58 protein-coding genes and 3 tRNA genes (1 of these 61 running past the window's edge) are annotated in these 57,671 nt (G+C 37.4%); 60 read left to right on the top strand and 1 reads right to left on the bottom strand.

From position 1 onward, the window contains the following. The 60 genes from P9X27_02350 to P9X27_02055 all read left to right on the top strand — a co-directional run. Nucleotides 1–255 carry the 3' portion of a PilZ domain-containing protein gene (locus tag P9X27_02350; protein ID MDP8253219.1) on the top strand. The gene continues 93 nt to the left of window position 1, outside the view, so only the last 255 of its 348 coding nucleotides appear in the window; its start codon lies beyond the left edge, outside the window; the stop codon is at nucleotides 253–255. Nucleotides 256–374: 119 nt separating this feature from the next. After that, nucleotides 375–1,364 (top strand): tRNA lysidine(34) synthetase TilS, encoded by a 990-nt coding sequence (gene tilS / locus P9X27_02345; GenBank protein MDP8253218.1) that lies wholly within the window; start codon nucleotides 375–377, stop codon nucleotides 1,362–1,364. Nucleotides 1,365–1,370: 6 nt separating this feature from the next. Beyond that, the gene (gene ftsH / locus P9X27_02340; protein ID MDP8253217.1) at nucleotides 1,371–3,233 is read left to right on the top strand and encodes an ATP-dependent zinc metalloprotease FtsH; all 1,863 of its coding nucleotides are present in this window, start codon (nucleotides 1,371–1,373) and stop codon (nucleotides 3,231–3,233) included. Further along, nucleotides 3,211–4,404 (top strand): dihydropteroate synthase, encoded by a 1,194-nt coding sequence (folP, locus tag P9X27_02335; protein ID MDP8253216.1) that lies wholly within the window; start codon nucleotides 3,211–3,213, stop codon nucleotides 4,402–4,404. Before ftsH ends, folP begins: the two co-directional genes overlap by 23 nt. Continuing rightward, a complete protein-coding gene (cdaA, locus tag P9X27_02330) occupies nucleotides 4,401–5,201 on the top strand; it encodes a diadenylate cyclase CdaA (GenBank protein ID MDP8253215.1) in 801 nt (266 codons plus the stop codon). Before folP ends, cdaA begins: the two co-directional genes overlap by 4 nt. After that, entirely contained in the window at nucleotides 5,179–5,601 is a 423-nt protein-coding gene (locus tag P9X27_02325) for a YbbR-like domain-containing protein (protein MDP8253214.1), read from the top strand. Before cdaA ends, P9X27_02325 begins: the two co-directional genes overlap by 23 nt. 5 nt (nucleotides 5,602–5,606) lie before the next feature. Continuing rightward, nucleotides 5,607–6,317 (top strand): pyridoxine 5'-phosphate synthase, encoded by a 711-nt coding sequence (locus P9X27_02320; GenBank protein ID MDP8253213.1) that lies wholly within the window; start codon nucleotides 5,607–5,609, stop codon nucleotides 6,315–6,317. Then, complete coding sequence (acpS, locus tag P9X27_02315) at nucleotides 6,314–6,688, top strand: holo-ACP synthase (protein MDP8253212.1); 375 nt, start codon at nucleotides 6,314–6,316, stop codon at nucleotides 6,686–6,688. Before P9X27_02320 ends, acpS begins: the two co-directional genes overlap by 4 nt. After that, on the top strand, nucleotides 6,688–7,578 hold the full coding sequence (locus P9X27_02310; GenBank protein ID MDP8253211.1) for an NAD(P)H-hydrate dehydratase: 891 nt from the start codon (nucleotides 6,688–6,690) through the stop codon (nucleotides 7,576–7,578). The genes acpS and P9X27_02310 overlap by 1 nt, the downstream gene beginning before the upstream one ends. Nucleotides 7,579–7,666: 88 nt before the next feature. Continuing rightward, on the top strand, nucleotides 7,667–9,931 hold the full coding sequence (locus P9X27_02305) for a helix-turn-helix transcriptional regulator (protein MDP8253210.1): 2,265 nt from the start codon (nucleotides 7,667–7,669) through the stop codon (nucleotides 9,929–9,931). Between the two features lie 37 nt (nucleotides 9,932–9,968). After that, entirely contained in the window at nucleotides 9,969–11,336 is a 1,368-nt protein-coding gene (locus tag P9X27_02300) for a hypothetical protein (GenBank protein MDP8253209.1), read from the top strand. A 144-nt stretch (nucleotides 11,337–11,480) separates the two neighbouring features. Further along, a complete protein-coding gene (locus tag P9X27_02295; GenBank protein MDP8253208.1) occupies nucleotides 11,481–14,768 on the top strand; it encodes a hypothetical protein in 3,288 nt (1,095 codons plus the stop codon). 97 nt (nucleotides 14,769–14,865) lie between these two features. Beyond that, on the top strand, nucleotides 14,866–16,905 hold the full coding sequence (gene fusA / locus P9X27_02290; GenBank protein ID MDP8253207.1) for an elongation factor G: 2,040 nt from the start codon (nucleotides 14,866–14,868) through the stop codon (nucleotides 16,903–16,905). A 64-nt stretch (nucleotides 16,906–16,969) separates the two neighbouring features. Continuing rightward, nucleotides 16,970–17,734, top strand: coding sequence for a YebC/PmpR family DNA-binding transcriptional regulator (locus P9X27_02285; protein MDP8253206.1), 765 nt, complete (start codon nucleotides 16,970–16,972; stop codon nucleotides 17,732–17,734). Further along, nucleotides 17,715–18,227, top strand: a complete 513-nt coding sequence (locus tag P9X27_02280) for a crossover junction endodeoxyribonuclease RuvC (GenBank protein MDP8253205.1) — start codon at nucleotides 17,715–17,717, stop codon at nucleotides 18,225–18,227. The genes P9X27_02285 and P9X27_02280 overlap by 20 nt, the downstream gene beginning before the upstream one ends. Next, nucleotides 18,224–18,838, top strand: a complete 615-nt coding sequence (ruvA, locus tag P9X27_02275; protein ID MDP8253204.1) for a Holliday junction branch migration protein RuvA — start codon at nucleotides 18,224–18,226, stop codon at nucleotides 18,836–18,838. Before P9X27_02280 ends, ruvA begins: the two co-directional genes overlap by 4 nt. Beyond that, nucleotides 18,835–19,842 (top strand): Holliday junction branch migration DNA helicase RuvB, encoded by a 1,008-nt coding sequence (ruvB, locus tag P9X27_02270; GenBank protein MDP8253203.1) that lies wholly within the window; start codon nucleotides 18,835–18,837, stop codon nucleotides 19,840–19,842. The genes ruvA and ruvB overlap by 4 nt, the downstream gene beginning before the upstream one ends. Nucleotides 19,843–19,851: 9 nt before the next feature. Then, entirely contained in the window at nucleotides 19,852–20,403 is a 552-nt protein-coding gene (locus P9X27_02265; GenBank protein MDP8253202.1) for an epoxyqueuosine reductase QueH, read from the top strand. A 123-nt stretch (nucleotides 20,404–20,526) separates the two neighbouring features. Next, nucleotides 20,527–21,663 carry a SpoIID/LytB domain-containing protein gene (locus P9X27_02260; GenBank protein ID MDP8253201.1) on the top strand — a complete coding sequence of 379 codons (1,137 nt, stop codon included), beginning with the start codon at nucleotides 20,527–20,529 and terminating at the stop codon, nucleotides 21,661–21,663. Beyond that, nucleotides 21,653–22,693 carry a tRNA preQ1(34) S-adenosylmethionine ribosyltransferase-isomerase QueA gene (gene queA, locus P9X27_02255; GenBank protein ID MDP8253200.1) on the top strand — a complete coding sequence of 347 codons (1,041 nt, stop codon included), beginning with the start codon at nucleotides 21,653–21,655 and terminating at the stop codon, nucleotides 22,691–22,693. The genes P9X27_02260 and queA overlap by 11 nt, the downstream gene beginning before the upstream one ends. Before the next feature lie 33 nt (nucleotides 22,694–22,726). Beyond that, complete coding sequence (locus tag P9X27_02250; GenBank protein MDP8253199.1) at nucleotides 22,727–24,046, top strand: hypothetical protein; 1,320 nt, start codon at nucleotides 22,727–22,729, stop codon at nucleotides 24,044–24,046. A 69-nt stretch (nucleotides 24,047–24,115) separates the two neighbouring features. Beyond that, a tRNA-Thr gene (locus P9X27_02245) sits at nucleotides 24,116–24,187 on the top strand. 23 nt (nucleotides 24,188–24,210) lie between these two features. Then, nucleotides 24,211–24,292, top strand: a tRNA-Tyr gene (locus P9X27_02240). A gap of 92 nt (nucleotides 24,293–24,384) precedes the next feature. Beyond that, on the top strand, nucleotides 24,385–25,500 hold the full coding sequence (gene prfA, locus P9X27_02235) for a peptide chain release factor 1 (protein ID MDP8253198.1): 1,116 nt from the start codon (nucleotides 24,385–24,387) through the stop codon (nucleotides 25,498–25,500). Continuing rightward, the gene (gene prmC / locus P9X27_02230; GenBank protein ID MDP8253197.1) at nucleotides 25,487–26,296 is read left to right on the top strand and encodes a peptide chain release factor N(5)-glutamine methyltransferase; all 810 of its coding nucleotides are present in this window, start codon (nucleotides 25,487–25,489) and stop codon (nucleotides 26,294–26,296) included. The genes prfA and prmC overlap by 14 nt, the downstream gene beginning before the upstream one ends. Before the next feature lie 2 nt (nucleotides 26,297–26,298). Next, nucleotides 26,299–27,561, top strand: a complete 1,263-nt coding sequence (gene murA / locus P9X27_02225) for a UDP-N-acetylglucosamine 1-carboxyvinyltransferase (GenBank protein ID MDP8253196.1) — start codon at nucleotides 26,299–26,301, stop codon at nucleotides 27,559–27,561. Between the two features lie 41 nt (nucleotides 27,562–27,602). After that, complete coding sequence (gene rpsP, locus P9X27_02220; protein MDP8253195.1) at nucleotides 27,603–27,881, top strand: 30S ribosomal protein S16; 279 nt, start codon at nucleotides 27,603–27,605, stop codon at nucleotides 27,879–27,881. Nucleotide 27,882: 1 nt separating this feature from the next. Beyond that, nucleotides 27,883–28,575 (top strand): tRNA (guanosine(37)-N1)-methyltransferase TrmD, encoded by a 693-nt coding sequence (gene trmD / locus P9X27_02215; GenBank protein MDP8253194.1) that lies wholly within the window; start codon nucleotides 27,883–27,885, stop codon nucleotides 28,573–28,575. 9 nt (nucleotides 28,576–28,584) lie between these two features. Next, a complete protein-coding gene (gene rplS, locus P9X27_02210; GenBank protein ID MDP8253193.1) occupies nucleotides 28,585–28,965 on the top strand; it encodes a 50S ribosomal protein L19 in 381 nt (126 codons plus the stop codon). Between the two features lie 11 nt (nucleotides 28,966–28,976). Then, nucleotides 28,977–29,576, top strand: coding sequence for a ribonuclease HII (locus P9X27_02205; protein ID MDP8253192.1), 600 nt, complete (start codon nucleotides 28,977–28,979; stop codon nucleotides 29,574–29,576). A 111-nt stretch (nucleotides 29,577–29,687) separates the two neighbouring features. After that, entirely contained in the window at nucleotides 29,688–31,328 is a 1,641-nt protein-coding gene (locus tag P9X27_02200) for a formate--tetrahydrofolate ligase (GenBank protein ID MDP8253191.1), read from the top strand. Next, entirely contained in the window at nucleotides 31,328–31,915 is a 588-nt protein-coding gene (locus P9X27_02195) for a cyclodeaminase/cyclohydrolase family protein (protein ID MDP8253190.1), read from the top strand. Before P9X27_02200 ends, P9X27_02195 begins: the two co-directional genes overlap by 1 nt. After that, nucleotides 31,908–32,774, top strand: coding sequence for a bifunctional 5,10-methylenetetrahydrofolate dehydrogenase/5,10-methenyltetrahydrofolate cyclohydrolase (locus tag P9X27_02190; protein MDP8253189.1), 867 nt, complete (start codon nucleotides 31,908–31,910; stop codon nucleotides 32,772–32,774). Before P9X27_02195 ends, P9X27_02190 begins: the two co-directional genes overlap by 8 nt. A 15-nt stretch (nucleotides 32,775–32,789) precedes the next feature. Continuing rightward, nucleotides 32,790–33,221: a BatD family protein gene (locus tag P9X27_02185; protein ID MDP8253188.1), complete on the top strand. Its 432-nt coding sequence runs from the start codon at nucleotides 32,790–32,792 to the stop codon at nucleotides 33,219–33,221. 8 nt (nucleotides 33,222–33,229) lie between these two features. After that, nucleotides 33,230–34,153: an aminopeptidase gene (locus P9X27_02180; protein ID MDP8253187.1), complete on the top strand. Its 924-nt coding sequence runs from the start codon at nucleotides 33,230–33,232 to the stop codon at nucleotides 34,151–34,153. 66 nt (nucleotides 34,154–34,219) lie between these two features. Then, the gene (locus P9X27_02175; protein MDP8253186.1) at nucleotides 34,220–35,122 is read left to right on the top strand and encodes a hypothetical protein; all 903 of its coding nucleotides are present in this window, start codon (nucleotides 34,220–34,222) and stop codon (nucleotides 35,120–35,122) included. A gap of 1 nt (nucleotide 35,123) precedes the next feature. Beyond that, nucleotides 35,124–36,497, top strand: coding sequence for a dihydrolipoyl dehydrogenase (gene lpdA / locus P9X27_02170; protein ID MDP8253185.1), 1,374 nt, complete (start codon nucleotides 35,124–35,126; stop codon nucleotides 36,495–36,497). A gap of 49 nt (nucleotides 36,498–36,546) precedes the next feature. After that, nucleotides 36,547–38,235, top strand: a complete 1,689-nt coding sequence (locus P9X27_02165) for an NAD+ synthase (protein MDP8253184.1) — start codon at nucleotides 36,547–36,549, stop codon at nucleotides 38,233–38,235. Between the two features lie 89 nt (nucleotides 38,236–38,324). After that, nucleotides 38,325–39,275, top strand: a complete 951-nt coding sequence (locus P9X27_02160; protein MDP8253183.1) for an aldolase catalytic domain-containing protein — start codon at nucleotides 38,325–38,327, stop codon at nucleotides 39,273–39,275. 254 nt (nucleotides 39,276–39,529) lie between these two features. Beyond that, the gene (gene pyrR / locus P9X27_02155) at nucleotides 39,530–40,087 is read left to right on the top strand and encodes a bifunctional pyr operon transcriptional regulator/uracil phosphoribosyltransferase PyrR (protein ID MDP8253182.1); all 558 of its coding nucleotides are present in this window, start codon (nucleotides 39,530–39,532) and stop codon (nucleotides 40,085–40,087) included. Beyond that, complete coding sequence (locus P9X27_02150; protein MDP8253181.1) at nucleotides 40,080–41,069, top strand: aspartate carbamoyltransferase catalytic subunit; 990 nt, start codon at nucleotides 40,080–40,082, stop codon at nucleotides 41,067–41,069. Before pyrR ends, P9X27_02150 begins: the two co-directional genes overlap by 8 nt. Then, nucleotides 41,053–42,351 (top strand): dihydroorotase, encoded by a 1,299-nt coding sequence (locus tag P9X27_02145; protein ID MDP8253180.1) that lies wholly within the window; start codon nucleotides 41,053–41,055, stop codon nucleotides 42,349–42,351. Before P9X27_02150 ends, P9X27_02145 begins: the two co-directional genes overlap by 17 nt. Beyond that, nucleotides 42,348–43,100: a hypothetical protein gene (locus P9X27_02140; protein ID MDP8253179.1), complete on the top strand. Its 753-nt coding sequence runs from the start codon at nucleotides 42,348–42,350 to the stop codon at nucleotides 43,098–43,100. The genes P9X27_02145 and P9X27_02140 overlap by 4 nt, the downstream gene beginning before the upstream one ends. Next, nucleotides 43,100–43,555, top strand: coding sequence for a Mut7-C RNAse domain-containing protein (locus tag P9X27_02135; protein MDP8253178.1), 456 nt, complete (start codon nucleotides 43,100–43,102; stop codon nucleotides 43,553–43,555). Before P9X27_02140 ends, P9X27_02135 begins: the two co-directional genes overlap by 1 nt. A gap of 188 nt (nucleotides 43,556–43,743) precedes the next feature. After that, nucleotides 43,744–44,547: a DNA-formamidopyrimidine glycosylase gene (gene mutM, locus P9X27_02130; GenBank protein ID MDP8253177.1), complete on the top strand. Its 804-nt coding sequence runs from the start codon at nucleotides 43,744–43,746 to the stop codon at nucleotides 44,545–44,547. Further along, nucleotides 44,535–45,311 (top strand): dihydroorotate dehydrogenase electron transfer subunit, encoded by a 777-nt coding sequence (locus P9X27_02125; protein MDP8253176.1) that lies wholly within the window; start codon nucleotides 44,535–44,537, stop codon nucleotides 45,309–45,311. The genes mutM and P9X27_02125 overlap by 13 nt, the downstream gene beginning before the upstream one ends. Then, nucleotides 45,296–46,228: a dihydroorotate dehydrogenase gene (locus P9X27_02120; GenBank protein ID MDP8253175.1), complete on the top strand. Its 933-nt coding sequence runs from the start codon at nucleotides 45,296–45,298 to the stop codon at nucleotides 46,226–46,228. Before P9X27_02125 ends, P9X27_02120 begins: the two co-directional genes overlap by 16 nt. Next, nucleotides 46,221–46,913 (top strand): orotidine-5'-phosphate decarboxylase, encoded by a 693-nt coding sequence (gene pyrF, locus P9X27_02115; GenBank protein ID MDP8253174.1) that lies wholly within the window; start codon nucleotides 46,221–46,223, stop codon nucleotides 46,911–46,913. Before P9X27_02120 ends, pyrF begins: the two co-directional genes overlap by 8 nt. Further along, on the top strand, nucleotides 46,906–47,487 hold the full coding sequence (gene pyrE / locus P9X27_02110; protein MDP8253173.1) for an orotate phosphoribosyltransferase: 582 nt from the start codon (nucleotides 46,906–46,908) through the stop codon (nucleotides 47,485–47,487). Before pyrF ends, pyrE begins: the two co-directional genes overlap by 8 nt. 53 nt (nucleotides 47,488–47,540) lie before the next feature. Further along, nucleotides 47,541–48,152 carry a hypothetical protein gene (locus tag P9X27_02105; GenBank protein ID MDP8253172.1) on the top strand — a complete coding sequence of 204 codons (612 nt, stop codon included), beginning with the start codon at nucleotides 47,541–47,543 and terminating at the stop codon, nucleotides 48,150–48,152. Beyond that, nucleotides 48,145–48,654 carry a DUF2764 family protein gene (locus P9X27_02100; protein MDP8253171.1) on the top strand — a complete coding sequence of 170 codons (510 nt, stop codon included), beginning with the start codon at nucleotides 48,145–48,147 and terminating at the stop codon, nucleotides 48,652–48,654. The genes P9X27_02105 and P9X27_02100 overlap by 8 nt, the downstream gene beginning before the upstream one ends. Next, entirely contained in the window at nucleotides 48,644–50,392 is a 1,749-nt protein-coding gene (locus P9X27_02095; GenBank protein ID MDP8253170.1) for a V-type ATP synthase subunit A, read from the top strand. Before P9X27_02100 ends, P9X27_02095 begins: the two co-directional genes overlap by 11 nt. Next, complete coding sequence (locus tag P9X27_02090; GenBank protein ID MDP8253169.1) at nucleotides 50,376–51,668, top strand: V-type ATP synthase subunit B; 1,293 nt, start codon at nucleotides 50,376–50,378, stop codon at nucleotides 51,666–51,668. The genes P9X27_02095 and P9X27_02090 overlap by 17 nt, the downstream gene beginning before the upstream one ends. Before the next feature lie 2 nt (nucleotides 51,669–51,670). Then, nucleotides 51,671–52,282, top strand: a complete 612-nt coding sequence (locus tag P9X27_02085) for a V-type ATP synthase subunit D (GenBank protein ID MDP8253168.1) — start codon at nucleotides 51,671–51,673, stop codon at nucleotides 52,280–52,282. A 2-nt stretch (nucleotides 52,283–52,284) separates the two neighbouring features. After that, entirely contained in the window at nucleotides 52,285–54,057 is a 1,773-nt protein-coding gene (locus tag P9X27_02080; protein MDP8253167.1) for a hypothetical protein, read from the top strand. Between the two features lie 12 nt (nucleotides 54,058–54,069). Further along, nucleotides 54,070–54,513 carry a V-type ATP synthase subunit K gene (locus P9X27_02075; GenBank protein ID MDP8253166.1) on the top strand — a complete coding sequence of 148 codons (444 nt, stop codon included), beginning with the start codon at nucleotides 54,070–54,072 and terminating at the stop codon, nucleotides 54,511–54,513. 56 nt (nucleotides 54,514–54,569) lie between these two features. Further along, nucleotides 54,570–55,085: a hypothetical protein gene (locus P9X27_02070; protein ID MDP8253165.1), complete on the top strand. Its 516-nt coding sequence runs from the start codon at nucleotides 54,570–54,572 to the stop codon at nucleotides 55,083–55,085. Nucleotides 55,086–55,187: 102 nt separating this feature from the next. Beyond that, a tRNA-Val gene (locus tag P9X27_02065) sits at nucleotides 55,188–55,259 on the top strand. A gap of 178 nt (nucleotides 55,260–55,437) precedes the next feature. Further along, nucleotides 55,438–56,490, top strand: coding sequence for a hypothetical protein (locus P9X27_02060; protein MDP8253164.1), 1,053 nt, complete (start codon nucleotides 55,438–55,440; stop codon nucleotides 56,488–56,490). Beyond that, a complete protein-coding gene (locus P9X27_02055; GenBank protein MDP8253163.1) occupies nucleotides 56,484–57,086 on the top strand; it encodes a hypothetical protein in 603 nt (200 codons plus the stop codon). The genes P9X27_02060 and P9X27_02055 overlap by 7 nt, the downstream gene beginning before the upstream one ends. A gap of 101 nt (nucleotides 57,087–57,187) precedes the next feature. On the opposite strand, the gene P9X27_02050 is transcribed toward P9X27_02055, so the two are convergent. Continuing rightward, on the bottom strand, nucleotides 57,188–57,671 hold a 484-nt coding region (locus P9X27_02050; protein ID MDP8253162.1), incomplete at its 5' end, for an IS30 family transposase.

Raw genomic sequence — 57,671 nt, 5'->3', positions numbered from 1 at the left:
TGTCAAAATATTAGCGCAGGAGGGATATGTTTTTCTGCCGGAGAGGGCATACAGCAGGAGACTTTATTAGAAGTAGGTATCTATATTAAGAAGATAAATAAGAGTATTCAGACTAAAGGTAGTGTTGTTTGGTCGCAGAGAAGAGAGGATAAAAGCTATCCTTATATTGTAGGTGTTAAATTTACCGAGATTGAAGATTGCGAGCGTGATTTTATCCTTCATTATGTTTGGAAAGTATTGAGGGAAAAAGAATAATCTAGATTGTAAATAGTTTGTTTTATTGTTTGATAAATTTAACTGTATTTATAGTGTAAAATGAGAGTTCTTTATCAGCTTTATTTCTCCATGAATTTTAGTAAAACAATCTTTATTATATGAAACTAAGAGATGAGATTAGAGGTACTATATTTGAGTATTCTCTTATAAAAAAGAAAGAGAGTATTTTATTAGCAGTATCAGGTGGTCCTGATTCTGTTGCTATGACCTATATCCTAAATGAGTTAAGATCTGAATTAGGATTTAATATGGCTCTAGGGTATTTTCATCATGGAATACGCAGAGAGTCTGATAGAGAGCAGGAATACGTAGGGAGCTTAGCATCTAATTTTAAAATCGATTTTTATACTAAAAAATCTGACGTACCTCTTATTTCAAAAAAAGAGAAGAGGTCTCTTGAAGATATTGCAAGAAGAGAGAGGTATAAGTTTTTAGTATCGACAGCCAAAAGAAAAAGTTTTAACAAGATAGCTGTTGCTCATAATAGTGATGATCAGGCTGAAACCTTACTGCAGAGGCTAATCAGAGGTTCGGGGTTGAAGGGTTTTAAGGGTATATCTTTTAAGATGGACATGAATGGAGTAGAGATAGTAAGGCCTTTGCTTGCTTCTTCAAGAAAAGAGATAGAAAAATATTTAGAGAAAAATAAAATATCTCCATGCATAGATAAGAGTAACTTCGATATTAAATTTAACCGCAATAAGGTGAGGCATGAGCTGATACCTTATATTGAGAAGGAATTTAATCCAAATATCAAAGAGCTTCTCTGTAAGACTGCCTCCAATATGTCGCAGTTGCATGGCTTTATAGAGGTTGAAATTGAAGATGCTTTCAAAAGGTGTGTGAAAAAAGAATCTTCTTATGTTAAAATAAAAACTGATAGATTAAAAAGATTCCATCCTTACATAATGGCTGAGCTTACGAGGAGAGCAGTTGAAGTAGTTAAGGGGGATCTAAAGAGGCTTGAATATTCTCACTGGAAAGAGATAGAGTCGTTAATCTATGAGCGTCCGGATAATTCTGTAGTAGATTTACCTGGAGGGATAAGGGTTAAGAAAATAAAATCTTGGATAACCGTAGGGAGGTAGATAGATATGGAGAAGAAGAAAAAAGATAAAAAGATGGAATTCCGCACCAGGAGCCTTTTGGTTTGGCTTCTGCTTATGGTCTTATTTTATATGTTCTGGCAGGGTAATGTAGACCAGGGGTTAAGTCAGATCGAGCTTAAATACTCAGAGTTTTACAAGATTTTAAGAGATAGCCCTGGTGATATAAGATTAGTTGTTAAGACTGAGAATTTAATAAGGGGTGAATTAGAAGATGGGACCGGATTTAGAGTAATGATTCCTGATGAAGATAGGGATTTCATAGCTCTTATGCGGGAGAATATATCTGATTTTAGAGTAGAACCTCCTAAAACATTGCTATTACAGGTTCTTTTCTCTGTTGGTCCAATCTTACTCTTCATCGCTTTTCTTTGGTTTCTGCACCGTGGTTCAAGAGGGGGAGCAGGTAGGATATTCTCGTTTGGAAAGATAAAAACCAGGCTTGGGACAGATGGGCAGGACAAGATTACTTTTAATGATGTTGCTGGAGTTACAGAAGCAAAAGAAGAGTTAAAAGAGATAATAGACTTTCTTACAGATCCAAAGAAATTTCAGCGCTTGGGAGGGAAGATTCCAAGAGGCGTTCTTTTGACAGGGCCTCCTGGAACAGGTAAGACACTCCTTGCAAAAGCTGTTAGCGGGGAGGCTGGAGTTCTCTTTTCGTCTTTATCGGGGTCAGATTTTGTTGAGATGTTTGTTGGTGTAGGTGCTGCAAGAGTTAGAGACTTATTTGAGCAGTCTAAGCGCCATGCTCGTAGTACCGGCAAGGGTTGTATTATATTTATAGATGAGATAGACGCTGTTGGCCGTCAGAGATTTTCAGGTATAGGCGGGGGGCATGATGAGAGAGAACAGACTTTAAATGCTCTTTTAGCTGAGATGGATGGTTTTGGTACCGATGAGAGTGTTATAGTGATTGCGGCAACTAACAGGCCAGATGTGCTAGACTCAGCATTGCTTAGGCCGGGTAGGTTTGATAGGGTTATTATTGTTGATAGCCCTGACGTGAAAGGGAGAGAGGATATTTTAAAAGTCCATGTAAGAAATAAAAAAGTTTCAGATAATATTAATTTAGATAAGATTGCCCGTCAGACTTCAGGGTTTTCAGGCGCTGATCTTGCTAATCTCTGTAACGAGTCGGCTCTTCTGGCTGCAAGGCGGGGCAAAGACGAGATTACGATGGATGAGATGGATGAGGCGATAGATAGAGTTATGGCAGGTCCGCAGAGAAAATCAAGGGTGATAAATGAGCATGAGAAGAAGCTTACTGCTTTCCATGAAGCCGGACATGCCTTAGTGTCGCTGCTTCTTCCTAATGTTGAGCCGCTACATAAAGTCTCTATTATTCCAAGGGGCATGGCAGGAGGATATACAAAACTTTTAAGTGAAGATAAAAACTTTAACACCAAAGGCGATATACTGGATAAAATCACTGTCTTTTTAGCAGGACGAGTATCAGAAGAGCTTGCATTGGGTGAGATCTCAACAGGTGCCAGAAACGACCTTGAGAATGCAACGAAGTTTGCAAGGAATATGGTCTGCGTATTTGGGATGAGTGAGAAACTGGGCAATGTATCGCTGGATAAGCATTCAGGGCCTGTCTTTTTAGGCAGAGATCTCGTTACAGAGAAGCATTACAGCGAGAAGACAGCCGAGGATATTGATAAAGAGATAAAGACCATAATAGATCAATGTTATCATATCTCAAAGCAGCTGCTTGAAAAGAACCGTGAAAAGTTATATCTCTTAGCCAATACTCTTCTTGATAAGGAGACTTTGGAGGGGGATAGTATAAGAAAACTTCTGGGTATCAAAGATAAAAAGAAAGATGAGCAAGATAAGAGTTCTTGATTTAAGTTTTAATGAACTCAAGAGTGAGTTTGCCAGGCTTAATGTAGATACTTACGGTTCTAAGATCATGCTTCCTAAGGGGAGTTTTTACATCGTTAAGATAGATAGCATTGCTTCGGTCTCTGCAAATGTGATAAAGCAGCAGATGTTGTCTAATGGCGGAGATGCTGCAGTAAGCAAGGGTTCTATCGATGGAAGCAGGAAGAAGACAGACTGTATCATTATGGGCACGGAGAAGCAGTACCAGGAGTTGATAAAGAAGCTAAGACTTCAGCCTTGGGGGCTATCTGAGGTTTCAGATAAAATCAAAGAGTCTTTAAGTAGATTTAATAGCAAGGTATCTAGTCTGGACTTAGGTAATAGCAAGATGTCTTTTGGTAATAGAACCCGTATTATGGGTATTGTTAATATTACTCCTGATTCTTTCAGCGATGGAGGTAGGTACTTAGATTCCAAGAGCGCTATTGATCAGGTATATAGGTTAGTAGATCAAGGAGCTGATATTATTGATATAGGCGGTGAATCTTCAAGGCCTGGATCTAGCAATGTTAGGGTAGATGAGGAGCTTAAGAGGGTTATTCCGGTAATAAAAAAAGTTCGCAAAAGGGTCAAAGTACCTATATCGATTGATACGCGCAAGTCAGAAGTTGCAAGAGAGGCTCTTGAGTCTGGAGTTGATATTGTAAATGATATCTCCTCCTTCGGCCATGATCCTAAAATGGCTAAAGTCTTAGCGGAGTATGAAGCTCCGGTTGTTCTTATGCATATAAAAGGAACTCCCAAGACGATGCAGAGAGCTCCAGAGTATAGAAATGTAATATCTGATATCTATGAATACTTTGAGAAAAAGATCTCTTTAGCTGTTGCAAGAGGTATCAGAAGGGATAAGATCATAATAGATCCCGGTATAGGTTTTGGCAAGAGAGTGGAGGATAACATAGAGATAGTCAAACGTTTGAGAGAGTTTAAATCTTTAGGCAGACCTATTATGATAGGGTTATCCAGAAAATCTTTCATAGGCGATATTTTAAAAAAATCTATCGACGGGAGATTATATGGTTCACTAGGTAGCTATGCCTGTGCTATTATAAATGGAGCGGACATTTTAAGAGTCCACGATGTTAGTGAAACAAGAGATTTAGTAAGAGTAATAGACAGGATTAGAAGATGAAATATATAGCGCCTCTATCGATTTTTTTAATTGAAATTGCTGTACTGTGGGTTATCTATTATAAGGCTCTCCGTTTTATAGAGACAACGCGCGGTAAGCAGGTTCTTAAAGGATTATTGTTAGTATTAGTGCTTTTTTTGGTTTCACAGGTATTCAATTTAGAGGTTATGCATTGGCTTTTAACAAAGCTTTTCACTATCTCTATATTGGCATTTATAGTAATATTTCAGCCTGAACTTAGGCGTGGATTGGCAAGATTGGGGGAGTATTCACCATTTACTCTTGTCGTAGGAGAAGAGAGGGCAATAGATGAAATAGTAAAAGCATCTTATACTTTAGCAAAAAGAAATATCGGTGCACTTATTGCAATACAACGCCAGGTAAATTTAGATCCTTTTATAGAGTCGGGTGTTTCTTTAGACAGCGCTATAAGCTCAGAGTTGTTAGTGGCTATCTTTACTCCTTATAATCCTCTACATGACGGGGGAGTTGTTATTGAGTCTAGTAAAATAAAAACGGCATCATGTCTTTTTCCTTTGACTCAAAATCAAAATCTGCTTAAAAGCGTAGGTACTCGCCATAGGTCTGCTATAGGTTTAAGTGAAGAGACTGATGCGGTTATCGTGGTTGTCTCCGAGGAGACCGGAGACGTATCTTTGGCATTGAGAGGAGAGTTGTACCAGAATCTAAGCGCTGAAGAGTTAGGAGGTAAATTGCTGGCTCTATGCAGTAAAAAAATAACAAAAGAAGAAGAGGAGAGAATAGCATCTTCATATGAAGCTGATAGCGGCAATTAAAAGCAATTTTGGATACAAGCTAATAGCCTTACTGCTCGCTGTAACTACCTACCTCTATGTCCAAGGAGAGATAGGAATTAAAGGTATTGGATTTGGAGAGAAAGAGCTCCTAGAAGATGTAATTTCAAAGGTAGTTCCGATTAAGGCCTCTATAAAAGGAGAGCCTCCTGAAGGATATAAAGTTTTAAAATCGAATATAAGTCTTACTCCAGAGAGAGTGATAATTATGGGCAAGAAAGATGATATTATGAATATTGCAGAGGTTGCAACTCAAGAGATAGATGTGCGGAAATTTACTCATACCCAGGTGTTATCAGTTCCGCTCCTGGCTTTAGAGAATGCTATCATAATAAGTTCTAAAACAGTAACTGTAGAGATTCCTATTGTGTCATTACGGTAAAATCAATGAGGTTAGGTTTAAATATAGATCATGTTGCAACAGTTAGAGAGGCGCGGGGAGGAGACGAACCAAATCCTATCAAAGCTCTTCTGATAGCCGAGAAGTCCGGCTGTGATTCTATAGTAGCGCATCTAAGAGAAGACCGAAGGCATATCAATGACTCTGACATAAGAGAGATAAAGATCAATGTTAAGACAACTTTCAACATGGAAATGTCAATCGCAGAAGATATTGTTAGGGTGGCTTTAGATGTTAAGCCTGATGAAGTGACTCTTGTTCCTGAGAGGAGAGAGGAGTTGACAACAGAGGGAGGTCTTGATGTCTTAGCTCACCAGAATAGGCTTGCCGATATTATTCCGGAATTTAAGAAAAACAATATAAGAGTAAGTCTTTTTATAGATCCGGATAGAGAGCAGATAGAGGTTTCGTCTAAAGTCGGTGCTGATTATATAGAGATCCATACCGGTTCTTTTGCTGAGGCTTTTAAGAAAGGTTTTTATAGGGAGGAGCTAGACAAAATAGTGACAGGGGTTGAGATTGCAAAATATCTTAATCTTAAAGTTAATGCTGGGCACGGTCTTAACTATGAGAATGTATCTGAGATCGTTAAAATAGAAGGAATTGAGTCCTTAAATATAGGACATTCAATAATATCAAGAGCAATCTTTTCAGGAATTGAATCTGCGGTAGTAGAGATGCTTAAACTTATAAAATGAAGATATTGGCCACTGGTATAGATATAGTCGAAGTTAAGAGGGTAAAGGAGATCTATCTGAGATTTAAAGATAGGTTTTTAAGGAAGATATTAACCTTAGAAGAGACTGGTGAATTAGAGAGTAAAGGTAAGAGTTACTATCAATCTCTTGCAGCTAGAGTTGCAGCAAAAGAAGCAATCTATAAGGCGTTAAACTCCTATGATCCTAGAATCATTCCCGAGTGGAAAGATATCTCAATATATAATCAGGAGAATGGTTCTCCGGGTGTGAGATTAAGTTTTAGCCTTGATTTTGGAGTAACGATAGTACTCAGTATCTCCCATACAGACAATTATGCAGTTGCCAATGCTATATTGTTGCAGGAAGACTGATGCAGGATAAGATATTAAGTTATTTCAAGAAGATATATCCTAGGGAAAAAGATAGCCATAAAGGTGATTACGGTAAAGTCTTAATTCTCGCAGGTTCAAAGGGCATGAGCGGTGCAGCAATATTAGCATCACTAGCATCTCTAAGATCCGGAGCTGGTCTTGCCTACCTAGGGATACCACAAAGCTTAAGTAGTATAGTTCAAGAGAGATTGACCGAGGTTATTACAGTTCCTTTGAAAGAGACAAAGAGTGGCAGTGTTAGTCTTGCTGCATTAAAGCAGATTAGGTTGCTGTTAAAAAAATCTGATGTAGTATTAATAGGGCCTGGTTTGTCAAAAGATAAGCAGACCAAGAGTTTAACGCAAAAGCTTTTAACTGAGATTAGCATCCCTGTTATACTTGATGCAGATGGCATTAACTCTTTTGCAGGAAGAACTAGATTGTTAAAAAAGAGAAAGAGCGGATCTCTCATCTTAACACCGCATCTTGGTGAGTTCTCAGGAATCTCGAATATAAAGATAGATAAGATTAAAAATAATAGAGATGCTATTGCTAAAGATTTCGCTAAAAAATTTAATCTTACACTTATTCTTAAAGGTCATAATACTCTCGTTGTCAGTCCTAATGGCGATAGCTATGTAAACGATAGCGGTAATCCTGGTATGGCAACAGCCGGAAGTGGTGATGTTTTATCAGGTATAGCAGCTTCTTTAAGAGCCCAGGGTCTCTCTGATTATGAGGCTGCTTGTTTAGGAGTCTATGTTCATGGGCGAGCAGGTGATTTAACTAGAGAGCAAAAGACCGAAATATCTCTATTAGCATCAGATATTGTTGATTTTTTGCCAGTTGCGTTTAAAGAGCTTGAACATACAAGCCTTAATCGTTCTTGATAATATAAAAACACTATTTTATTTGTAATGTTTCCAGTTTTCTGGTATAAATAGTAAAAGAAAATTAGGCGGGGGCTAAATCAATATTATGAAGTATCTTAGGTTAAAAAATATTACATTCTTTTATTTTGCAATAATGGGGTTAGTTTTATTTTATCCTGAAACTGCTTTTAGCAGAAGAATAATGGAAGTTTATGTTACACCAGAAGTAGCTTTGGCTAATGTCGAAGCGATATTAAACGGAGCATCAATACCAACTATTAAGTTCATAGAAGAAGGGCGTCAAATTGTAATAGAAGCAGTTCATTTTGAGCAAAATTTATCTAACCCTTACTTGGAAGAATCTAAAATATTTCTTACCTTAAGGATGAGCGATGAAGTAACAGGCCAAGCTCAGGCTTATATGGTGTTTTTCCCAAGCAAAAACGGTCAAATGCTAAGATATGCTTCTAGTTATAAGGGGACTTTCACTTATAGTTGTTTACAAATTTTAGATCTTTTAAAAGGAAAAATAGAATTGATAGGCGGTGATTTTAACGAAGAATTAACTCATCATATTAGTAATTATAATCGCTTAGAGAAATATAAGGCTGGAGTTTTACTTCATCAGAAGAAAGTAGAGGCAATGGAAAAAGTATTAACTTATGGCTATGGTTATATTTCAACCAAAATGGAAGAGGTTGCTAGCCAAAGAGAAATATTGACAGTTTTAGCTAATGAAGATAGGCAGATAGCTCTTTATTTAGAGAGATTTGATAGATATAAAGCCCAAATAATGAATAGTCTTCTAGAATTTCAAGCTGACAAGAAAACAGAGGATGCATTTATTGTTTTTAAAGATTTAGCCACTAACTTTATTAGAAATACAATTGCATTACAAGAAAGATTGAGTGATGAATCAATGGTATTGCCAGATTTCTTAGATCTAGACTTCAGTTCTTTATATGCTAATCCAACATTTGTGGCTTATATTGGTTTATTTGAAAGTTCTGAGTTTACAGCTTATAGTGTACTAACTAAATTTTTTGGAGAATCAGTATCTTCATTGGAGAATCCAAGAAAAATATGTCAAGCTTTTAATGGTGGAGTTTCAGGTATTAATAGAAGTTTTTGGGAATTTTATAATCAAGAAGGAGATTGGCTTAAGGCTGCTAACTTGCTTTGGGGACAGCTAAAAGAAGAACTAAGTGGATCGGACGTAGCTTCTTTGGTAGAAAAAGAAGCTATAGTTACCAAGCTTTTTAGACAATTAGGTATATTCCAAGAAGCAGATAGTTTTAAAGAGATTAAAACTCCTATTTTTATAGTCTCAGCGGATGATTCTGATCTTCTGTTGCAGTTAAGAAATTCTTTAACTTTTGGTGAAAGAATAACTTTAGTAAGGGAATTTAGAGGGTTAACTCCGGAGCGATTGTCACAGATGGCAAGTAATCAATTAAATACTGTCTATGGACTGGAAAGTGATCAGAATATTTATTCTCCTCGCAATGCTCCTGTTATTGCTCAGGCGCTTGATATAGATGTTTGGTATTTGCTTCAAGGCATGCTTAGAGAAGAGGCTTTAGAGGTAGAAAATATTATTCCAAGGATTCCACTTATAGAGATTGCTTTATGGGGAGAGAACAGAATTATTGGAGAAAGGATTATTTTAAGTAGGATTGCACAGGGAAGAACACAGGAAGAGCTAGCAGAAACGTTAGGTGTTAGTCCTTCAGAGCTTAGTGCTTGGGAGAGAGGAAGAAAAAATGTGCCTCAAGACAATATAGCTGATTTAGCTTTTGAAATTAATATCAACATCGAGCTATTGCAGGAAGTAATAATTCCAGATGTAGCAATATTAGAGATAGAGCATATTGGACCGGTAAGTTTTATAGGAGCTAGAATTAAGTCTAGGAGAGAAGAGTTAGGGTTATCGTCTAAAGATTTAGCAGATTTAGTGGGGTGGAGTTCCTACACCCTGATGAGTTTAGAAAGAGGAGAGTTTGATATCAGAATTAATCTTCCAACCTTTGCTGAGATGCTTAATATGGATGCATGGGAATTACTTACTGGCAGTGAAAAGGATATGGCTTTAGAAACAGAAAATTTAAAAATACTTATATCGCCTTTAGAGTTTAAAAGGTGGGGTAAGCAAGTTATTATTGGAGAAAGATTGAGATTAGCTCGCCTGGTTAAAGGGTATTCACTGATAGAGCTTGGGAGAATAATAGTAGATAGCGAATTTGATATCGGTAGCCATGCTTCTCGTTTAATTTCTGGAGTATACGAAAGAGGTGTTGTTCCTTTGCCACAGACATTGGTGGAGGCTTTAAGTTCAATTTTAGATTTAGATCCTCTTCAGCTGCAACCATAGAGATGGTGTTTTAGGTAGCTATATTTTAATATTTAAAATGAAAATAGATAAAAATAGATTTTTTAAAGAAGGGTTATTAATTTGCCTAGCTCTACCTCTTTTATTTAATTGTTATGCTAATTTTTATTTTAGAAATATAGATACAACAAGAAGAATAAAGGTTGTTAGGACCCCATCCACTATGCATGGATTTGCAATAGCTCTATTTGATAATTATGATCAAACTGAATTTACCAGAGAAGATGTGCAGTCTCTGTTTGGGTGGGCACAAGGAACAGCTAACCAGAGATTAAAATGCTTGGTTGAGTTTGGAGTTCTAGAAGTTGAAGAAGGTATGTTTCTCAGTAGAAGTAAAGGCTGGTCGCCATATAAATATCATTTCAAAGATACTTTTAATAGCAGGGATAATATAATGCTTCTAGTTGCAGTAAAGGAGCTTTATCGAGCACAGTATGAATCTCAAGAACTAATAGATGTTGCTCCTACAGTAAAACAAGAAATCAATACCTTGTTAAGCATGGATGCATTTAGAGATATAAATATTGCTTTAGATGTTAGCTTAGAAACTGAATCCAGAGAGCTTTTTAGAGCTAAATTCTTGGCTGCTTTACATGCTTGCGGGTTGACAGAATTATATGCAAGTTTTAGGGAAATAAAAATATCAAAAGGAGAAAAGACTGACATTCGCTACGATTTATCTGAAAATACAGTCTCTATAACTCTTACTGAGGAAGAAGTTTCAAAGGCAGGTTTTAATAGTTTGTGGAATCTTTTTGGTGAAAAACCAGATTTAAGAACAAGGTTGGTTGAGGAAGTTTTTGTAGAATATGCAGGTTATGATACAGAAGAAGATAGAGATTTGCTGCATATAGGGATGACTCTTATGGGAGACATATATGGGAATTGGTATGACAGGCTTAGAGAGGGTGAGTTTGTGCCCTATTTGCCATATCTTATTTATGTCCATTTGCCTTATGAGTGGGTAGTAGAGGGTAGGCAGAAATCTGATTATCCAGATTCAGGTATTTTACCTATTGAGATGTTAATTAGAGACAGAGATAGAAGTGAAGCTCTAAGTAGCATCTACGAGCTCTATGTTGCAGAGTTAAATAACTTAGTTGTGAACCTAGAAGAATCATTGTCTGCTTTTAGTGATAAGCAAAAAAAGATGTTAATGTTAAGATTTGGCGTTAGTCCGCAGGCTGTAAAAGATATAGATTTGGGAATAGAATTATCTAGTAGCTCGAAGTCTAATATAGTCCATAATCAAATTATGTCTCTATTTTGGAGACTTAATGTGAGAAGAAATATTGAGCCTAGCATCCACTTGTTAGATCAGTTATTTAAGATCTACCAGATTAGACGGTTAGAGCTGCAGCATCTTCAAGCTTCCAGCAGACCCTAGTGTTTAGTTTTTAAGTACCACTGATTAATATTGATTGTTGCTTTTAAAAATTTTGATAAAAGTGTTTAATATGGTATAAATTATATATAATGGCATAAATTATGTATACAAAATATAGATGTTAATTTAATTGTTTAAAATATAATGATAATAGAAAACAGAAAATCAATTTTTGCTACAGCATTTATATGTATATTTATCTTCCAATCAACAGTGGTTGGGTTTACTGGTCCTGTTGGTAGTCAGAGTTCTGGCATTATTCCTGTATCTCAGGGCATAGGATCTTATCAAGGAGAAAATACTTTAAGCATGGTCTCTGATGGATGGAATGATGAATGGAATATCGAGAGTGCTCCCATAGAGGGTGATCTGCGCTATGAGCTTTATTATGATGATCTTAGCGGTAGCTTGGTTCAAAATATTTGGGAGTGTTGTGATCCGTTATGGGCTTTGCGAGTAGAGATGGAAGCGATGTTGCTTGGTATGAATATGGATCAAGTAAATAAGGTTATACGTGAAAAGAAAATAGGAGATGAGACATATAAGTTTAGACTTAAAGAGCAGAAAAGGATAAATGATGTTATTGAAATAGAATTAGGCGACTATGACAGAGATGGAGACAGTGAGATAGTTAGCTATCGTACATCAGATGGAGGCGGTAATTTTGTCAAATTTACCGAGTGGGATAAGTCTTATACTTTGGATTATAGAAATATTATGAGTAAAGAAGGTATGCTACTTGTCGATTTAAATGATCAAACTTTAAATTTAAATTCAGTTGCTACTCTATTATTTTCTGAACAACACTCAAGTATTATTAATCATATAGATAGATTAATGGATGATGATCCTGAGGACCTACTTTTAGATTTTACGGCAACATCCAATACTACTCCTTATTATGATGCAGATAATCAATGTATTATTATAGGTGGTTGGCAGGTTCTGTCTGATGATATAGACAGATCTCAGATACCATCTAAAATTACTGTAGACGGTATAACGTTTGATTTAAATCTAGTAGACGGCTTGTTTCTAACTGAGTTAAAAGTTATTGATGGTGTAGTTACACCTAGTTATGACAGAGATGATCCCGATAAGATAACAGGATATTATACCAAGAACTCAGTAGAGATATTAGATATGGTAGTTAGATTAAAAGCATGGGATAGGTTGTATTCTGTAGAATATGCTACAGATGTTTATGGGGATCTAGTATTGGAAGTATATTCAGATGGAAATACAGTAGAATGGCAAGCAGGGGATCTTTCCCAAGGTTTCAATGTAGATGCTGGATCAGTTGATTTTGAAAAGACTTATTATAATAAAGAGACAAATAATATTGTTAAAGAAGTATGGGCTAGCAGGTCTACACTTCCTAGTGGTAATATTCCTAGTCAGATTGAACTAGATAACAGCTCTATTGAGCTAGTTAGTGGCGACTCTTCAGTGTTAGTGGCTCGTTATGAGAAACACTTAGATAATGTTATGGATATACTTATAAGTGATGATGGGAATAGGATTGACTACATGGATAGTGCATCTAGAACGATAGAGACAGTCCTATTGTCTTCAGTAATTTGGGATAAAAACTATTCTTTAGCATATAATGAAGTCGATGGCAGAGTAGAGGTTTCTGTTAATGGTAGAACGATAGATGCAGCTGTTAGATCTTTAGAGCAAGATCCTGCGGGGAGCTCAAATATTCCAGAGTCTGATAATGTTAATCAGCTGATAGCAATGATGATTGACGAGTCCAGCAGTGAACAGAGACATTTTATTATGCAACAAATAGGAGAATTGGGTACAGAATACGATTTGGAGTTAGCTCAGGATATTTCTGATATTATTTACGCTGATGAGGGCTATATTCGTTTTGATGCAGCAATGGATTTGATGGATGCAGCAGATTTGCGTTCAGCAGAAGCTTTAATACGAGTGTGTTTTGAGATTGAAGAATTAGAAGGATTAGATAGAGATATGGCTGCTCAAGCTTTGGCTGCAATGGTTTTACCAAAGAGTATTACAGACCGTTTTGTTGCTGCAGCAATAGAAAATAAAGGTAATGTTAGTAGATTTTATTTAGGAAACGCATTTTTATATTTAGGCTTGCAAGCAGATTATTCTTTAATTGATTTCTTGTTTAATAATGCTGGCTCAGAGGCTGCTGGTATAGCTTCTGATATTATGGCTGCATATGGCAGTTCCTCTGTGGTAGAGCCTTTAATTAGAAGATTGTTGATAAGCAATGATTCAACAGCAAGAGAACTTGCTTTTAAAACTCTATATTCCATTGGTAAATCAGCAGTAGAGCCTATTGTTAAAGACATATTAAGCAGCGGGGACAGCGAACTTGTCGAATTAGGCATTGAAGCTCTAGCTAAAATAAAAGATCTCTCTGTTAACCCTTTAATAGATGCTCTTATGTTACCTGAGGTTATAAGCAATAATTACTATGTAGATAATATAAAGAATGCTTTAATTAGAGTTGGCAACCCTTCCTTTATTCCTGTTTTGAGTAGATTATTGAATAATGAAAATAGAGTTTTGCAAAATTTAGCAGTTGATATAATAACAGCTTTTGATCCTAGCGAGGTTGATTCTAGCATTGATTTAAGAAATTTAAAGAGTTTGGTGGAATCTCAGAATAGAAGAGGTTTAGACAGTTTAAATGTACTGAGTTCTAATTATAGGTATTCTTTAACGCGCGCTGTTGCTCTATATTATGTAAAAGATGCAGAATTTTTAAAGGAGTACTTATTTAAAAGTAGCGGTAATACTTTAATAGTGAGATCTAAAATGAAAGATTCTTTACTAGGTGATGGCGTCTCTAAGTTAGAGATGGCTGCTATTTTAAATACAGGTATCCCGTCTCAAGAAGGCTGGTGGTATAATCTTAAAAATAAAAGTGAAAGAATAGAGTATCTTAAGTTGGTTTTAAAAGGTGATTTTACAGATGAACGAACATATATAACATCTTTTGGCTATGGGTTCCTATGTCGCCATTTTGCTAAACAGTTAATGATAAACTCTCTTATATATGAAGTGGATGATTTTGTTGATGGTAGAGATGAGCTCTATGATTTAGAAGGTGGAATTAACCCTTATTATGAGAGCTTAAGCTATGGGCTGCCTATACGTATGGCTAATAGTCTTGGTAATATGGGAGATGGTAGCATAGGACATGCTTTTAATGCTATCTATGTTGGCGATCTGCCATTTGATGTTGGTAAATATGATATTAATAATTGGGTATGTATTGAACCTCAAGACGATGGTTTTATGCCTGCATCTCTCTTTGAAAAGACTACTATTGATTTAAATACTTATATGTCAACATGCGGTTCGTTGTCATTCTGCAGCGTCAACCTTTATCAGGATCTTGTAACTCTTAATACTGCCGGTTATGATTTTCTCCCTTGGTGGTGGTAGAAGCTGCATGCCTATTTCATTCCTTGACAAAGTAAGCTCCTTTTTATACCATTTATTGTAATTATCTAACCAGCCAAATCTAGAAGGAGGATAAGATATGCAGGAAGTCAAGGATATTAGAAATATCGCTATTCTAGGTCACTCTTCTTCAGGTAAATCCACATTAGTTGAAGCCATACTCTATAAAAATGGAGCCATCAGTAGACTTGGGCGCGTAGAAGATGGTAGCACCAGTAGTGATTTTGCGCCAGATGAGATAAAAAAAAGGATATCTATAAACACTTCGGTTTTTAATATTATTCAGGATTCTAAGTTAATAAATATTCTTGATGCTCCCGGATATGCCGATTTTGCAGGCGATACGTTGGCTGCTTTAAGAGCGGCTGACTCAGTTATTCTTACAGTCGGATCTCATTCAGGTGTTGAGGTTGGTACCGAGAGAAGTTTTAAGTATGCTCGCAAGGCAAATAAGCCTGCGATTATTTTCGTTAATAAATGTGATAAAGAAGATACAGATTTAGATGCTCTTATAAATGAGATAAAAGAGAAATTTGGTTCAATTTGTATTCCATTTAATCTACCCAATGCTATGGGTGATGGGTTGACAGGAATTCATAGTGTATTTAATTCTGCCGATGCTCCAGAATCCATTAAATCTAAATTAGATGAGATATATAAGGGTATTGTTGATTTTGCTGCAGAATCAGACGATGCGCTACTGGAGCGTTATCTTGAAGGAGTGGAATTGACAGAAGAGGAGGTATCTCAGGGTCTTAAAAAAGCCGTTAGAGCAGGGACTTTAATCCCTGTTTTCTTTGGCTCTGCTTTAAAAGACCAGATTGGAGTAGAGGCCTTAACTAAAGCCGTTGTTAATCTTCTTCCTTCACCTGATGAATTAGGTGTTTTAATAGGTAATAAGCCTGAGAGCGATGACGAAGTAGAGAGAGAGCCGGATCTTAAGGAGCCTTTCAGTGCCTTTGTCTTTAAAACCATATATGATGCCTACGTGGGGCAGCTTACTGTATTTAGAATATTTTCTGGAAAACTTGATTCTGACTCTTCGTTTTTTAACTCTAGCAATGGATCTAAAGAGAAGATAACGAAGATTTTAAAAATTCAAGGCAAGGATCAGAGCGCTGTTACATCTGCTTTTTGCGGGGAGATAGTTGCAGTTGCGAAGCTTAAAAACACAAATACAGGTGATACTGTCTGTGATGAGAAGGAAAAAGTTGTATTTGATTCAATAGATTACCCTGCTTCTCCGATGTGTTCTTCAGTAAAACCTAAATCTAGAGAGGATGAAGAGAAGATAATGGAAGCCTTGCATAGGCTTAGTTTTGAAGATCCAACTTTTAAGGTTTCTAGAGAAGAGCAGACAAAAGAGCTTTTGATATCAGGGTTAGGCGATCTGCACTTGGATGTTATGGTTGGCAGGTTAAGTGAGAGGTTTGGTGTTGATGTAGAGCTAAGCGCTCCTAAAGTGCCTTACCGTGAGACTATGACTAAGCTATCGGAAGCGCAAGGTAGGTACAAGAGGCAGACGGGCGGCCGTGGTCAGTATGGTGATGCCTGGATTAGGCTAGAACCCTTAGAGAGAGATAAAGGGTTTGAGTTTGTCAATGCTATTGTAGGCGGTGTCGTTCCTAAGTCCTATATACCTGCAGTAGAGAAAGGTGTCAAGAAAGCTATGAAAGAGGGTGTCTTTACAGGATGCCCTGTCGTAGACGTTAGGGTCACGCTTTATGATGGTTCTTATCATCCGGTAGATTCGTCTGATATGGCGTTTCAGATTGCAGGATCTATGGCTTTTAAAAGTGCTGCTAAGAACTCTGGGATGGTTTTGCTTGAACCTATAATGGATGTTGAGATAACTGTGCCTGATGAGTTTATGGGCCATGTTAGCGGTGATATAAGCTCAAAAAGGGGAAGGGTTGCTGGGGTTGAGGCTAAAGGCGGCATGGAGAATATCAAGGCGCAGGTCCCTATGGCTGAGATGTTTAAGTTTGGCTCTGAGCTACGCTCTATTACCGGCGGAAGGGGTTGTTATGCTATGGAATTTTCTCATTATGAGATTGTGCCCCAAAAAGAAGCTGAAAAAATAGTACGGCAGTCTAAGATTGATGATAAAGAAGAATAAGTTATGTTGCTTCTTAATATTTCGGTTGATATAATTTATCTGTACTTATGAAGGAGAGAGAGTAATGTCCGGACATTCTAAATGGTCGAATATAAAATATAAAAAAGGTGCTGCTGATGTTAAAAAGGGTAAAATCTTTAGTAAGCTTGCTAAAGAGATTACTGTAGCAGCCAAAGATGGCGGCGGAGATCCAGGTGCTAATCCTCACTTGAGACAAGTTATGGATAAAGCTAAAGAAGCCAACATGCCTAACGATAATGTTGAGAGAGCAATTAAAAAAGGAACCGGGGAGTTGCCCGGAGTAAGCTATGAGCAGGTGCAGTATGAGGGGTATGGTTCTGCCGGGGTTGCTATTCTTGTTGAGGCATTGACTGATAATAAAAATAGGACTACGTCTGATATTAGAAATATATTTAGCAAACGTGGTGGAAATATGGCTGGAGCTGGTTCTGTAGCTTGGATTTTTGTGAGAAAAGGTTTAATAGTAGCCTCTGTAGATATTATAGACGAAGATACTCTTTTGAGTATGGTTATAGATGCTGGAGCAGAAGATATGAAGACTGAGGATGGCAATTACGAGATTATTGTTTCTGTCAATAATTTTGAAAATATTAAAAACAAGCTTAGAGACAATAATGTTGATTATATCTCTGCTGATATCACGATGATCCCTTCTAATACCGTAAAGCTGACCGGGCATGATGCAAAGCAGGTGCTATTGTTGCTGGAAGAGATAGAGTCTCACGATGATGTTCAGGATGTCTACGCTAATTTCGATATACCGGATGAGATTATAGAAGAGGTTGCTGGTGAAGATACTAGGAGTTGATCCTGGGCTAGACAATAGCGGGCATGCCTTAATTGAAGTCAGCGAAGGCTGCAATCCATCTAATTTTAAAGAGAGCGTCAATATTTTAAATTTTAGCACTATAACTTCTGACTCCAAGAAATCTCTTGAAGAGCGGCTTAAGTATATACATTCAAAATTTAAGAAACTTTTATCTGAATTGAAGCCAGACGTTGTTGTTGTTGAAGATATATACTCCAATTCTTCTTATCCTCAAGCAGGCTTAAAGATGGCTAATGTAAAAGGAGTCGTGGAGCTTGCGGTATCTCAGAAAAATATAAAGTTAGTCAATTTGACAGCAACAAAAGTAAAGAAAACTATTATAGGCCGCGGAAATGCCAAAAAAGAGCAGGTTGCAAAAATGATAGAAGATGGGTTTGACCTGAAAGGGGCAGGCAACTTGCACGAGTCTGATGCTCTAGCTACAGCCTTAGCCCACTTCTTAATAACGACAAGAAAGGTTCAAGTCTTATGATCTCAAGGCTTAAAGGAGCTATAAGGGATATTAGAGAGAGCAGTATTGTTGTATCGAGCGGAGCTTTTGGTTATGAAATTTTAATTCCGGATTCTGTGCTGCAGGGTTTAGAGAGGGGTCAGGAGATAGATCTTGTTATATATAGCTATTACCAGAATGAAGGCAATAAAATGATACCTGTTTTAATAGGTTTCAGAAATTATGTTGAGAGAGAGTTTTTTGAAAATCTTATCAAGATATCAGGCATTGGCGCTAAGGTTGCAATCAAAGCACTTAAGTATCCCGCCTCTCAGCTTGCTGTTGCAATTGATAAAGGGGATGAGAAATTCTTAAGTTCTCTCCCTGGCATAGGACAGCAGAAAGCAAGGCTGATTATAGCAAAGCTACAGGGCAAAGTAGGTAAATATGCCTTGGTTCAAGAAGGGGTTAGAAAATTATTAAAAGTGGATTCTGGCATTAGAGATGAGGCTCTTGATGTATTGCTTCAGCTGCAGTATAAAAAGAGCGAAGCTGAGGAGATGATAGACAAAGCGTTTATTAGAAATTCAGAGCCTAAGAACGTGGAAGAGCTGCTCAATGAGATATATAGGGTGAGGATAACGGATAGATGAAAGAAGAGATTATAAGTAAAAACATTCAGGATGAGGAGCAGATACTAAATATATCCTTAAGGCCTAAGAAGTTAGGTGAGTTTATAGGCCAGGGGCGGGTTAGAGAGGGTTTAAGTATAGGTGTTAGGGCTGCCTTAAAGAGGAAGGAGCCGATAGATCATGTTCTTTTCTCAGGCCCCCAGGGGTTAGGCAAGACAACCCTTGCTCACATCATAGCCCATGAGATGGGTTCAAATGTTATTACTACTTCTGGCCCTAGCATTGATAGAGCTGGAGACCTGGTCGGTATACTCACCAATCTTAATGAGGGCGATGTATTCTTCATAGATGAGATTCACAGGCTATCTAAAACTGTTGAGGAATTTCTCTATTCAGCAATGGAGAACTTCAAGATTGATTTCATCATAGATAAAGGACCATATGCAAGGACAATAAAGTTTCATCTTAAACGTTTTACTCTTATTGGAGCGACTACGCGTTCAGGGCTATTGTCAGCTCCTTTAAGGGCTAGGTTCGGCATCTATCATCATCTTGATTTTTATCAGCCTGATGAGCTCTCACATATCGTTAAGCGCTCTGCGAATCTGATGGATATTCCAATCGAAGAAAAGGCGGCTCTGATGATAGCAAGGTGTTCTCGCGGTACGCCGCGTATAGCCAACAGGATTTTACGTAGAGTACGTGATTATGCTCAAGTTAAATTCGATGGCAATATTACCGCTTCAATTGTATCTATTGCGCTGGAGAAGGAAGGGATTGATGATTTAGGTTTAAGCCACATTGATAGAAGAGTGCTTTCGACAATAATAGAACAGTATAAAGGTGGTCCTGTTGGAATAGATGCTTTGGTTGCAGCTCTTAATGAAGAGCCGGATACTATAATAGATGTTGTTGAGCCCTATCTCCTAAAGGCTGGATTCCTAAAGAGGACTCGTCAAGGAAGAGAGGCAACCGATCTTGCTTACAAGCATTTAAAGCCTAATAAAGACAAAGCAGTTATTTAGTCTATCTTTATGAACGGTATCTTGATCCATATCTGTTGTGCGCCATGTGCAATTGAGGTAGTTAATGAAGCTAAAAGAATAGGTTTTGATAATATTCTTGGTTATTATGCTAATCCCAATATTCACCCTTATTCAGAGTTTAGGAGAAGAGAAGAGGCGCTTCTTAAATACTGCAAGTTATCTGATTTAAATTGTAAATATTTAGATTATAATCCTTATTCTTTTTTCAAAAACTTGACTGCTGAACACCAAAGCCCTAAGAGATGCTGGTACTGCTGGAAGCTTAGGCTCAAATTAACGGCTAAGTTTGCAAAAAATGAAGGATTCGATAGTTTTACTACTACGCTTTTGATAAGCCCTTATCAGTCTCAAGAAGAGATAACTAAGATAGGTGAGGAGGTGGGCCGGGAATACGGGTTAAATTTCATATCTTCTAATTTTAGAAAGTTTTATTCAGAAGGAAGACGCAGGGCGAAAGAGATTGATCTTTACAGGCAAAACTATTGCGGTTGCATATTCAGTGAGCTCGATAGAGAAGAGAGGGTAAAATCTAAGAGTTAGAGTAGCTGAGCGGCGCTATCTACGCTTGACCTTTCTGTCTAGAATACCTATCATATCATTATTTCAAGGAGATGAATGTTTAATCATTGCCGGCCTATTATATATGAGGTGTTTAATTAGAAAATGAAAAAGATATTACCTTTTTTTATCGTTGGGTTGCTCTTATTGTCCAAAAATGGTCTTTCTTTAGAAGACTCTTTAAGAGTAGTCATTAAAAAAAATATTAAGAGCTGCCGTCTTCTGGTTAAAGGAGATTACAGAGTGCAGCTTCCTTTTACAGAGGAAGAGCTGGATCGAGGCAGGAATTTAAAGACAGATATCTCTGTAGATAATAGTAAAGGTATAAGGATTGGAGGAAGTTATTACAATGTTTTTGCAGTCGAAGTTTTACCGCAAAAAGATGGGGCTATTTATGTAGACTCTAGGCCTTATCGCGGGAAAATGAGGTTTATAAAGAAAGACGGGAGCCTGGCCGTTGTCAATATTATATCACTTGAAGACTATTTAAAGGGAGTTTTGGAGTATGAGGTTGCACATTGGTGGCCGATGGAATCTCTAAAGGCTCAGGCTGTAGCTGCTCGTACCTATGCATTGTATATGAAAGAGATGAACAAGAATAAGAGTTATGATTTAACATCTGATGTCTTATCTCAAGTCTATGGGGGCAAGCTTGGTGAGCGTTGGCGTATAAAGAGAGCTGTTTTATCTACCGAAGGGTTAATACTGATGTACGGTGGTAATGTTCTGCCTACTTTCTATCATTCAACATGCGGCGGACATACGGATGATGTAAAACACCTCTGGAAGATGGAGACCCCTCCTCTTGGTGGGGTGAGCTGTGATTTCTGCCGCTACTCCAAGCATTACCGTTGGGACAAGAAGATAAAGGTTAAAGATTTTAAAGCCGCCTTTAGTAAGTCTGGATACAACTTAAATAATATAGATAAAATATTTGTTAAGGAGCGTTACGGGAACGATTATGTGAAGACGATTGAGATTTTTGCAGACAGCAAGGAATATCTTATCTCTGCTAAAGAGTTCAGGAGTATTCTAGGAGCAGATATTATAAGAAGTAGACTATTTGCGCTTGATAAGATAGACGGCGTTATAAGTATTAGGGGTTATGGCTGGGGCCATGGCATTGGACTCTGTCAGTGGGGTGCCTACGGCATGTCTAAAAAAGGGTATGATTTCCGTGAGATTTTGGAGTATTACTATCCAGGCTCTGAAATAAAGAAGATTATTTGGGATGAGAAGTAAAATAGATCTAGAAGACTATAATTACGACTTGGATAAAGAGTCGATTGCGTATTATCCAACACAGAAAAGAGAAGAGTCTCGCCTTATGGTGCTAGATCGCGAGGCGAGAGATATTGAGATTAAAATCTTTAGAGATATTCTGAGTTATTTTAAGAAAGGCGATGTTTTAGTTAGAAATATTTCAAAAGTTATTCCAGCCCGCCTGTTTGCAAGTAGAAGTACAGGAGGTAAAATAGAGATCCTGTTTCTCAATAAACCGATTAAAGGTGAGAATATTGTTTTAATGAAATTGAGAGGCAAGCTGAGGGCTAATGAAGAGATATTTCTTCCCGGAGATAAAAAGGCAATCTATTTAGGCAGGCAAGATTCTTTTAATGCGATTAAGCTTATGTTTGATCCTGGATTTGACTATCTCTTAGAGTACGGTAATATGCCTCTACCTCCCTATATAAAGAGAAAAGCCGAAGCATTGGATAGAGAGCGTTATCAGACAGTCTATGCTCAGAATCCAGGTTCGGTTGCTGCTCCTACTGCAGGCCTTCATTTTAGTTCGGATTTAATCTCTAAGATAGAGTCTATCGGTGTAGATATCGTAGACCTCTTACTCCATGTTAGCTATGCGACTTTCAAGCCTTTAGATGAGGTTGGTCTTAGTGGAGATAGACTTCATAGAGAGTATTATAAGATATCAGAGAAGAGTGCCTCTAGAATTAATAAAGCCAAAAAGGATGGCCAAAGGATTATAGCTGTTGGCACTACAACGGTTAGAGTTCTGGAGTCACAGGCATACTCTGAAGATGGAGAGTCAGGGATTAAGCCTGGTGAAGGAGAGATAGACATGTTTATCAAGCCGGGGTATAAATTCAAAATTATAGATGCTTTAATAACTAACTTTCACTTGCCTAAGACAAGCCTCTTACTCTTAGTCTCGGCTTTTGCCGGGCGGGATCTTCTTTTCTCCGGATATAGAAAGGCGGTAGAAGAGAGGTTTCGGTTCTATTCTTATGGGGATGCCATGTTTATAATTTAAGATTCTATAGACATCTTATGGTATAATTAATCCATGAGGTGGGGTTGTCTAGTAAGTTCAATTAGTATTATATTTATCTCTTCACTATTTCTATCTCCGATTGTCTTAGCCCGTAGAGTCAATAGGCTCCAGCTCTCTCAGGCTGAAATTTTCAACGAAGCAGGCAGCCTAATAAAACAGGCTGAGGAAGTTGTCGGCTCAGGAGATTATACGGCAGCTTTATTGTATTTAAAAAATGCTATTAGATCTCAAGGCTATCTTAGCGATCCTCTTGAGAGGGCAGGTATACTAGTCCAAGCAGCATCACTATATCAAAAGATAGATTATAATAGTGAGGTAAATATCTGCATTGAAGAAGCCCAGGAATTATTGATTCAATGCAGGGATATCGCTCTTAGCGTTGAAGATAAGATTCTTAGTGCGATCTGTTTTACAAAAATAGCCAGATGTTATTTGTTAATGGGGGATATAAACAGTCAAAATAGCTCCATGGCTCAGGTATCAAGCATTATGTATGATATGACTTGTGATGAGATTGCCGATATAGATATAAATAATTTTCGAACTCTAGCATCTTCGATGGTCCTCTATTACCAAGGGATGGAGGGGGTTATTTTCGAGGGTAGTTTTATGCAAGAATTTTTAATCAGATTTAATAAAGCCAGGGCGTATTTTCAAGATAATGAAGGTGGTATTCAGTTAGCACAGTGTGAGGAGATGGAAGCCTTTTTATATGATAAGTTGGGAGCTTATGGTATAGCTATTAAGTTTTATAAAAGAGCTGCGCATAGATACGAGGGTTTGTCAGCGGAGAGAGGTGGCGATTCGGATTTGACTTACACTAGCGCTGATTTAAGTTTTAGGGCAGCTGAACTATGTTTAGAGATTTATCGAGCTGGTGGAGAGAAAAATATTGATGAGAGAGATAGTGCTGCAAAATCATTTGCCTTAGCTTCGCGTAGTTATGAGTTAGTAAAAGACTGGGAAAAAGCTTCAGAGTCTTCTGAAAGAGCATTTGAAATCAATAGAGATAGAGGAGAGTATGGCTTAGCTTCTAGGTCTATTCTTTGGGCTGCAATGAATAGAAGAAGATATGCATATCAGACAGGAGAAGCAGTAGATCGCATGAAGGAGGCCTCTCTTTGGGTAATGCGGGGTGATATGCTAAGAGAGCATGCTCAGGAGATTACAGAGATAGATGCAGAAGAGGAGATGTTGAAAGTATATCAGGAAGCCAGGGCGGCTTACAAAGAGGCCTATGATATTTATCGTGAGCAAGGTGATTTAGCAGGGATGCGGGAGTCTATTGTTTCGAGAGAGCAAATATCAGGGTATCTCAATTATTTAAATTAAAAGAAGTTGATTTTTTTCTTTTTTGCTGTACAATTTCATAAATCATCAGTTCTTTGTATCGTACAATATGCTGGCGTAGCTCAGTGGTAGAGCTGGGGTTTTGTAAACCTCAGGTCGGGGGTTCGAATCCCTCCGCCAGCTTTTAAAGAGATATTTAAATTTATGGGCAGGTACCCAAGTGGACAACGGGGGCAGATTGTAAATCTGCTGCCAACGGCTTCGGAGGTTCAAATCCTTCCCTGCCCATTTTTTATATTATGTTTTTAATCTCTGCTTAGAATCTTATGTCCCTCTCTATCTAATTGAAGTAATTAAAAAAGTCTGTTAATATTTTCTCTATGAAAGAAGAGTATAGGTCAGCATTGGATCAGATACGCCAGAAGTACGACGAGATTGTCTCTAAGTTATCTCAGATTGAGATTGCTTCTGATTATGGTATTTGCCAGGAGTATGCTAAAGAGAGAGCCCGTTATGAGAATGTTGTTGCTGCGGCTAAATTGCTAGAAGAGAAAGAGTTGGAATTAAAAGGGATAACCGAAATGTTAGATCAGAGCGGTGTAGCTCAAGATATGAAAGAGCTGGCTGGAGAGGAGAGAGAAAGACTTAGCGCTGAGATAGACGGTATTAATGTAAAGATAGAGAGACTGATACTAGATACTTTTATACCCTCTGAAGCCTATAAAAATATAATTTTTGAGATACGTGCAGGAACAGGAGGAGATGAAGCCGGACTTTTTGTTGCAGACCTATATAAGATGTATAGCCGGTTTGCTCAGAAGCAGAACTGGAGATTGGAGGTTATGGATTCAAGCCCTACTCCTTTGGGCGGTTTTAAAGAGTTGATCTTTTCTATTTCAGGCAGAGATGTCTATCAGCATATGAAGTACGAGAGCGGGGTTCATAGGGTTCAGCGCGTGCCTTCAACTGAGACGGGAGGTCGAATTCACACTTCGGCCGTATCTGTAGTTGTTTTGCCGGAACCAGAAGAGGTTGAAGTTAAAATAGATACCAAGGATTTAAAGGTAGACACTTATAGGGCGTCTGGAGCAGGAGGGCAGCATGTTAATGTTACTGATTCTGCGGTTAGGATTACCCATCTTCCATCAGGTATTGTTGTTGCCTGTCAAGACGAGCGTTCACAGATAAAGAACAGACAGAAGGCGATGAGGATTTTAAAAGCGCGATTATTGGATTTTCAGATAAGAACTCAGGAAAGAGAGCGCGATGAGAAGAGGCGTGTATCTGTTGGGACAGGGGATAGAAGCGAGAAGATAAGGACCTATAATTTTCCTGACAACAGAGTTACAGATCATAGAATAAATTTGACTCTGTATAAACTTGAAGGAATATTAAATGGAGATATTGATGAAGTGGTCGAATCTCTGACAATAGAAGAGAGAAAGGAGATGTTCAAAAAGTTTAAACTTAAAGGGAATATAGATGAGAGCGGTTGATATTGTAAGTAGATATAGCAGTGAGATCTCAAAGAGAGAAGTAGAGGAGATAATGCTCTCTATCTTAAACTTGAAATGTCGGAGCGAACTCTATATGGCTGAAGTTGAAAATTTTCCTTTAAGTGAGATGGATTATTTTTTGAGCCAAAGAAAGAGAGGTATACCTTTACAATATTTAACATCAAATGTTAATTTTTACGGGTTTGATTTTAATGTAGAAGAAGGTGTTTTTATTCCACGTCCGGAGACCGAAGTCATTGTTGATTATATAGCTAAAGAGTATTTCGGGTATAAGAATCTGAAGATACTGGAGATAGGTACAGGAACTGGCGTAATAGCTATATGTTTGACAAAATTATTTAGCGATTGTAAAATTGTTGCCACCGATATTAGCCCTACTGCAATTAGAGTTGCGTCAGAGAACGCAGTTTTAAACGGTTCTATATCAAATGTTTTGTTTGTAAAGGGCGATTCGGTTGGATTTATTAAAAAAGAGGGTTTTTTTGATCTTTTGGTTTCAAATCCTCCTTATATAGCATTCTCTCAAGAGGGTGTTTTGTCTCCTGAGGTTAAAAAGGAACCTAGGGAGGCTCTTTTTGGAGGAGAGAATGGTTATGAGTTTACGCTTAAATTGATAGTCGAGGCCTCTGCTGTTATAAAAAAAGGCGGCAGGATGGTTATAGAGATAGATCCTGAGCATAGGTTTATATATGAGAGAGAGTTAGGCGGGGCTGAAAAGTTAGAGTTCATAGAGGATCTAGAGCATAAAGAGAGAGTGATGGTTATAGGTTTTTAAAAATGGATAAAATAAAGATAAGAGGTTCTAATAGATTGGTTGGCAGCGTGGATATATCGGGAGCAAAGAACTCTCTGCTTCCTATCCTTGCTGCAACATTACTTAGCGACGAAGAGTGCATTATAGATAATGTCTCTAATTTGAAAGATGTTAAGACTATGATTCAGATTTTAGGATGCTTGGGCGTATTGGTTAGGCAGGAAGATAAGAGGCTTTATATAGAGCCAAAAGAGTTTTTAGGTAACGAAGCTTCTTATGAGTTGGTCAAAACCATGAGAGCATCAATATGTATTTTGGGTCCTCTTCTGGCTAGAAAGAGAAAGGCGCGGGTCTCTTTTCCAGGGGGCTGCATTATAGGGAGAAGGCCGATAGATCTCCATCTCAAGGGATTAAAATCTTTAGGTGCAAAGATAGAATGCAAGCATGGTTATATTAATGCTGAGGCCGACTCTCTTAAAGGTAGGCGTTTATATTTAGGCGGCCCTTTTGGTTCCTCTGTTCTTGCAACTGCAAATATTATGATGGCTGCAACTTTGGCCGAAGGAGAGACTCACATAGAGGCTGCTGCTTCAGAGCCTGAGATTGCTGATTTGGCCGATTTTTTAAATAAGATGGGGGCTAAGATTGAAGGAGCTGGCACTCCTATAATACAGATAGAAGGTGTCCAGAAGCTGCATGGAGCAAAGCATAGTGTTATACCTGATAGGATTGAAGCAGGAACCTATATGATTGCAGCCGCTATAACAGGAGGGGATGTTTTTATAAGGAATGCTAAAGTAGAACATCTTGGCGCTGTTATAGATGCTCTTGACAGCATAGGTTGTGTTATTGATGTAAGAGAGGATGGCATAAGCATCAAATCTAATGGCAGATTGAGTTCGTCTGAAATAACAACATTACCTTATCCAGGTTTTCCTACTGATATGCAGGCTCAGTTTATGTCTCTTCTTGTAGTTTCCGATGGAGTCAGCGTTATAACCGAGAAAGTTTTTCCTGAAAGATTTATTCATGCAGGAGAGTTAAAGAGAATGGGGGCGGATATAGCTCTAGAGGGCCCTACCGCTATAATTAAAGGAGTAAGCAGTTTAAGCGCTGCTGATGTAATGGCTTCAGATTTAAGAGCTTCAGCGGCATTGATTTTAGCTGGATTAGTTGCAGAGGGTGATACTATTATATCTAGGGTCTATCATTTAGACAGAGGTTATGAGAGAATAGTGGAGAAGTTGGGAAGTTTGGGTGCCCAAATAGAGAGGGTAAAAGAATAAATGTATTGGTGTAGTAAATTTTAATTCTAAGGAGGTAGGAGATGGCTGTTAAGATCAGGTTAAGAAGAATAGGTAAGAAGAAAGTTCCTCATTACAGGATAGTTGTAGCTGATTCTAGGGCTGCAAGAGATGGTAAGTTTATAGAACAGATTGGATGCTATGATCCTAAGAAAGAGGCTGACCAGGCTAAGATTGACAAGGAGAAGGCTATGGATTGGATTAAGAAAGGAGCCCAAGTAAGTGAGACCGTTAAGTCTTTGATGAAAAAAAACGGAATAGATCCAGACGAATTTAAAAAAGCAATTAAGAAGAAAAAGTAAGATGGTTATAGATGTTTTGACTCTCTTTCCAGGTATGTTTGAGCCGGTAATTTCTGAGTCTATATTGAAACGGGCTCAAGAGAAAGAACTAGTAGATATAAATCTTCATGATTTAAGAGATTGGACATCTGATAAGAGAGGTACTGTAGATGATAGGCCGTTTGGCGGAGGGCCGGGAATGGTCTTAAAGCCAGAACCTATATTTAAAGCTTTAAATGAGCTAAGAAGAGAGGACTCTCATGTCATACTTCTTGGTCCCTCTGGAAAGAGACTAGAGCAGAGCTACTTAGTAGAGTTAAAGACTAGAAGTCATATTATTTTGATCTGCGGTCATTATGAAGATGTGGACGAAAGGGTCAGGAAGCATTTAATAGATCAAGAGGTATCTATAGGGGATTATATATTGACTTGCGGGGAATTGCCTGCAATGGTCATTATAGATTCTCTGATACGTCTCTTGCCGGATGTTTTAGGCAATGAAGATGCAAATGAATTGGAGTCTTTCAGTAGAGGGTTGCTAGAGTACCCTCAATATACAAGGCCAGCTGATTTTAATGGCTGGAGTGTTCCGGATGTTCTTTTAAGCGGTGATCATAAAGAGATAGAACAGTGGAGACTTAAAAAGTCGTTGGATAAGACAGAGAGATTGCGGCCGGATTTATACGATAAGTTTAAAAAGAGTAATAAAATATAAGGAGGAGAGATGAAAGATATTATCAGAGAAGTAGAGCAGAAGTATAGAAAAGAACAGCTGCCTAAATTTAATGTGGGAGATACTGTTAAGGTCCATATTAAGATACAGGAAGGAGAGAAGCGTAGAAAGCAGATCTTTGAAGGTATAGTTATTGCTATAGGTGGTTCAGGTATAGGAAGAGCCTTTACTGTAAGAAAGATAAGTTATAGCGAAGGCGTAGAGAAGGTTTTTCCGTTTCACTCACCTGCTGTTGAAGAGGTGGAAGTTGTAAAAATGGGAGATGTCAAAAAAGCAAAGCTCTACTATTTAAGAGAGAGGATAGGCAAGAAGGCAACAAGAGTCAAAGAGAAAATAGGCGGTTCAAGAAAAGTAGTCAAGGAGAAAAAATAGAAGATAGTCTTATAGAAGATGGCCTCTCCCTGATTGTAGGGGTAGATGAAGTAGGGCGTGGAGCGCTTGCAGGCCCTGTTACAGCAGCTGCAGTATTATTCAGCAAAGAAGTGTTAAAGAATAGAAGTAGCATCTTTAAAGACGAGATAAAAGACTCTAAGCTCCTAAGTGCCTCTAAGAGGGAAGAGCTGTTTTTAAAGATATCTAAATTTGCTAAAGTTGCGACCTCTAGTATCTCCCATCAGAAGATTGATGAAGTAAATATCTTAGAAGCTACAAAGCTTGCTATGAAGGAAGCTGTTCTCTCGCTGGACTTAAATCCCGAATTAGTGCTTATAGATGGGAATATAACTCTAGATTTAAAGCTGACTCAGATTCCGATACCGGGAGGAGATAGAATATGTTTCTCTATTTCAGCTGCCTCTATTATAGCCAAGGTAACAAGGGATAGGTATATGATAGAGATAGGTAATAAGTATGGTAATTATAATTTTGTTCAAAATAAGGGATATGGCACAAAAGAGCATATGGAGCTACTTCGTCTTAACGGCCCATCGCCGATACATAGAAAGACGTTTGCACCTCTAAAGAATAGAGTCTTTGAAGTTTAGTGATATTTTTTTATTCTGTATATTTTATAGATTAAGATTCCAAAATTAGAAATATTGTTATATCCTATTCTATAGTTATGTTTTAACTATATTTTTAAATTGAGATCTTTTATGAAAATCAAGAAAATTACAGATGTTGCAAGCGGAATTGGATTAAGTAGTAAGGATTATTTAGCCTATGGAGACTTTAAAGCCAAGGTTAAATTGTCTGTTCGAGAGAAGTTTGAAAATAGAAAAGAAGGTAAGCTCATATTCGTAACCTCTATAAACCCTACTCCTTCAGGTGAAGGTAAAACAACAACATCTATAGGATTAGCTCAAAGTTTGAATAGAATGGGTAAAAAGGCCTTACTCTGTTTGCGCCAGCCTTCGCTGGGGCCTGTCTTTGGTAGAAAAGGAGGGGCAGCTGGAGGCGGAAAAGCCTCCCTCTATCCATTCTCCGATGTAAATCTCCACTTAACAGGCGACTTCCATGCTATTACTGCTGCTCATAATCTTTTGGCTGCTGTTATAGATAACCATATTTACTGGGGAAATAAGCTGGGTATCGATAAAGATAGAGTGCTTTGGGATAGAGTTTTAGATGTAAATGATAGAACTTTAAGAGATATCTCTATTGGTCTAAGCTTGAAGGATAAGGGTTATCCTAGGAATAGCGGTTTTAAGATTACATCTGCATCTGAGCTGATGGCTATACTTGCTCTTTTTAAAAACAGAAGAGATATCGAAAGAATGATCTCTCGCATTATGGTTGCTTACGATAAAGATGGTGCTCCTGTTTATGCTAAAGATCTAAAAGTTGTACCTGCAATATCGCTTCTTCTAAAAGACGCTATGATGCCTAATCTCATTCAGACTCAAGAGGGTGACCCCGTCTTTGTGCATACTGGCCCGTTTGCTAATATAGCCCATGGTAACTCTAGCCTTGTAGCTACTGAGATGGCTTTAAAGCTCGCAGATTATGTTATAACAGAAGGAGGTTTCGGGTCTGATCTGGGATTTGAAAAATTTATAGATATTGTAGCCAGAAAGGGCGGTTTTAAAATATCCTCAGTTGTGCTAGTAGTCTCTTTGCGGGCCTTAAAATATCATGGCGGTCTTAATTTAGAAAACATAAACAGAGCCAGCAGTGCTGCTTTAAAAAAGGGATTAGCCAATCTCTCGCACCATATTGGAATTGTGCGTAGGTTTAATCTTGAGCCCGTTGTCTGTATAAATAGGTTTAAGCAAGATAAGGATAGCGAGATTGAATCTTTGAAAGATTATTGTTCTAATATTTTAGGGGTTGAGGTTGCAGTATCTGATGTGTATGCTAAAGGTTCTAAAGGCGGATATGAATTGGCAGAGAAGGTTTTGTCGAGCATCTCTTCAGGAAAGAGTGAGATGAAAACACTCTATGGTTTAAATCAGACTCTTAAGAGTAAAATTTTAAAAATAGCAGAAGATATCTATGGAGCTTCTGGGGTTGATTATACGAAAGAGGCAGAGGAGAAGATAGATTCATTTCAGAGCCTCGGCTATGGTAAGCTTCCAGTGAGTATAGCCAAGACCCAGTTCTCTTTGACTCACAATCCGAGAATTAAAGGGGTTAGAGAGGATTGGAGGTTGCTGATAAAAGATGTTGTGATATCAAGTGGTGCAGGTTTCTTAATACCGATTACAGGAGATATGCTTCTTTTGCCTGGGTTGCCCAAGCATCCGGTGCTTGAGAACATAAAATTTTCTAAAGGAGAATACCAGGGGCTTTTTTAATGGATAGATTAATAGACAGCAGCTTAAAGGAGTATCTGGTTGGTGTAGGAGAGAAGATCCCAGCTCCAGGCGGAGGCAGCGTTACTGCTGCTGTACTCTGCTGCGGGGTATCTCTGTATAAGAAATGTCTGTTGTATAGTTTTAATAATTTCGAAAAAGAAGATCTTAAAAATATAGAGCTGTTCCTAAATCAAGCCACAGAAAAGACTTTAGCTCTAATCGATAGAGATAGAGAGGTCTATTTGAGATTAAATGATTTGATTAAAGATAAATCAGCTAATAGAGACGAGATGCAGAAGGCTTATTGTGAGGCAGCATCTGTTCCCCTTGATATGATCAGAGTAGCCGTAGCTGCCCTTGATCTAATAAATAGATCTGCAAGTAAGATTAAAAAGACGTTTGTTTCGGATCTTATAGCTGCGGTCAGTTTTTTAGAGGCAGCATTTAATTCTGCTTTAATTTTCGTTGAAATAAATTTAAAATCTATTGATATGAGTCTTAAGGAATTTTCAGGTTTTGATGAAAAGGAGATTGCAAGAGCAAGGGAAGATTTTAAAAGAATCAGGATGGAGATAGAGAATGAATAATATAATAGATGGTAAAAACATAGCCTTGGTTTTGACCGAAGGTTTAAAAAAGGAATTCTTCTTGTTAGAGGAATCTTATGGCGTTAAAGCAAGGATGGCAGCTTTCTGTTTCAGTAGTGATTCAGCTTCGGATATATATGTAAAGGCTCAATCTAAACTAGCAGCTTATTTAGGAGTTGAATATCAGATCTTTAAATTGGGCCAAGATTTCAGTCTGGCTAATTTAAAGCAGAAGCTCTCCAGCTTAAACAGCGATTCTAATTTAGACGGTATTATGATTATGCAGCCTCTGGCGGATTCTCTTGATTGCAGGTCATTGCTTTTGGATATAGATCCAGTTAAAGATATTGAAGGAATTCACCCTATGAATCTCGGTGATCTTATCTCTTCTAATCCAGCATTGATACCACCTACAGCTGCAGCTATTATGAATATTTTAGATAGCTGCGTTGAAGACTATGTTGGTTCTGAAGTTGTAGTAATTGGACATAGCCATATAGTTGGTAAGCCATTGGCCATGCTGCTTGCGGACAAGCTTGCAACCGTCACTCTTTGTCATATTGGTACCTCAAAGGTCAAGAGGTTAAAAGCTCATGTTGAAAGAGCAGATGTTCTCATTGTGGCTGTTGGTAAGCCTGGGCTTATAAAAGGTGAATGGATAAAAGAGGGTGCTATTGTTATAGATGTAGGCATAAATAAGGTCGGCACTAATATTGTGGGAGATGTTGAGTTTGAGGAAGCTAAAAAGAGGGCTAGCTATATTACTCCTGTCCCTGCTGGTGTAGGTCCAGTCACAACAGTTATGCTGATGAGGAATCTATTGCTGGCTCTTAAGAAGAGACGTAATATTAGAATCTAATCTATTCAAATATCGATGAAGTATTTTTTGATTCTTTTGCTTTTGGTAACCAGCAGTCTTTATGCTCAAGAGTTCTCTATAGAATATTCCATAGATCGAGAGAGTATATCTTTGGGTGAGGTTTTAAAGTATAAGATTTTAATAGCAGGAGACTTAAAAGCAACGCCGACTTTAAATATTCCTAAGCTTCAAGATTTTAATATTATCTCTAACAGAAAGACGAGCAAGTTCAATACCTCTACTGGAGATGCGGTCTCTTCTGTAGAATTTATCTTCATGCTTGCCCCGCTTAAAGAAGGGTCTCTTGAAATATCCGGATTTAAAGTAGAAGCAGGGGGCATAAAATATGATGTTGAAACTGTAGAGATAAAGGTTGGTAAGAGTAAAAATAATAATTTATCTGAAAAATATAGCGATAGTTTAGAGAGTAAAAATAGTAAAAATTAGATTTGGCTATGAAAAACGTTGCTCTCTTAAATAATGTATTGTTTAACTCCATGGGGCTTAAGAGAGGAGAGAGCCTTCTCTTTATAACAGATAGATTGCTTTATCCAATAGCCGATCTCTTCTACGGTATCTCTTTAAAGTTAGGACCTGAATCTCTCTTCGTTAAAATACCCGATATGGAAGTAGATGGCCAAGAGCCTTCCTCTGCGGTGGCTAAAATCCTTAAGACTGCAGATGTTGCTTTACTTATGACCTCAAAATCACTCTCGCATACTAGAGCTAGAAGAGAGGCTTCTAAATCAGGGGTTAGAATTGCTTCTATGCCTGGGATAAGCTATGAAGTTGCAATGCGTAGTTTAAGTCTGGACTATAGGGAGATTAAACGTCTAGTCAAAATGATTTCTGACAAACTCTCTAAAGCCAAAATGGTCAGGGTTCTAACATCTAAAGGTACCGATATCTCTTTTTCAATAGAGAGTAGAATTGGCCTTGGAGATTACGGTATTTATAAAAATAAGGGTGACTTCGGCAATCTTCCTGCAGGCGAAGCTTTTATAGCACCTCTTGAAGGTTCAGCTAATGGTGTTATTGTTATAGATGGTTCAATTGCTGGCCTTGGCAGGTTAAGCAAAGATGTAAAGGTCTGGATTGAGAGAGGTAGACTTATCAAGAGTAAGCCTAGCAAGTTTATGAATTCTATATCTAGTTTTGGTGATAAAGCTTTAAATTTAGCAGAGTTTGGAATAGGTTTAAATCCAGAAGCTAAAGTAACAGGCAATGTATTAGAAGATGAGAAGGTTCTCAATACAGCTCACTTTGCTTTTGGAACCAATAAGAGTTTTGGCGGTAAAGTGGATGCCGGGATACATATTGATGCTGTTTTCTTTGATCCTAAGATATATTTAGATTCCAAGAGATTAAACTTATCTTAGCCTAGTTCAAAATAGAAATGACAGGAGTTGTTAAAGTCTCTTCTCTATGCTAAAATCTGATCTATTATGAAGATATTAATTATAGGCGCAGGTAATGTCGGTGCTCATGTAGGATATCTTATGCTATTTACTGATTCTGTTGATGAGGTATTGATATATGATATTCAGAAAGACATCTTAAAGGGTAAGGTTTTAGATCTCTCTCATGCCGGAGGAGTATTAAAAAAAGATGTTAAATTTACAGTAGTTGAAGATCTAAGCACAGTAGAGGCAGATATTGTTGTGATAACAGCTGGTATGCCGCGTAAAGAAGGAATGACTAGATTTGACCTCCTTGAGGTTAATACCAAAATATTAGATCAGATAATAAACGGTATCAACAAACGTCTTATTGAAAAGTCTATATTTATAATAGTTTCTAATCCGGTCGATGTTTTAACATATTATTTCTACAATAAGACTGCTATCGATAGAAAAAGGCTTATTGGCATGGCGGGTGCTTTAGATAAGGGTAGATTTAGGTATTATTTAAGCAAGAATATAGGAGAGAATATCACAGTTTTTGAGCCTCAAGTCATAGGTTCACATAGCAAGGATATGTTCTGCATTTTTGACGGTGCTGGAGAAAATGTAGAGCTTTCTAAAGAAGAGACAAAAGAGGCGGGGGCTACAATTGTATCTTACTATAAGGGCGGTAGCGCTTATTTTGCTCCAGCTGCCGGAGTCAAAGTTGTTTTAGATGCTATATTAAGTGATAAAAAAGAGATAATACCTTCTGTGGCTATATTGGATGGGGAGTATGATTATAACGATATAGCATTTGGTGTTCCAGTTGAAATATCATCTAATGGAATAGAGAAGATTATTGAACTAGATTTAGATCAATTCCAAAAAGAAGAGTTAGATGAATCAATAAAGGGGATCAAGGAATCTTTAAGTTTTCTTAAAGATAAAAAGATTTTAAGTTAGCATGAGAAATGTAAAGCTTGCGGTAATTGGCGCAGGACCCGGAGGTTATCAGGCTGCCCTCCTTGCCGCCGTTTCTGGAGTAGAGACTCTGCTAATAGAGAAGAGTTATCTTGGCGGAGTCTGTCTTAATTGGGGTTGCATTCCAACGAAGTATTTTCTAAATCAAAGCGAAAAGTATCTTCAAATAAAAGAGTCTAAAAACTTTGGATTAGGAGAAGGCTCCTTAAGTCTTGATTATAAGTCGCTTAAAAAAGAGAAAGACTCATTAGTAGAATCTTTGCGAGGCGGCATTAAGTTTCTGCTGGATAAAAGAGGTGTGGATTTAATATTTAAAGAGGCAAGGATCTTATCATCAAACCGTATTCTAATTAAAGATGGGGATAGTTCTGAAGAGATAGAAGCGAGTAATATAATAGTTGCAACAGGTTCACGGCCTAAGCCTCTTTTAGGTATAGAGTTTGACAATAAGAGAGTGTTTTCCTCTGATACAATATTAGATTTAGATTATATCCCAAAGTCAATTACGATAATAGGTGCCGGAGCAATTGGGGTTGAATTTGCTTCTCATTTTTCTCGCTTAGGCAGCGAGGTAATTTTAGTCGAAGCTATGGATAGCATCCTACCTAACGTTGAGCGTGAACTTTCAAAGGTTGTTGAGTCTAGTCTCGTTAAGCAGGGTGTTAAGATATATAGTTCTTCTAAAGTTGTTGATCTTAAAAAAAGAGAAGAGTCTTTAGAATTTAATCTTTCTTCGGGGAATAGATTGTCATCACAAATTGCACTTATTGCTATATCTAGAGATCCCAACGTAGAAGTTTTAGATAATACCGGCATTGATTTAAAAGATAAGTTCGTCGCTGTTAACTCTAATACAGAGTCATCTCTTAAAGGTCTTTATGCTATAGGGGATTTAATTGGCGGGCCTATGTTAGCTCATAGTGCAAGCTATGGGGCTCATATTGCAGTCTCAAATATAATTGGAATCAAAAAAGAACTAGACTATTCCTATATTCCTAATTGTATCTATACAGACCCAGAGATTGCTTACGTAGGTTTAGAAGAGGCAGAGGCTAAAGAGCAGGGCTTTAAAGTAAAGATTGCAAAATTTTCTTTTAATGCTCTAGGTAAAGCAAGGGCGATATCAAAGAGAGAAGGTTTTATTAAATTAATTGCAGATGAGAATAGCAAGACGATATTGGGGGCAGGGCTTGTCGGCTCTTCTGTTACAGAACTAATAACAGAGCTGACTATGGCTATAAAGTTCAAAATTCCTTACTCTGAGCTTATAGATGTTGTGCATCCGCATCCTACATTAAGTGAGGTTATCGGAGAAGCTTTGGCGATTTTAAATGACAAAGCTATACATTACATATAGGTTTAATATTAGCTTGATTTAGCTTAAGAGATACCTTTAGAATCTAAATATGAAATCTTTAAGAGTCGCCATTGCACAGACTAATCCTTTAGTTGGAGATTTAAAGGGAAATAGTCAAGAGATAGCAAGATGCATAAAAAAGGCAGCTATTAATGAGCCTGACATTATAGTTTTTCCAGAGCTTGCTCTCTGCGGCTATCCTCCTGAAGATCTGATTCTAAAGCCTCACTTCAGAAAAGATTGTAAAGATGCTATTAATAAGCTAATTAAAAACAATAGTTTTAAAGGCCTAGCATTTATAGGTTATGTTGAAGAAAGCAAAAATAATATATATAACAGTATTGCCATAATAAAAGGTAAAAAAATAGTAGCGAATTATAGAAAGATCTGTTTGCCGAACTACGGGGTCTTTGATGAGAGCAGATACTTCTCTAAAGGTAAAGATTCTATGGTTATATCTCTAGATGGGATAAAGATTGCAATTACAATATGTGAGGATATCTGGACCGATAACAGTTCTTGCCTTAGAAATATTTGGAGTGGTGTAGATGCAATCATAAATGTTTCAGCCTCTCCGTATCATATGGGCAAGTTTAATCAACGCAAGAAGTTGCTTGAGAGAATATCTAAAGAATGTAAATCCAAAATTATATATGTTAATCAAGTTGGAGCTCAGGATGAGCTTGTCTTTGATGGTGCCAGCATGATTGTCGACAATGGGTCTTTGGAAATCATGGCTAAACAGTTTGAAGAAGACGTTGTCTTTAAAGATTTAAATTTTGAAGATATTAAGAAAAGAAGATCTTTAAAGAGCTGTAGTTTTATTGAGACAAATTTAAATTCAAATAAAAAGAATCCTATTATTGTAAAATCAAAAGAGAATCCTATGGGGGAATTAGAGGAGGTCTATTCAGCCCTTCTCTTAGGTACCAAGGATTATGTCCTAAAGAATGGTTTCTCAAAAGTTGTCATAGGCTTATCAGGCGGTATTGACTCTGCTTTAGTTGCGACAATAGCAAGAGATGCTCTTGGTGCAGGCTCTGTCTTGGGAGTAATAATGCCATCAGCATATTCGTCTAAATCTTCAGTTAAAGATGCACAAAGGTTAGCAGCGAATTTAGGAATCAAAACTATGGAGATTGCTATAGGCGATATCTATAGTTCTTACCTTAAAACTATGAAGCCATTTTTTAAAGGTTTAAAGTTCAATAAAGCTGAGGAGAATATTCAGGCCAGAATAAGAGGCAATATTTTAATGGCCCTATCTAATAAGTTTGGTTATTTAGTCTTGACTACTGGTAATAAATCGGAGGTATCTGTTGGCTACTGTACTCTTTATGGTGATATGGCTGGTGGCTTTGCTGTAATCAAGGATCTTACGAAGACTTTAGCGTATAAACTGGCTAAACGGAGAAATAGTTTAGATAAAAAGCCTATTATCCCATTAAATATCATAAAGAAGGCGCCTTCTGCGGAATTGCGACCTAATCAGAAAGACCAGGATACGCTCCCTCCCTATAATATGCTTGATGATATAATCTTAAAGTACATTGAGAAAGATATGAGTTTTGATGATATAGTCAAAGATGGATTTAGTAAAAAGGTTGTAAGAGAAGTAATAAAGATGATAGACAGCAATGAATATAAACGTCGTCAATCTCCACCTGGCATTAAGATTACACCTAAGTCTTTTGGTAAAGATAGGAGGATGCCTATAACTAGCGGGTATAAGATATAAACACATTATAATTTTCTAAGGATAATTATATATTTTGTTGGTATAATGTGTTTTCAAAAAATAGTTTTTAATAAATAAAAGGAGAAGAAATGTATCGACCACAAATTAAAGTATTTGATTGTACTATTCGCGATGGGGGACTTATTAATAACCATTTTTTCGAAGAAAATTTTGTAAGAGCGGTTTATAAGGCTTTATCTGAGTCGAATGTTGATTATACGGAAGTTGGCTACAGGAATTCTAAAAAACTGTTCTCACCTAAAGAATATGGTGCCTGGAAGTTCTGTGACGATGCAGTAATCAGAAAAGTAGTTGACGGCATAGATTCCAAGATAAAGATATCTATCATGGTTGATGTAGAGCGTGTAGAGTTAGATGACATAAAACCTGCTAACGAAAGTCCTGTTGATATGATAAGAGTCGCCTCCTATGTTAAGGATGTCGATAAGGCAATACATATGGTAAATGATTTTCACAAAAAAGGATATGAGACAACTATTAATATTATGGCAATTTCACGTGATCAGGGACCTGATTTAGACGAAGCGCTTGATCAGATTGAAAAGGAAAGCAACGTTGATGTTGTTTACATTGTAGACAGCTTTGGTTCATTATATCAGGAGTCTGTTGAACAGTTAGTCAAAAGATTTAAATCCAGCATAAAAACAAAGGAGATAGGTTTTCACGGGCATAATCATCAGCAACTTGCCTTCGGTAATACAATCGAGGCTATTATACACGGCGCTAATTTCCTTGATGGAACAGTTTACGGAATAGGTCGCGCGGCAGGTAATTGCCCTTTGGAGCTATTGATAGGTTTTCTAAAAAATCCGAAGTTCGATATTCGCCCAATCCTAGACCTGATATCTAAGGAGTTTATTTCTTTAAGAGATCAAATAGAATGGGGTTATATTATTCCATATGCTATATCAGGTATGCTAAATGAACATCCCAGAGCAGCAATGGCTCTACGCAACAGTGATAAAAAAGAAAATTATCGCGAGTTTTACGAAAGCATAATAGATTCAGACCTAGATTAATAAGATTTTATAAGCAAGGTTAATTATAAATACTGTTTGAGATAACCCACGCCTATCTACTGGTAGGCAGGGTAGAGCGTGGGACTGAAAATCCAACGTTGTTTTTCTTAATTGAACTTGACAACTTAATAAGCTCGTGCTATAAATCTAAAGACCTTTAAGCTGGTTCGGTGAGATTGGCAAGGTGAAAAACATGGATAAGAATATAATTCTTAACAATGGAGAGGAGCCCTTTAAAGAGGGCTTATTTTTTTATGTCTAAGAAAATCATAGAACGTTCAAAAGTTTTAGATTCAAAACAGTTACATAAGACAATTCGTCGTATAAGCCATGAGATAATAGAGAGAAATAAATCCTTAACTGATATTGCAATAGTAGGTATAAGGACAAGAGGGGTCTATCTGGCAGATAGAATAGTAGGTAATATCTCTGAAATTGAGGGTGTAGAGGTTCCATCAGGTGCTCTTGATATTACTCTATACAGAGATGACTTTACTCTGATAGCAGAGCAGCCTGTAGTCAAAGAGACCGAGCTTAACTTCGATATTAACGGTAAGCTGATAATAATAGTAGATGATGTATTATTTACAGGTAGAACCATCAGGTGTGCGATGGATGCTTTGATTGATTTTGGCAGACCTAAAGCTATTCAGCTTGCTGTTTTGGTTGATCGAGGTCATCGTGAGCTTCCGATAAGAGCAGATTATGTAGGTAAAAACATACCAACCTCTCTTAGTGAATCTATAGAAGTAAGATTGAAAGAGGTAGACAAAAAAGATGAGGTTGTGATGTTGGAGGTAGTGGATGGTTGAGGATATTATCGAGAGAGAGATTAAGTGGAGCAAGAAGCATCTTCTTGGAATTGAAGATCTGACTATAGAGGAAATAAATTATATACTACAACTTGCCAAATCTTTTAAAGAGATCTCAACTCGACCAGTTAAGAAAGTTCCTGCTTTAAGAGGTAAGACAGTTGCTTTTATTTTCTTTGAGCCTTCAACAAGAACCAGAATATCTTTTGAGCTTGCAGCTAAAAGATTATCAGCTGACACGGTTAGTTTCTCAGTCTCGACATCAAGCGTGCAGAAGGGAGAGAACCTTAAGGACACAGCTCGTAATATAGAGGCTATGAATGTTGATATCATAGTCTTAAGGCACTCAGCTTCTGGAGCTGCTCATTATCTCTCTAGAGTTGTATCAGCAGGTATTATAAATGCTGGAGATGGGACACATGAACATCCAACTCAGGCTTTGCTTGATATTTTCACCATTCAGGAGCAGAAAAAAAATATTGCAGGACTAAAGGTTGCTATCTTAGGTGATATCTCTCATTCAAGAGTAGCAAGATCTAATATCTTTGCTCTTAAAAAATTAGGGGCCAAAGTTACGCTCTGTGCACCGCCAACAATGATTTTGCCAGAATTTAAAGAGTTAGGGGTAGAGGTCTCATATGATCTTGAGGATGTTTTAGCTAAAGCGGATGTTTTAAATATCTTAAGGATACAGAAAGAGCGTAGTAATGAAAATCTAATACCTTCGGTAGCTGAATATAGAGAGTTTTTTGGTGTAGATAAAACCAAGCTTTTAAAATATGCAAAACCAGGATTGCTAATTCTTCATCCAGGTCCGGTGAATAGAGGGATTGAGTTAAGCCCCGATATTCTTGATGACGGGTTATTAGAAAAGAATATTTGCAGTGTTGTTTTAAATCAGGTTACAAATGGTCTGGCAATTAGAATGGCGATACTCTATCTTATTGCAGGTATGGGAGGCAGCGTTGAAGTTACTGATTAAAAATGGTCTGGTCATAGATTTAGAGAAGAAAGTTTTTAAAAAAACCGATATTTTAGTCCAGGGCAAGAGAATATCTAAAATAGCTAAAAATATAAAAGAAAAGACGGATTCAGCAATAGATGCTAAAGGGTGTTATGTCTTGCCGGGTCTTATTGATATTCATACTCACTTAAGAGAGCCGGGTCGGGAAGATGAAGAGAGTATAGAGTCCGGTTCTTATGCAGCTTTAAAGGGAGGCTTTACAACGCTCTGTTGCATGCCTAATACAGAACCTGCCATAGATAGCTCCGGTTTGGTAAGATTTATAAGAGAGCGCTCTAGAGATGTAGGTTTGGTAGATATTTATCCGATAGGAGCTATTACAAAAGGTAGAGCTGGTTTAGAGCTATCTGAAATGATTAAGATGAAAGAAGCAGGAGCTGTTGGTTTTTCAGATGATGGTAGCTGGGTTAGTAATCCGCTTCTTATGCGTAGAGCTATGGAGTATTCTATTGTCTCTGGATTACCTCTGATTATTCATGCCGAAGATGAGAGACTTTCTAGTGGCGGCATGATGAATGAGGGTCTGTTGTCTCTTAAGATGGGGCTAAAAGGAATACCGCGGGAATCTGAGATAGTAGCTATTGCAAGAGATATAGAGCTCACTAGGTTAACCGGAGCCAGGGTCCACTTTACGCATATAAGTTGCAGGGAATCTGTAGAGCTCATAAAGAGAGCTAAAAAAGATAAGCTGATGGTTACTGCAGATGTCACTCCTCATCATTTAACTTTAACTGAGGAAGCTGTTGGTGGTTATAATACCGCTTCTAAGGTCAATCCTCCTCTAAGGATAGAGAAAGATAGAAAAGCTTTGATTAACGGATTAAAAAATAATACCATAGATGCAATCGCCACTGATCATGCTCCGCATTCAAGCGAAGAGAAAGATTGTAATTTCTCTGAGGCAAGCTTCGGAACTATAGGGCTAGAGACAGCACTATCATTAGGGCTAAAGCTGGTCGATGAAGGCAATATAGATATCTTTTCTTTAATAGAAAAATTTACCTCAAACCCTGCCAATATAGTTTGCTTTAAAGATAGGGGAAATATCTTGAAAAACTATTTAGCCGACATTATAATAGTAGACCCAGATTTAAAGTGGAAGTTTAGCTCAGAAGAGGTTGGCTCTAGGAGCAGAAATACTCCATTTTTAAATATGGAGTTAAAAGGAAGGGTTAGAACTGTTGTTTCAAAAGGTAAAGTTTTGGTTGATGATTTTAAATTAATTGGAGGTTGTTTATGAGGTTTTATAAGGTGGTTTTAGCGTCTCTTTTTATCGTCTTAGTCAGCATTGGACAGGTTTTATCTGAAGATCTATCTTTAGGTGGAGTGCTTGAAGATATAAAGGGCAAGGTCGAAAATATAGATTCCTACAGAGCAGATATAGAGATGGTCTTCAAAAGCTCTGAGGCTGAATCAACTATAAGCGGTGATATCAGCTATGTTAAACCAGACAAAATGAGAGTAATAATGGGAGTCAAAGGGAGAGAGGATGCAAGGCAGTCTATCTACTCAGACGGCGAAGAGATTTGGCAGTACATGCCTCTGTTTAAAATTGCCTCTAAAGTAGACCTCTCCATTTTAAAAGAGGAGTTCCAAAACACTGAAGATCTTATAAAGAATCAGAACAATATGCAGGATGTTACGTCCAACATGATCGAGCCTGAATTTTTAGGTATTGAAGATTTAGGTCAAGAGAGAGTCTATGTAATAAAGGGGTTGATCAAAGAAGGAGGCGATCCTGCTCTAGATGGTATTGGTAAGATTGAGACAGTCAAAGCTTTTATCTCTCTTGAAGATGGAATGCAGAGAAAGATGGAATATTATGATGCCAGCGGCAAACTCCTCTTCTATCAATCGTTTTACAATGTAGAGATCAATGTTAATATTTCTGATGAAACCTTTAAGTTTAAAGTTCCAGAGGGGGTCAATATTTTAGACACGACTCCTCAAGCCAGAGAGATGCTAAGGGAGTCTCAGTTAAATGAGTAATGAAGTTTATACTCAGCTCTGAATTAGGAAGATTGACTAAATGGTTAAGGCTTCTAAATTACGACTCCTATTATTTTAAAGGCAGCAACAGGGCTTTTATTGCAAAGGCTCTAGAAGAAGAGAGAGTAGTCGTAACTTCTAGGTGCTTCTTTGCCGCTGAGTCTAAGGTAAAAGTCTTTATAGTTAAATCTCAAGATTTAAGAATTCAACTCAAAGACCTTAAAGAGAAGCTCGGTTTAAAAATCGATAGTAGTAATATGTTTTCACGCTGTATTAGGTGTAATTTTGAATTAAAAGAGTTGACCAGAGAAGAAGTCAAAGAAAAAGTCCCCATGTCTAGTTATAAGAGTAAGAGATGTTTTTATAGATGTTCTAAGTGTAAGCAAGTATTTTGGATTGGCAGTCACCAGGAATTGGCTAAGAAATATTTAGATAGTATCAATAATGTTAGCTGATTTGCGTATTCATTCTAGATATAACTTTGCGGCAGAATTAATGTTTTTGATGATGAGAAGATAGAGAATAAGAAGTAGTTAATATTTTTTAAAAATAACTCTCCTTGTTTTGTTTCTTCTTTTATGATATAAAGACGAAACTTAATAAATGGTGGCTTAAAATAAAACAGATAAGAAGGGAGTAGGTTATGCCTGAGTTGCCGGAAGTTGAGACAATACGCAGAGAGCTAAGAAGCTTAGTTCAGAAGAAAAAGATTAAGTATTTTGAAGTTAAAGATACAATCTTTCTTAAAAAACCTAAAACAGTCTCTTCTTGGAAAAAGATAATATCTTCTAAGATAAAAGATGTAGACAGGAAGGGTAAGTTCCTAATTTTTAAACTCAGTAATGGGCTGCAGATAGTTGTGCATCTTAGGATGACAGGTCAGATAATATACGGCAATAATCATGACGCCAAAATAAAAATTGTATTCTCAGATTCAAGTACTCTCAGTTACTATGATAGAAGAAGGTTTGGTGAGTGGTATTTAGTGAAAGATATAAAAGAGGTGCCTTTGCTTGGAGCCATAGGTGTTGACCCTACTAGCGAAGAGTTTACCCCTGAAGTTTTAAGTAAAATCTTAAATAATAAAAATACTAAGATTTACAATCTCCTTTTAGATCAAAAAATTATATCTGGGATAGGTAATATATATGTAAACGAGATATTGTATCGTTCTAAGATAAGTCCTTTTAGAAAGACCAAAGATATTACTGAGCCTGAGATTAAGGAGCTTTATTTTTCTATCAGAGATGTGCTTCTTAGGGCGCTTAAAGCCAGGGGTTCTTCAATAGATACCTACTTGGATATCTGGGGTAATCCAGGTAAATATGCGTATCAGCATCTTGTTTACGGAAAAGAAGGCCATTTTTGTGAACACTGCCCTAATAAGATCATGAAGAGCAAGATGAGCTCTCGATCGATTTATTATTGTCCGGGATGTCAACAGTAACTAAAGATTTTAGAAAAGTAAAAATACTTTCTAATTCCGAGCTTTGCTCCGGATATTTTATACTCTCTATTGAAACTTCAGAAACTCTCTCTGTTAATCCGGGACAGTTTCTTCAGCTACGGTTAATAGATAAAGGTCAGTTTTTAAGAAGACCTTTTGGAGTCTTTGACCAGAGAGACAATTATGTTGAGATTCTTTATAAAGTAAGAGGTGATATAACCTATAAGATGTCTTTGCTAAAAACAGGAGATAAGTTAGATATTATATGCCCTCTAGGCAATGGGTTTAAAGAGCCAAGCCGGGGAAAGCCGATTATTGTAAGTGGCGGCACAGGATTTGCTCCGCTCAGTTTTCTTGCAAAGAGACTATCCTCTAGAGCTAAAGATAAAGGGATATTTATTATTGGAAGCGCAGGGGCTGAGAGTGAAAAATTTGCTGAATCTATGAGCTCTTTAAATATTGACTATTTAGTTGTCTCTGAAGACGGCAGTGTAGGAAAGAGAGGAGTAGTAACCGATTATCTAGCTGATATCATTGAGCCTGACTCTGTTCTATTCTCAGCCGGACCTATTGAGATGTTGAAGAATATTTATAGAATAGCTAAAGATAGAGATATTGAGACGCAGTTTTCTTTTGAATCTCACTTTGCCTGCGGCATGGGTTTCTGCTGGGGCTGTGCTTTAAAGACCAGAAATGGTACTTTAAGAGTATGTAAGGAAGGTCCTGTTTTTAAAGGAGAGGATATTCTATGGGAAGATCTATGATTCCTATCGAGGTTGCTTCCTTAAAATTGAGAAGTCCTATTATTCTCTCTTCAGGTTGTGTAGAGTATAGCCAATTTGCGAGTGATATCGTTCCGTTTAGTAAGATCGGCGCTATTGTAACAAAGACAGTTACTCTCAAAGAATATTCTGGTAATCCTATGCCTAGAACATCTGAGGTGGATTTTGGGTTAATAAACTCTATAGGTCTGCAGAATAAAGGTCTAGATGATTATTTTGATAGGGTCCTGCCGCAAATAAAAGAATCTCTTGATTGCTTGATTATTACCAGTATATCTGGCTTTACGATTGAAGAGTTTGCTGAGATTGCTGTTGCCCTAGATAAAGAGAGTGCGGTTTCTGCTATTGAAGTTAATATATCCTGCCCAAACCTTGAAAAAAATAGTGAGAGTGGACTGGCTGTCTTTGCCCAAGATGAGCACATGAGTTACGGCGTTATAAAGGCTGTTAAGGAGTCATCATCTAAGCCTGTAATAGCTAAACTCTCGCCTGATGTTACGGACATACGTTCTGTTGCTCAGGCTGTTTCAGATGCCGGAGCTGATGCAATAACAGTTGCAAATACCTATTCAGCTATGGCTATAGATATATATACGAGAAAGCCGAAACTAGCTAATATATCGGGTGGACTGAGCGGTCCTGCTATTAGGCCTCTAACATTAAAGAGGGTCTGGGATGTATATAATACCGTAGACTTGCCAATCATTGCCTCTGGCGGTATCATGAATTATAAGGATGGATTGGAATATATTATTGCGGGTGCGACTCTTTTAAGTATAGGTACCGCTAATTTTATAAACCCCGGAGCGGCGGAGGAAGTAGTTAGAGGTATAGAAAATTATCTTAAAGAGAGAGGAATAAAGTATAAAGATTTAATTGGGAGCCTTGAAATTGGATAAGAGAGAGAAGATAATAATTGCACTTGACGTAGATAGCATAAATGACATGCGCTGCTATCTTGATATGTTAGCCCCTTATGTGAAAACTTTTAAAATAGGACCCCGCCTCTTTATTCCTTACGGTAGAGAAGCAGTGGATCTCATAAAGAGCTATGGTTCAGATGTTTTTTTAGACCTTAAGCTGCATGACATTCCTACTCAGGTTGTAGAGAGCGTTAAAAAGATTGGAGATTTGGGAATCAAGATGTTTACAGTCCATGCTTTTGGCGGTAAGGCTATGATTGAAAACTCAAGAAAGGCTTTGGATAGTTTTGACGAAAAAGAGAGACCGCTGATGCTTGCAGTAACTCTTCTTACCAGCATTGACGAAAATGACTTGCATTTTTTAGGTTTTAAAAATAAAATTAATAGCATAGTTTATAAACTTGCTGAATTAGCTTTAACTTCTGGAGCTGACGGTGTTGTCTCTTCTGTAGCAGAGGTCAGCAAATTAAAAGAAGGGATAAGTCAGAGCTTTATATCAGTGGTTCCGGGTATAAAGATAGGTGCTGCAAATAGGGATCAGAAGAGGAGCGGTTCGCCGCAAGAGGCATTTGACAATGGGGCCGACTATATTGTTATCGGCAGGTCTATACTTAATGCAGATAATCCTGTAAAGGTAGTTAAGGAGGTATTAGATGAATGACAAAGAACTTATGGAGATTCTAAGTGAGACAGGGGCTATTCAAGGCGGACATTTCTTATTATCCAGCGGATTGCATTCGGAGCAATATATCCAGCTGGCTCGAATTTTTCAATATCCTAAACATACTTCACGTATAGCCAATGCGTTAATAGAAGACTTTAGATTCGAAAGACCTGCCGTTATAGCTGGCATTGCACATGGCGGTACTATTTTAGCTTATGAGGTTGCAAGAGCTATAGGTGCAAGAGCGATATTTGCAGAACGTTCTAACGGAGAACTCTGTTTGAAGCGGGGTTTTGAGGTGAAAAACAGGGAGAGAGTCTTAATAGTCGAGGATGTGCTTACAACCGGGAAATCAGTTTTAGAGTTAAAGTCATTACTTAAGAGCTTTCAGCCGTTGATTGTAGGGGTTGCTTCTGTTGTAGACCGTTTTGATGGAGAGTTTAAAATAAGGAATAAATATTCATCTCTTATGAAATATACTCTTCCGGCGTACTCTAAGGAGGAGTGCCCTCTATGTAAAAAAGAGATACCACTGTTTAAACCAGGGAGCAGGGATATTGTGAACGTATAATCGCGTGCTCCTTTTTTATAATTTAGAAGCAAGGAGATAATCGGAGGATTAATATGGAAGTCGAATTAGATAGATTAATTGAAAAAATAAAAAAAGAGGGTGTTCAGGAGGCTAAGAAGGAGGCTGATAAAATTATAGCCAAAGCCAAAGAAGAGGCTGTCCGTATCTTACAAGAAGTAAAATCTAAATCCGAGATTGTTGTCCAAGATGCAAAATCTCAGTCTGATAAATATGCGGATGTAGCTAGGGCAGCAATAGAGCAAGCAGTAAGAGATTCAATTATCAGTTTAAGAGAGAAGGTAATCGTTGTGTTTGATAGCCTGCTAAAGAGAGATGTTTCAAAGTCTCTTAGTCCTCAGGCAGTTAAGGATATGATTGTCCAGATTTTATCTAATTGGAAGCCGGGGGAAGATGACTCTATTGAGATTTTAACTTCAGAGCAAGATAGAGACTCCTTAAGAGACCTGCTGATCGATGAATTTAAAGAGAAAATAGCAGCTGGTTTTGAGGTTAAGGTTCATCCGGGGCTGGAGAAAGGTTTCAGAATCGGAGTAAAAGGCGAAGACCTGCATTATGACTTTTCAGATCAGGGTATAGCCGATGTTATCGCTGTATTTCTCAATAAAGAGATTGCAGAGATAGTGAATAAAAGCTTAAATGGATAAGTATTATTATCTGATCGCTCAGCTTCCTCTATTGAGTTTTGATAGCAAGAATTATATCAGCAGTGACTATTTCCTAGAACAGGCAGTCAAGTGGTTGAGCTTTGCAGATTTCAAGATTTTAAAAAAAGCCGATATAGATGATATCTATATCAAAGATAGTGATAGAGGTATCATTAGAGATTACAAGAGTTTTGAATATAAACTAAGAGATAACATTGTTAAATTTAGGGAAGGAGATCTAGAATCCATAACCGATAAAATATTAAAGGCGATTTTAGCTGATACAGATCCTCTTAAAATTGAGCTAGGGATATTCTATTTGAGATGGAGCTTCGTTGATCAGCTTGAATCATACCATCATTTTGATTTAGAGAGCGCAGTGCTTTATTTCTATAAGCTTCAGATTTTAGATAAGATTTCCCAGTTTGACAAAGAGAGAGGGGAAGAGTTATTTGATAAGATTTCAAATATTAGTTATGAGGCGATAGTCTATGAAAGTTAATAAAGGCAGTATTGTATCTATAAGCGGAAACATGATAACGGTTAAACCACAGAGTCATATTATGCAGAATGAGTTAGGCTATGTTTTAAAAGGGGATGGTCGTCTTAAGGCCGAAGTCATTAAGATCAGGGGAGAGTTGGCATATATGCAGGTTTTTGAGGATACTAAAGGCCTTAGGGTAGGAGATGAGGTTGAATTCAGTAATCAGCTTCTTTCGGTTGAACTTGGTCCAGGCCTTCTAGGTAATATATATGACGGCTTGCAGAACCCTTTAAATGTTCTTGCTGATGAGTATGGATTTTTTTTGCCTCGAGGAGTTGATCTAGCAGCTTTAGATCTTAAAAAAAGATGGCATTTTACCCCTCTTGCTAAAGAGGGAGATTTATTATTGGCCGGAAACTATGTTGGCTATGTAGAAGAAGAGATTTTTAAGCACTACATAATGGTGCCTTTTGATTTTATCGGAGAGCATACTCTTGAAAGCCTGAAGCCTGAGGGTGACTATAGCGTAGGAGATGTTATAGCTACAGTAAAAAATAGATTAGGTAAGAGCATTGATGTCACCATGTCTTTTCGTTGGCCTATAAGAGCCCCTATTACCTCATATAAGAATAAACTTCAGACTACTGAGTCTTTGACTACACGTATTAGAATAATTGATACTTTCTTTCCTGTGGCCAAAGGCGGTACTTATTGTATTCCCGGTCCTTTTGGGGCTGGAAAAACAGTATTACAGCAATTAACTTCAAGATATGCTGAGGTTGATATTGTAATTATTGCTGCCTGCGGTGAGAGGGCGGGTGAGGTTGTTGAGACGTTAAGAGAGTTTCCTAAGCTTAAGGATGATAGGACTGGCAAATCCCTGATGGCCAGGACAATAATCATCTGCAATACTTCTTCTATGCCAGTTGCTGCCAGAGATGCTTCAGTATATACTGCGGCAACTCTTGGAGAGTATTATAGGCAGATGGGTTTAGATGTACTGCTTTTGGCTGACTCCACTTCACGCTGGGCTCAGGCAATGAGGGAGGTCTCAGGTAGGTTGGAAGAGATTCCTGGCGATGAGGCTTTCCCGGCTTATCTAGAATCGCGCATAGCTGCTTTTTATGAAAGATCTGGTGAAGTTGAGCTGCTAAGTGGAGAGAGAGGGTCTCTTACAATAGGGGGGACAGTATCTCCAGCCGGTGGTAATTTTGAAGAGCCTGTTACTCAGTCAACATTAAAGGTTGTTGGAGCTTTTCATGGTCTATCTCGCGAGAGGTCCGATGCCAGAAAGTATCCTTCTATATCTCCTTTGGAGAGTTGGTCTAAATACAAGAGCTTTATATCAGAAGATAAAGTAGCTTATGCCAAAGAGGCAATATTTAAAGGCGATGAAGTCTCTCAGATGATGAAGGTTGTTGGCGAAGAAGGTGTGACAAATGAGGATTTCTTAATATATCTGAAAACTGAATTCTTAGACTATGTCTATTTGCAGCAGAATGGTTATGATGAAGTAGACGCTGCTACACCCCTAGAGCGCCAGGATTATGTCTTCTCAAAGGTTGATTATATTCTTAGAGTCAAAGTTAATTTAAAAACAAAAGATGAATTAAGAGGTATGTTTTTTAAATTACGCCAAATGTTTTTGGACTGGAATTATACTGAGTGGGAATCTCTGGAATTTAAGAGCAAAGAGAAAGAGGTAGATGAATTTATTGAAAGAGAGGTTTTAAAGAGAGATGAAGAGGCTGTATAGCAAGATAGATAGTATTGTAGGAGATGTCATCACCGTAAAGGCTAAAGGTATTAGTTACCACGAGCTGGCTGAGGTGAATACTAAAAAGGGAAAGTCTTTTGCTCAAGTCATAAGCTTAGATAGAGATAATGTCTCTCTTCAAGTCTTTTCTGGAAGTCGAGGTATATCTACCGCTGATGAAGTTAGTTTTCTCTCTCATCCTATGCAGGTTCCTTTTTCAGAGGATATGCTTGGAAGAGTCTTTGATGGCAGCTGCAGGCCAAAAGACGGAGGGCCTGCTATAACCGGAAGCAATATTGAGATAGGCGGCTCTACGGTCAATCCTGTAAAGAGAAAGATACCCAATCGTATGATAAGGACCAATATACCTATGATAGATATTTTTAATTCCCTTGTCGTCTCTCAAAAGCTCCCTATATTTTCAGTTTCCGGCGAGCCTTACAATGAGCTTTTAGCTCGAATTGCAATACAGGCTCAGGTTGATATGATTATCTTAGGCGGCATAGGGTTAAAGTTTGATCAATATATGTTTTTTAAGAACACGTTGCAGAACAGCGGTGCTTTAAGCAGGTCGATTTTTTTTGTACATACCGCTTCTGAGCCGGTAGTGGAGAGCATTATGATACCGGACATATCTTTGGCTGTAGCTGAAAAGTTTGCTTTATCAGGCAAAGATGTACTAGTCCTGCTTACAGATATGACCAACTTTGCCGATGCGCTTAAAGAGATTGCCATTACCATGGAGCAGGTTCCTTCAAATAGAGGTTATCCAGGAGATCTATATAGTCAATTGGCAGCCAGATATGAGAAGGCTGTAGATTTTGAAGATAGCGGTTCTATAACGATACTTGCAGTCACGACTATGCCAGGCGACGATGTCACCCATCCGGTGCCGGATAATACAGGTTATATTACCGAAGGTCAGCTCTATCTTCGTAATGGCAGAATAGAACCTTTTGGCTCCTTAAGCCGATTGAAGCAGCAGATTAATGATAAGACTCGTGTTGATCATAGAGCTATTATGAATGGCATGATACAGCTGTATGCTGACTACAGGGAGACAGAAGAGAAAAGGGATATGGGCTTTAAGATGAGTGCTTGGGATCAAAAGCTTCTTAAGTATGGAGTTATCTTTGAAAAGGAATTGATGGATTTAACTGTAAATATACCTTTAGAAGCTGCCTTAGATAAGGGCTGGGAGATTCTTTCGGGATGTTTTAGCCCTGAAGAGGTGCCGTTTCGGACCGAATTAATTAAGGAGTTTTGGCGAGGCTGATTGTGGTAAAGTTAAAATTGACGAAGAATGAATTAAAGAAACAAAAAGAAGCGTTCAAGCGTTTTAATAAATACCTTCCAATGCTGCAGCTCAAGAAGCAGCAGTTACAGTTAGAGATAATTAAAAACCATCAAGATTTAAATAAGGTCAGAGAAGAAATGGAGTCTTTTTTAATATCACTAAATGCCTGGATAGATGTTTTCGGAGAAGATGTTGGGATTGAGAATCTCTTTAAAGTTGATAGAGTAACTGCAATAAAAGGTAATATAGCTGGTATTGATATCCCTCTCTTTAAAGATATAAAATTCAAAGAACACCCCTACGATCTATACCTAACACCTCTTTGGGTTGATAGAGGCATAGGGGTCTTCAGAGATGTACTTACTTTAAAAGCAAAAAGCTTGGTCTTAGAGAGGGCGAGAGAGGTTCTTAAGGAGGAGCTGAGAGTTACGACTCAACGTGTCAATCTATTTGAGAAGGTCAAGATTCCTGAAGCAGCAAAAAACATAAAGAAGATAAACGTCTTTTTAGGTGATCTATCTATGTCTGGAGTTGTAAGAGGTAAAATTGCAAAATCTAAATTAAAAACCAGAGATGATAGGATAGAGGTTTAAGAATGATAGTTAAGATGAAGCAGGCAGCTTTGCTGATTTCAAACAGGGACAGAAAGAGGGCTCTTGAAAACTTGAGATCATTAGGCGCTATGCATATAAAGAGAAAGAAGCTTCTCTCTTCTGGAGAGGTATCTTTCTTGGAAGATAAAGTCTCTCTCTTTAAAAAAGCTATAGAGTTGATATCTAGCTTTAACTCCGAGAGTGTTAAAGATTGCTCTGAAAGCAAAATTCCTAAATTTATAGAGGAGATAAATTTTTTAGGTAGAGATAGAGATGATTTGCAGAATAAGCTAGCTGCAGTAAGAAGAGGTTTGGATTGGTATAGAGATTGGGGTATATTCTCTTTAGATTCTCTATCTAAAATTAGAGAGCATGGAATAAATCTGGAGCTATACATTGTAGATAAAAAAAAGTTTAAGAATATAGCTGTAAAACAAGACACTTATTTAATTAAAAAAGACAAATCTAGGTTCTATATTGCTTTGATTGCTGATAGTAAAAGTTCTCTGCCTATTACTCCTGAGCAGATTCCAAATAGAGAGTATGGCATGCTTGAGAAGGAGGGGGTTGATATAGAGAAGCAGATTCAAGAGATAGGTCAGAGATTGACACATCTCTCTGGTTTTAAAAATTGCTTTAATAGATATAAATCTGTTCTAGGTAAAGAGCTTGAGTTTGCTCAGGTTAATTCAGAGATTAATATCTGCGAGGGCTTTAGTTTCTTAGAAGGATTTATTCCAATTGATAAAGTTAAAATACTACATGTTTTAGCAGAAAAGGAGAGCTGGGGATTGCTTTTGAGGGATCCAGACAATCCTAGCGAAGTACCTACTCTAATACATAATCCTCGCTGGTTAAGGATAATAGATCCTGTCTTTAAGCTTATGGATACTATACCTGGATATGAGGAGTATGATATTAGCTTCTGGTTCCTTATGTTCTTCAGCATATTCTTTGCTATGATTATAGGTGATGCGGGTTACGGGCTTGTTTTTTTAATAGCTGCTCTTTTAATTCAGATTAAAAATAAAAATATATCCAAACAGATCCTGCAGCTTATCTACTGCCTTAGTTCTGCTACTATTGTCTGGGGAGCTATAACAGGAAATTGGTTTGGAGTGGAGAGGATTTCTCAGGTATCATTTTTTAATTTTTTCATGGTATCTGGTCTCAATAGTTTTGTTGATGCCAATCAAAATAATTTTATCTATCTCTGCTTTATTTTAGGGTTTGCTCATCTCACTATTGCTCATCTTGTTGCAGCTCTGCGCTTTGCAAATTCTATTAAGTTTTTCAGTCATTTAGGCTGGATTGCCATTGGATGGTCCATGTTTCTGCTGACTCGAGGTGTAGTTTTGAATTTTCAGATTCCACAAACAATGCCTATGTTTGTTATTCTTGGAGCTCTTATGGTAATGATATTTTCAAAGCCTAAAACTAGTATTTTAAAGAGAATAATATCGTCGTTATTAGATCTTCCTTTTGATATTATAAACTTCTTCGCCGATATCTTGTCTTACCTACGTCTTTTTGCTGTTGGTTATGCTACCGTAATGATTGCAATTACTTTTAACAGTATGGCTGCAAATATAGGATTTAACAGTGTTCCTGCTATTATATCGTCTATAGCAATTGTTTTGCTAGGACACTCTCTGAATATAGTTTTAGGTTTGATGTCTGTTCTTGTCCATGGGGTGAGATTAAATGTTCTTGAGTTTTCAACCCATCTTGATTTGGAGTGGAAGGGAAATAGTTATAAACCGTTTGAGGAATAAGGAGGTCAAGAGATGATACAGGGTCTAGGAGATTTAAATGCTTCATTGGGACTTACTGCTGTAGGTTCTGCCTTAGGTATAGGTGTAGCTGGTATGGCAGCTATAGGAGCCTGGAAGAAGGCGTTCTCTCAGAACAAAACAGCTCCTTTTATGATGATAGCTTTTGTGGGTGCGCCATTGACTCAGATATTTTACGGTTTTATATTGAGGAATAAAATTCAGGCTGCTAATCTACCTTATGATTTAGGGTCAACTGTAATGCAGATGACAATAGGATTAATGGCTGGATTGGCGATGGGATGCTCTGCCTATATGCAGGGTAAAGCTGCTGCACGGGCCTGTGATGCATTGGCAGAGACCGGCAAAGGTTTTGCTAACTATATGCTTGTCCTAGGAATTATAGAGACAGTGGCGTTGTTTGTTATGATATTCTCTATGATAGCGTTGCCTGGTTGATAAAAGAATTTACATAGATGCAAAGAGAGTAAATTTCTAAGAAAAGGAGGTAAGATATGATACGGAGTATAGTGGTCTTTCTTGTAGTCTTCTGCGCCGTTGCTTCTTTTGCTTCCGAAAAGGTCAATTTTAATGGACAGGATGAGAGCGGGCATGGTGTTTGGACTTCAAATCCTAAGGATAAAACTCTTATAGTTGCTGGTTCGGTTGTTACTACGGATAAGGTTGGTTTTTCTGGAGGTTGTTATGAACTTAAATACAATTTAGGATCATCAGAGGCTGTCTATGCTGGATTCTATATTGACTTTAGCTCTATTGATGTATCAAAATATTCTCAGTTAGTTTTTTGGATAAAAGGAGATAAGAAGTCTGGATTTTCGGAGAAGGCGGCTGTGGGTTTTTCGGGCGGTTCTCAGTTTGTTGATATTACTACGAAATGGCAGAAGATAGTAATAAATTTAAAAGGTTTTACAAAGAAAAATTCTGAAAACGAGTTCAATCTCATATTTGATAGTGGGTGGGCAACTAAAAATAAGGGAACAGTCTATATTGATAAAGTAATATTAAAGTAGAAAATAGCGTTGCAATTTTTAAGATAAACCTTTATTATCTTTTAACAATACTGCTTTAGATGTATTAATTGTTTTTTTTGATCCGGTGCTCTCATACTTTAAGGGCGAGTAGTTCAGTGGGAGAACGCCTCGCTTACAACGAGGAAGTCGGAGGTTCAATCCCTCTCTCGCCCATTACATATCAACGACTTACGACGAAGTACTTTCCTGCCGTGTAACTAAAACGTGTACTATTTTTATGTAAATATATGATTTACAAGGTCATATATTGCTTTAAATCCATATTTAGGTATTGTTTTAAACCGATGGCAATAATACAATGCTACCATAGTATAGTTTTGTTTAAAGGATTATGAATAAAAAATTGAATCTCAAGTGTTTTGTTGCTACTTCTTTTGAGCGTAGCGATGTAGATCAAATTTATAAATCAATCAAAACATCTCTGAAAAAGAAAAATATATATTGTTGTAGAATAGATAAAATTGAGCATAATAAGGAAATTCCATCCAAAATTAGAGAAGAAATTGTTGAAGCTGATTTTGTAATAGCCGACTTAACTTATGCTCGTCCAAGTGTTTATTATGAAGCTGGTTTCGCAGAGCGGTCTATTCCGGTTGTTTATACATCAAGGAAAGATCATTTTAAACCTAAAATTGATGATGTAAATGGTAATTATAGTATACATTTCGATCTTTATGGTAAAAATATAATTTCTTGGAAAAATTCGAAAGATAAAGATTTTATAAAAAAATTGGAAAAAAGAGTTAATCATGTGATAGCTCCTATTATAAGAAGAAAGGAAAAAATGTATTCAGAAATACAAAACTCTGATTTATATGGAAAGCTATCTTGTGTAGATAAAAAACTTATATGCGTCAAGGGTTTAGATAAATATTTTAAGAAAAATAAGTTTAGAAAACAATCTTCAAAAGCAGCAATTGATAATAACGGCGTTTTAAGATATGACTTAGAAGGTAGGTTGCTGCTAAAAGACAAAGCGGTTATAGATGTCTTAAGTATGGTTCGTTGGAAACCAACGCTATATGATTTAAGAACTATAGGTTTTGTAAAGAATTCACACTCAAGAGATAGAATTAAATATGAATATTACTTAAATTTTTTTAATTACTCTAAAATAGAAAATATCCATAAATCTGTTTTATTAGTTTCTCCTAATAAAATTAATTTTAAACGGTTTAGTGAAATAGTTGGTAGTTACCGCAATGAGTCGTATAAAAATATAAAATATTTGACTAAACCTTTTTGTTGTATGATTATTAAAGTTGGTAAGGTTAATTATAAAGTTAATCTTATTTCGAAGCTTATAGTTGTAGACAATATAAAATCTCAAATAGACTTAGATTCTAAATTAAAGAATGTGTTTGAATTATTTTTAGAATGGTAAAATCAAATATTCAAAAAATAGTTAGAAAAATCAGGCGTAGTATGTGGTTGAACAATTTAGATGATTTATTGAGAGATTTTGATGAAATTGATTTTTCGGTACACATGATAACTGTGCCCTTAGGGGCTACATGGTATAGATCGATTAATAAAGGTGCCGATCCTTTGAGTTCTACTGGTGCAGAAAATCGTTTTGTCTCCCAGAGACCAGATTATTCTTTTGAAAAATATCAGACAGCTATGAGCATGGGTAGGGAGACAGTAGCAGGTACTGGTGCAACTTGTTTCGTGTCAGTTCAAAGTGTTATACCTGAGGAGGTTGTTGATTTCGAGAGTAAAGATTGCTATAAAATAACATTAAAAGAGGACATTGAAATAGTAGATATGGATTCAATTTGTAGAGAAAAAAGAATCTCTAAGCCATATATGACCGAAGAAAGACACCCAGTATTTCAGTTGTTTTATGGAAAAAAAATCAATGGGCTTAAGTATGAAAGCGCAAAAGACCCTAAAGCATATTGTTATGTTATTTATAACGATTGGTTTAAAAAATTTAGAAGCATTGTTACCGTAGAGAAGATTTTACCGTGTAACTAAAACGTGTACTATTTTTATGCAGATAATGGGCATAATGGGGACTATGGGTGAAATTCTATATTTGTGTTTTGAAACAAAAAACGTTAGGTAGATTCAAGTTTCTAACGCAACAACTCTGAAAATCTTTCATGTGGTGTATACCATTCTAATGTCTTTCGAGGACGGTCATTAAGCTCGTCTTGCACTTCTTTAAGCTGAACCTTTGATATTTTCATAAAATCAGTTCCTTTAGGAAAATATTGCCTTAATAGACCATTCGTGTTTTCATTTGTTCCTCGCTCCCACGGTGAACTGGGATGTGCAAAATAAACTGCTATATCTGTTTCTTTTGTGAAAATCTTATGTTCCGCCATTTCAGAGCCCCGATCATATGTTAATGTTTTTCTCAACCCTTTTGGCAAATATTGAAATTCCTTAGCAAAAGCTTTTCTGACATTCCTCGCATACCTATTCTCCAGCTTAACTAAAAATGTCATTCGGGTTGTTCTTTCAACAAGCGTCCCAATAGCTGAAGCATGACTCCCGCCTATAATTAAATCACCTTCCCAATGTCCTGGGACTATACGATCAGCTGCTTCCTTTGGC

It is taken from the genome of Candidatus Kaelpia aquatica, assembly GCA_030765335.1.
Lineage (GTDB): Bacteria > Omnitrophota > Gorgyraeia > Kaelpiales > Kaelpiaceae > Kaelpia > Kaelpia aquatica.
Note: the sequence above shows the minus strand (reverse complement) of the source record. Positions and strands in the feature narration are given on the sequence as shown.

What these genes read in the sequence shown, in the direction of transcription:
- ruvB (MDP8253203.1), top strand. Translation starts at nt 18,835, where the DNA reads ATGAAAGAAGAGATTATAAGTAAAAACATTCAGGATGAGGAGCAGATA.
- P9X27_02200 (MDP8253191.1), top strand. Translation starts at nt 29,688, where the DNA reads ATGAAAATCAAGAAAATTACAGATGTTGCAAGCGGAATTGGATTAAGT.
- fusA (MDP8253207.1), top strand. Translation starts at nt 14,866, where the DNA reads ATGCAGGAAGTCAAGGATATTAGAAATATCGCTATTCTAGGTCACTCT.
- rpsP (MDP8253195.1), top strand. Translation starts at nt 27,603, where the DNA reads ATGGCTGTTAAGATCAGGTTAAGAAGAATAGGTAAGAAGAAAGTTCCT.
- P9X27_02295 (MDP8253208.1), top strand. Translation starts at nt 11,481, where the DNA reads ATGATAATAGAAAACAGAAAATCAATTTTTGCTACAGCATTTATATGT.
- P9X27_02095 (MDP8253170.1), top strand. Translation starts at nt 48,644, where the DNA reads ATGAAAGTTAATAAAGGCAGTATTGTATCTATAAGCGGAAACATGATA.
- P9X27_02185 (MDP8253188.1), top strand. Translation starts at nt 32,790, where the DNA reads ATGAAGTATTTTTTGATTCTTTTGCTTTTGGTAACCAGCAGTCTTTAT.
- P9X27_02140 (MDP8253179.1), top strand. Translation starts at nt 42,348, where the DNA reads ATGAGGTTTTATAAGGTGGTTTTAGCGTCTCTTTTTATCGTCTTAGTC.
- P9X27_02325 (MDP8253214.1), top strand. Translation starts at nt 5,179, where the DNA reads ATGAAGCTGATAGCGGCAATTAAAAGCAATTTTGGATACAAGCTAATA.
- P9X27_02195 (MDP8253190.1), top strand. Translation starts at nt 31,328, where the DNA reads ATGGATAGATTAATAGACAGCAGCTTAAAGGAGTATCTGGTTGGTGTA.
- P9X27_02080 (MDP8253167.1), top strand. Translation starts at nt 52,285, where the DNA reads ATGATAGTTAAGATGAAGCAGGCAGCTTTGCTGATTTCAAACAGGGAC.
- trmD (MDP8253194.1), top strand. Translation starts at nt 27,883, where the DNA reads ATGGTTATAGATGTTTTGACTCTCTTTCCAGGTATGTTTGAGCCGGTA.
- pyrR (MDP8253182.1), top strand. Translation starts at nt 39,530, where the DNA reads ATGTCTAAGAAAATCATAGAACGTTCAAAAGTTTTAGATTCAAAACAG.
- P9X27_02135 (MDP8253178.1), top strand. Translation starts at nt 43,100, where the DNA reads ATGAAGTTTATACTCAGCTCTGAATTAGGAAGATTGACTAAATGGTTA.
- P9X27_02165 (MDP8253184.1), top strand. Translation starts at nt 36,547, where the DNA reads ATGAAATCTTTAAGAGTCGCCATTGCACAGACTAATCCTTTAGTTGGA.
- P9X27_02090 (MDP8253169.1), top strand. Translation starts at nt 50,376, where the DNA reads ATGAAGAGGCTGTATAGCAAGATAGATAGTATTGTAGGAGATGTCATC.
- mutM (MDP8253177.1), top strand. Translation starts at nt 43,744, where the DNA reads ATGCCTGAGTTGCCGGAAGTTGAGACAATACGCAGAGAGCTAAGAAGC.
- P9X27_02075 (MDP8253166.1), top strand. Translation starts at nt 54,070, where the DNA reads ATGATACAGGGTCTAGGAGATTTAAATGCTTCATTGGGACTTACTGCT.
- P9X27_02060 (MDP8253164.1), top strand. Translation starts at nt 55,438, where the DNA reads ATGAATAAAAAATTGAATCTCAAGTGTTTTGTTGCTACTTCTTTTGAG.
- rplS (MDP8253193.1), top strand. Translation starts at nt 28,585, where the DNA reads ATGAAAGATATTATCAGAGAAGTAGAGCAGAAGTATAGAAAAGAACAG.
- prfA (MDP8253198.1), top strand. Translation starts at nt 24,385, where the DNA reads ATGAAAGAAGAGTATAGGTCAGCATTGGATCAGATACGCCAGAAGTAC.
- P9X27_02265 (MDP8253202.1), top strand. Translation starts at nt 19,852, where the DNA reads ATGAACGGTATCTTGATCCATATCTGTTGTGCGCCATGTGCAATTGAG.
- P9X27_02300 (MDP8253209.1), top strand. Translation starts at nt 9,969, where the DNA reads ATGAAAATAGATAAAAATAGATTTTTTAAAGAAGGGTTATTAATTTGC.
- queA (MDP8253200.1), top strand. Translation starts at nt 21,653, where the DNA reads ATGAGAAGTAAAATAGATCTAGAAGACTATAATTACGACTTGGATAAA.
- murA (MDP8253196.1), top strand. Translation starts at nt 26,299, where the DNA reads ATGGATAAAATAAAGATAAGAGGTTCTAATAGATTGGTTGGCAGCGTG.
- P9X27_02160 (MDP8253183.1), top strand. Translation starts at nt 38,325, where the DNA reads ATGTATCGACCACAAATTAAAGTATTTGATTGTACTATTCGCGATGGG.
- folP (MDP8253216.1), top strand. Translation starts at nt 3,211, where the DNA reads ATGAGCAAGATAAGAGTTCTTGATTTAAGTTTTAATGAACTCAAGAGT.
- P9X27_02070 (MDP8253165.1), top strand. Translation starts at nt 54,570, where the DNA reads ATGATACGGAGTATAGTGGTCTTTCTTGTAGTCTTCTGCGCCGTTGCT.
- P9X27_02250 (MDP8253199.1), top strand. Translation starts at nt 22,727, where the DNA reads ATGAGGTGGGGTTGTCTAGTAAGTTCAATTAGTATTATATTTATCTCT.
- pyrE (MDP8253173.1), top strand. Translation starts at nt 46,906, where the DNA reads ATGAATGACAAAGAACTTATGGAGATTCTAAGTGAGACAGGGGCTATT.
- P9X27_02120 (MDP8253175.1), top strand. Translation starts at nt 45,296, where the DNA reads ATGGGAAGATCTATGATTCCTATCGAGGTTGCTTCCTTAAAATTGAGA.
- P9X27_02175 (MDP8253186.1), top strand. Translation starts at nt 34,220, where the DNA reads ATGAAGATATTAATTATAGGCGCAGGTAATGTCGGTGCTCATGTAGGA.
- P9X27_02320 (MDP8253213.1), top strand. Translation starts at nt 5,607, where the DNA reads ATGAGGTTAGGTTTAAATATAGATCATGTTGCAACAGTTAGAGAGGCG.
- P9X27_02190 (MDP8253189.1), top strand. Translation starts at nt 31,908, where the DNA reads ATGAATAATATAATAGATGGTAAAAACATAGCCTTGGTTTTGACCGAA.
- P9X27_02305 (MDP8253210.1), top strand. Translation starts at nt 7,667, where the DNA reads ATGAAGTATCTTAGGTTAAAAAATATTACATTCTTTTATTTTGCAATA.
- ftsH (MDP8253217.1), top strand. Translation starts at nt 1,371, where the DNA reads ATGGAGAAGAAGAAAAAAGATAAAAAGATGGAATTCCGCACCAGGAGC.
- P9X27_02055 (MDP8253163.1), top strand. Translation starts at nt 56,484, where the DNA reads ATGGTAAAATCAAATATTCAAAAAATAGTTAGAAAAATCAGGCGTAGT.
- acpS (MDP8253212.1), top strand. Translation starts at nt 6,314, where the DNA reads ATGAAGATATTGGCCACTGGTATAGATATAGTCGAAGTTAAGAGGGTA.
- ruvA (MDP8253204.1), top strand. Translation starts at nt 18,224, where the DNA reads ATGATCTCAAGGCTTAAAGGAGCTATAAGGGATATTAGAGAGAGCAGT.
- P9X27_02100 (MDP8253171.1), top strand. Translation starts at nt 48,145, where the DNA reads ATGGATAAGTATTATTATCTGATCGCTCAGCTTCCTCTATTGAGTTTT.
- tilS (MDP8253218.1), top strand. Translation starts at nt 375, where the DNA reads ATGAAACTAAGAGATGAGATTAGAGGTACTATATTTGAGTATTCTCTT.
- P9X27_02105 (MDP8253172.1), top strand. Translation starts at nt 47,541, where the DNA reads ATGGAAGTCGAATTAGATAGATTAATTGAAAAAATAAAAAAAGAGGGT.
- P9X27_02180 (MDP8253187.1), top strand. Translation starts at nt 33,230, where the DNA reads ATGAAAAACGTTGCTCTCTTAAATAATGTATTGTTTAACTCCATGGGG.
- lpdA (MDP8253185.1), top strand. Translation starts at nt 35,124, where the DNA reads ATGAGAAATGTAAAGCTTGCGGTAATTGGCGCAGGACCCGGAGGTTAT.
- P9X27_02285 (MDP8253206.1), top strand. Translation starts at nt 16,970, where the DNA reads ATGTCCGGACATTCTAAATGGTCGAATATAAAATATAAAAAAGGTGCT.
- P9X27_02125 (MDP8253176.1), top strand. Translation starts at nt 44,535, where the DNA reads ATGTCAACAGTAACTAAAGATTTTAGAAAAGTAAAAATACTTTCTAAT.
- prmC (MDP8253197.1), top strand. Translation starts at nt 25,487, where the DNA reads ATGAGAGCGGTTGATATTGTAAGTAGATATAGCAGTGAGATCTCAAAG.
- P9X27_02260 (MDP8253201.1), top strand. Translation starts at nt 20,527, where the DNA reads ATGAAAAAGATATTACCTTTTTTTATCGTTGGGTTGCTCTTATTGTCC.
- P9X27_02150 (MDP8253181.1), top strand. Translation starts at nt 40,080, where the DNA reads ATGGTTGAGGATATTATCGAGAGAGAGATTAAGTGGAGCAAGAAGCAT.
- cdaA (MDP8253215.1), top strand. Translation starts at nt 4,401, where the DNA reads ATGAAATATATAGCGCCTCTATCGATTTTTTTAATTGAAATTGCTGTA.
- P9X27_02310 (MDP8253211.1), top strand. Translation starts at nt 6,688, where the DNA reads ATGCAGGATAAGATATTAAGTTATTTCAAGAAGATATATCCTAGGGAA.